At 59.1% G+C, this 57,465-nt stretch carries 49 protein-coding genes, 2 pseudogenes and 1 riboswitch (1 of these 52 only partly in view); of the genes and pseudogenes, 27 read left to right on the top strand and 24 right to left on the bottom strand.

Going from position 1 to position 57,465, the window contains the following annotated elements:
* The 4 genes from dgcB to B3I26_RS03145 all read right to left on the bottom strand — a co-directional run.
* On the bottom strand, positions 1–1,882 hold the 5' portion of the coding sequence (gene dgcB / locus B3I26_RS03160; RefSeq protein ID WP_296255004.1) for a dimethylglycine demethylation protein DgcB. Its footprint begins 68 nt before the window's first position; only the first 1,882 of its 1,950 coding nucleotides appear in the window; it begins with the start codon at positions 1,880–1,882; the stop codon falls past the left edge of the window.
* 162 nt (positions 1,883–2,044) lie between these two features.
* Entirely contained in the window at positions 2,045–4,105 is a 2,061-nt protein-coding gene (gene dgcA, locus B3I26_RS03155) for a dimethylglycine demethylation protein DgcA (protein ID WP_296255002.1), read from the bottom strand.
* A gap of 15 nt (positions 4,106–4,120) precedes the next feature.
* Positions 4,121–4,651: a DUF5943 domain-containing protein gene (locus tag B3I26_RS03150; protein ID WP_296255000.1), complete on the bottom strand. Its 531-nt coding sequence runs from the start codon at positions 4,649–4,651 to the stop codon at positions 4,121–4,123.
* A gap of 80 nt (positions 4,652–4,731) precedes the next feature.
* A complete protein-coding gene (locus tag B3I26_RS03145; protein WP_296254999.1) occupies positions 4,732–5,709 on the bottom strand; it encodes a dipeptidase in 978 nt (325 codons plus the stop codon).
* Between the two features lie 226 nt (positions 5,710–5,935).
* Here B3I26_RS03145 and B3I26_RS03140 point away from each other — a divergent pair, with 226 nt between their 5' ends.
* Together B3I26_RS03140 and B3I26_RS03135 are read left to right on the top strand one after the other, a co-directional pair.
* Positions 5,936–6,340, top strand: a complete 405-nt coding sequence (locus tag B3I26_RS03140) for a lysozyme inhibitor LprI family protein (protein WP_296254997.1) — start codon at positions 5,936–5,938, stop codon at positions 6,338–6,340.
* 46 nt (positions 6,341–6,386) lie between these two features.
* Entirely contained in the window at positions 6,387–6,809 is a 423-nt protein-coding gene (locus B3I26_RS03135) for a DUF3010 family protein (protein WP_296255083.1), read from the top strand.
* Between the two features lie 191 nt (positions 6,810–7,000).
* Here the strand turns inward: B3I26_RS03135 and B3I26_RS03130 are convergent.
* Positions 7,001–7,252: pseudogene (locus tag B3I26_RS03130) on the bottom strand (hypothetical protein); the annotation flags it as partial.
* 109 nt (positions 7,253–7,361) lie between these two features.
* Positions 7,362–8,318, bottom strand: coding sequence for a GlxA family transcriptional regulator (locus tag B3I26_RS03125; protein ID WP_296254995.1), 957 nt, complete (start codon positions 8,316–8,318; stop codon positions 7,362–7,364).
* Positions 8,319–8,538: 220 nt separating this feature from the next.
* Here B3I26_RS03125 and B3I26_RS03120 point away from each other — a divergent pair, with 220 nt between their 5' ends.
* The 3 genes from B3I26_RS03120 to B3I26_RS03110 all read left to right on the top strand — a co-directional run bounded on the left by B3I26_RS03120 (position 8,539) and on the right by B3I26_RS03110 (position 11,797).
* Positions 8,539–9,426 (top strand): 3-keto-5-aminohexanoate cleavage protein, encoded by an 888-nt coding sequence (locus B3I26_RS03120; protein ID WP_296254994.1) that lies wholly within the window; start codon positions 8,539–8,541, stop codon positions 9,424–9,426.
* A 115-nt stretch (positions 9,427–9,541) separates the two neighbouring features.
* The gene (locus tag B3I26_RS03115; protein WP_296254992.1) at positions 9,542–10,507 is read left to right on the top strand and encodes an L-carnitine dehydrogenase; all 966 of its coding nucleotides are present in this window, start codon (positions 9,542–9,544) and stop codon (positions 10,505–10,507) included.
* An 813-nt stretch (positions 10,508–11,320) separates the two neighbouring features.
* Positions 11,321–11,797: a thioesterase family protein gene (locus B3I26_RS03110; protein WP_296254990.1), complete on the top strand. Its 477-nt coding sequence runs from the start codon at positions 11,321–11,323 to the stop codon at positions 11,795–11,797.
* Positions 11,798–11,949: 152 nt separating this feature from the next.
* Here B3I26_RS03110 and fba read toward each other — a convergent pair whose 3' ends face one another.
* From fba to tkt, 6 genes are all read right to left on the bottom strand, one after another.
* On the bottom strand, positions 11,950–13,014 hold the full coding sequence (fba, locus tag B3I26_RS03105; protein ID WP_093468420.1) for a class II fructose-bisphosphate aldolase: 1,065 nt from the start codon (positions 13,012–13,014) through the stop codon (positions 11,950–11,952).
* A 124-nt stretch (positions 13,015–13,138) separates the two neighbouring features.
* Positions 13,139–13,462, bottom strand: a complete 324-nt coding sequence (locus B3I26_RS03100) for an MliC family protein (protein ID WP_296254988.1) — start codon at positions 13,460–13,462, stop codon at positions 13,139–13,141.
* Positions 13,463–13,561: 99 nt separating this feature from the next.
* On the bottom strand, positions 13,562–13,789 hold the full coding sequence (locus tag B3I26_RS03095) for a hypothetical protein (protein ID WP_296254986.1): 228 nt from the start codon (positions 13,787–13,789) through the stop codon (positions 13,562–13,564).
* A gap of 26 nt (positions 13,790–13,815) precedes the next feature.
* Positions 13,816–14,979 (bottom strand): phosphoglycerate kinase, encoded by a 1,164-nt coding sequence (locus B3I26_RS03090; RefSeq protein ID WP_296254984.1) that lies wholly within the window; start codon positions 14,977–14,979, stop codon positions 13,816–13,818.
* Positions 14,980–14,996: 17 nt separating this feature from the next.
* Complete coding sequence (epd, locus tag B3I26_RS03085) at positions 14,997–16,046, bottom strand: erythrose-4-phosphate dehydrogenase (protein ID WP_296254983.1); 1,050 nt, start codon at positions 16,044–16,046, stop codon at positions 14,997–14,999.
* Positions 16,047–16,212: 166 nt separating this feature from the next.
* Positions 16,213–18,210: a transketolase gene (tkt, locus tag B3I26_RS03080; protein ID WP_296254982.1), complete on the bottom strand. Its 1,998-nt coding sequence runs from the start codon at positions 18,208–18,210 to the stop codon at positions 16,213–16,215.
* On the opposite strand from tkt, the gene B3I26_RS03075 reads away from it, so the two are divergent.
* From B3I26_RS03075 to B3I26_RS03045, 7 genes are all read left to right on the top strand, one after another.
* Positions 18,179–18,442 (top strand): hypothetical protein, encoded by a 264-nt coding sequence (locus B3I26_RS03075; protein ID WP_296254981.1) that lies wholly within the window; start codon positions 18,179–18,181, stop codon positions 18,440–18,442. The genes tkt and B3I26_RS03075 overlap by 32 nt on opposite strands.
* A 23-nt stretch (positions 18,443–18,465) precedes the next feature.
* Complete coding sequence (locus tag B3I26_RS03070) at positions 18,466–19,461, top strand: ArsR/SmtB family transcription factor (protein WP_296254979.1); 996 nt, start codon at positions 18,466–18,468, stop codon at positions 19,459–19,461.
* Positions 19,462–19,481: 20 nt separating this feature from the next.
* Positions 19,482–20,672, top strand: coding sequence for a methionine adenosyltransferase (gene metK, locus B3I26_RS03065; RefSeq protein WP_296254977.1), 1,191 nt, complete (start codon positions 19,482–19,484; stop codon positions 20,670–20,672).
* Between the two features lie 581 nt (positions 20,673–21,253).
* Entirely contained in the window at positions 21,254–21,589 is a 336-nt protein-coding gene (locus B3I26_RS03060) for a DUF6124 family protein (RefSeq protein ID WP_296254976.1), read from the top strand.
* Between the two features lie 286 nt (positions 21,590–21,875).
* A complete protein-coding gene (locus tag B3I26_RS03055) occupies positions 21,876–29,270 on the top strand; it encodes a neuraminidase-like domain-containing protein (RefSeq protein ID WP_296254973.1) in 7,395 nt (2,464 codons plus the stop codon).
* A gap of 107 nt (positions 29,271–29,377) precedes the next feature.
* Positions 29,378–29,827 (top strand): Tc toxin subunit A, encoded by a 450-nt coding sequence (locus B3I26_RS03050; protein ID WP_296254971.1) that lies wholly within the window; start codon positions 29,378–29,380, stop codon positions 29,825–29,827.
* Complete coding sequence (locus B3I26_RS03045) at positions 29,712–30,062, top strand: hypothetical protein (protein ID WP_296255082.1); 351 nt, start codon at positions 29,712–29,714, stop codon at positions 30,060–30,062. Before B3I26_RS03050 ends, B3I26_RS03045 begins: the two co-directional genes overlap by 116 nt.
* Before the next feature lie 70 nt (positions 30,063–30,132).
* Here the strand turns inward: B3I26_RS03045 and B3I26_RS03040 are convergent, their stop codons facing one another.
* The 4 genes from B3I26_RS03040 to B3I26_RS03025 all read right to left on the bottom strand — a co-directional run bounded on the left by B3I26_RS03040 (position 30,133) and on the right by B3I26_RS03025 (position 32,991).
* Entirely contained in the window at positions 30,133–30,753 is a 621-nt protein-coding gene (locus B3I26_RS03040; RefSeq protein WP_296254970.1) for a LysE family translocator, read from the bottom strand.
* A 161-nt stretch (positions 30,754–30,914) separates the two neighbouring features.
* A complete protein-coding gene (locus B3I26_RS03035; protein ID WP_296254968.1) occupies positions 30,915–31,805 on the bottom strand; it encodes a DUF3618 domain-containing protein in 891 nt (296 codons plus the stop codon).
* Positions 31,805–32,221 carry a phage holin family protein gene (locus B3I26_RS03030; protein WP_296254966.1) on the bottom strand — a complete coding sequence of 139 codons (417 nt, stop codon included), beginning with the start codon at positions 32,219–32,221 and terminating at the stop codon, positions 31,805–31,807. The genes B3I26_RS03035 and B3I26_RS03030 overlap by 1 nt, the downstream gene beginning before the upstream one ends.
* Positions 32,221–32,991, bottom strand: coding sequence for a hypothetical protein (locus tag B3I26_RS03025; RefSeq protein WP_296254965.1), 771 nt, complete (start codon positions 32,989–32,991; stop codon positions 32,221–32,223). The genes B3I26_RS03030 and B3I26_RS03025 overlap by 1 nt, the downstream gene beginning before the upstream one ends.
* A gap of 319 nt (positions 32,992–33,310) precedes the next feature.
* Between B3I26_RS03025 and ligB the strand changes: the two genes are divergently transcribed.
* Both ligB and B3I26_RS03015 read left to right on the top strand, forming a co-directional pair.
* Positions 33,311–34,993 (top strand): NAD-dependent DNA ligase LigB, encoded by a 1,683-nt coding sequence (gene ligB, locus B3I26_RS03020; RefSeq protein WP_296254963.1) that lies wholly within the window; start codon positions 33,311–33,313, stop codon positions 34,991–34,993.
* Positions 34,994–35,052: 59 nt separating this feature from the next.
* Positions 35,053–35,472 (top strand): DUF1090 domain-containing protein, encoded by a 420-nt coding sequence (locus B3I26_RS03015; protein WP_296254962.1) that lies wholly within the window; start codon positions 35,053–35,055, stop codon positions 35,470–35,472.
* Between the two features lie 22 nt (positions 35,473–35,494).
* On the opposite strand, the gene B3I26_RS03010 is transcribed toward B3I26_RS03015, so the two are convergent.
* Positions 35,495–35,923 carry a c-type cytochrome gene (locus tag B3I26_RS03010; protein ID WP_296255080.1) on the bottom strand — a complete coding sequence of 143 codons (429 nt, stop codon included), beginning with the start codon at positions 35,921–35,923 and terminating at the stop codon, positions 35,495–35,497.
* Between the two features lie 127 nt (positions 35,924–36,050).
* A complete protein-coding gene (locus B3I26_RS03005) occupies positions 36,051–36,437 on the bottom strand; it encodes an MAPEG family protein (RefSeq protein ID WP_296254960.1) in 387 nt (128 codons plus the stop codon).
* 291 nt (positions 36,438–36,728) lie between these two features.
* Here B3I26_RS03005 and B3I26_RS03000 point away from each other — a divergent pair, with 291 nt between their 5' ends.
* Positions 36,729–37,544: a DeoR/GlpR family DNA-binding transcription regulator gene (locus tag B3I26_RS03000; protein ID WP_296254958.1), complete on the top strand. Its 816-nt coding sequence runs from the start codon at positions 36,729–36,731 to the stop codon at positions 37,542–37,544.
* 236 nt (positions 37,545–37,780) lie between these two features.
* Here the strand turns inward: B3I26_RS03000 and B3I26_RS02995 are convergent, their stop codons facing one another.
* On the bottom strand, positions 37,781–38,215 hold the full coding sequence (locus B3I26_RS02995) for a hypothetical protein (RefSeq protein ID WP_296254956.1): 435 nt from the start codon (positions 38,213–38,215) through the stop codon (positions 37,781–37,783).
* A gap of 624 nt (positions 38,216–38,839) precedes the next feature.
* Here B3I26_RS02995 and B3I26_RS02990 point away from each other — a divergent pair.
* The 4 genes and pseudogenes from B3I26_RS02990 to otnI all read left to right on the top strand — a co-directional run bounded on the left by B3I26_RS02990 (position 38,840) and on the right by otnI (position 41,958).
* The gene (locus tag B3I26_RS02990; protein WP_296255086.1) at positions 38,840–39,022 is read left to right on the top strand and encodes a hypothetical protein; all 183 of its coding nucleotides are present in this window, start codon (positions 38,840–38,842) and stop codon (positions 39,020–39,022) included.
* Positions 39,023–39,032: 10 nt separating this feature from the next.
* A pseudogene (gene otnK / locus B3I26_RS02985) lies at positions 39,033–40,325 on the top strand (3-oxo-tetronate kinase).
* A complete protein-coding gene (locus tag B3I26_RS02980) occupies positions 40,322–40,972 on the top strand; it encodes an aldolase (RefSeq protein ID WP_296254953.1) in 651 nt (216 codons plus the stop codon). Before otnK ends, B3I26_RS02980 begins: the two are co-directional and overlap by 4 nt.
* 194 nt (positions 40,973–41,166) lie before the next feature.
* Positions 41,167–41,958 carry a 2-oxo-tetronate isomerase gene (otnI, locus tag B3I26_RS02975; protein WP_296254951.1) on the top strand — a complete coding sequence of 264 codons (792 nt, stop codon included), beginning with the start codon at positions 41,167–41,169 and terminating at the stop codon, positions 41,956–41,958.
* Between the two features lie 141 nt (positions 41,959–42,099).
* Here otnI and B3I26_RS02970 read toward each other — a convergent pair whose 3' ends face one another.
* Positions 42,100–42,504, bottom strand: a complete 405-nt coding sequence (locus tag B3I26_RS02970; RefSeq protein ID WP_296254950.1) for an acyl-CoA thioesterase — start codon at positions 42,502–42,504, stop codon at positions 42,100–42,102.
* A gap of 199 nt (positions 42,505–42,703) precedes the next feature.
* A riboswitch (S-adenosyl-L-homocysteine riboswitch) is annotated at positions 42,704–42,812 on the top strand.
* Between the two features lie 20 nt (positions 42,813–42,832).
* Between B3I26_RS02970 and ahcY the strand changes: the two genes are divergently transcribed.
* The 5 genes from ahcY (at position 42,833) to B3I26_RS02945 (ending at position 49,476) form a co-directional block, all read left to right on the top strand.
* Positions 42,833–44,242, top strand: coding sequence for an adenosylhomocysteinase (ahcY, locus tag B3I26_RS02965; protein WP_296254948.1), 1,410 nt, complete (start codon positions 42,833–42,835; stop codon positions 44,240–44,242).
* 193 nt (positions 44,243–44,435) lie between these two features.
* A complete protein-coding gene (gene metF, locus B3I26_RS02960; RefSeq protein ID WP_296254946.1) occupies positions 44,436–45,281 on the top strand; it encodes a methylenetetrahydrofolate reductase [NAD(P)H] in 846 nt (281 codons plus the stop codon).
* A gap of 65 nt (positions 45,282–45,346) precedes the next feature.
* A complete protein-coding gene (locus B3I26_RS02955) occupies positions 45,347–46,477 on the top strand; it encodes a hypothetical protein (RefSeq protein ID WP_409522003.1) in 1,131 nt (376 codons plus the stop codon).
* Positions 46,478–46,560: 83 nt separating this feature from the next.
* Positions 46,561–47,388 (top strand): substrate-binding periplasmic protein, encoded by an 828-nt coding sequence (locus B3I26_RS02950; protein WP_296254944.1) that lies wholly within the window; start codon positions 46,561–46,563, stop codon positions 47,386–47,388.
* 219 nt (positions 47,389–47,607) lie between these two features.
* Positions 47,608–49,476, top strand: coding sequence for a DEAD/DEAH box helicase (locus tag B3I26_RS02945; protein ID WP_296254942.1), 1,869 nt, complete (start codon positions 47,608–47,610; stop codon positions 49,474–49,476).
* Between the two features lie 255 nt (positions 49,477–49,731).
* Here B3I26_RS02945 and B3I26_RS02940 read toward each other — a convergent pair whose 3' ends face one another.
* From B3I26_RS02940 to B3I26_RS02930, 3 genes are all read right to left on the bottom strand, one after another.
* Positions 49,732–50,328 (bottom strand): YceI family protein, encoded by a 597-nt coding sequence (locus B3I26_RS02940; RefSeq protein WP_296254940.1) that lies wholly within the window; start codon positions 50,326–50,328, stop codon positions 49,732–49,734.
* Between the two features lie 32 nt (positions 50,329–50,360).
* Positions 50,361–50,912 (bottom strand): cytochrome b, encoded by a 552-nt coding sequence (locus B3I26_RS02935; RefSeq protein ID WP_296254938.1) that lies wholly within the window; start codon positions 50,910–50,912, stop codon positions 50,361–50,363.
* A 302-nt stretch (positions 50,913–51,214) separates the two neighbouring features.
* Positions 51,215–52,987, bottom strand: coding sequence for a flavin monoamine oxidase family protein (locus B3I26_RS02930; RefSeq protein WP_296254936.1), 1,773 nt, complete (start codon positions 52,985–52,987; stop codon positions 51,215–51,217).
* 222 nt (positions 52,988–53,209) lie between these two features.
* Here B3I26_RS02930 and B3I26_RS02925 point away from each other — a divergent pair, with 222 nt between their 5' ends.
* Both B3I26_RS02925 and B3I26_RS02920 read left to right on the top strand, forming a co-directional pair.
* The gene (locus B3I26_RS02925; RefSeq protein WP_296254934.1) at positions 53,210–54,616 is read left to right on the top strand and encodes an adenosylmethionine--8-amino-7-oxononanoate transaminase; all 1,407 of its coding nucleotides are present in this window, start codon (positions 53,210–53,212) and stop codon (positions 54,614–54,616) included.
* Positions 54,617–54,716: 100 nt separating this feature from the next.
* Complete coding sequence (locus B3I26_RS02920; RefSeq protein ID WP_296254932.1) at positions 54,717–55,436, top strand: 16S rRNA (uracil(1498)-N(3))-methyltransferase; 720 nt, start codon at positions 54,717–54,719, stop codon at positions 55,434–55,436.
* Between the two features lie 101 nt (positions 55,437–55,537).
* Here the strand turns inward: B3I26_RS02920 and trhA are convergent, their stop codons facing one another.
* A complete protein-coding gene (trhA, locus tag B3I26_RS02915; RefSeq protein ID WP_296254930.1) occupies positions 55,538–56,155 on the bottom strand; it encodes a PAQR family membrane homeostasis protein TrhA in 618 nt (205 codons plus the stop codon).
* 168 nt (positions 56,156–56,323) lie between these two features.
* Here trhA and B3I26_RS02910 point away from each other — a divergent pair, with 168 nt between their 5' ends.
* Complete coding sequence (locus B3I26_RS02910) at positions 56,324–57,244, top strand: LysR family transcriptional regulator (protein ID WP_296254928.1); 921 nt, start codon at positions 56,324–56,326, stop codon at positions 57,242–57,244.
* The last annotated feature ends 221 nt before the right edge of the window (positions 57,245–57,465 follow it).

Here is a 57,465-nt window from a genome sequence, read left to right as displayed (position 1 = left end):
GGGCGTCGGCTACCAGTTCGGCAATGTCCTTGATCATCGGGCGCGGCTCGACCACGCCTTCAAGCATCGCCGTGCACTGCGGGCAACCCACGGCCACCAGTTCGGCGCCAGTCTCGCGAATGTCGTCCATACGCATGTCGGGAATACGCTGCTTGCCGGGAATGTCAGTGATCGGCGCACCGCCGCCGCCGCCACAGCAGCGGGAGCGGAAACCGGAACGTTGCATCTCCATCACCTCGATCCCCAATGCCTTGAGCACGTCACGTGGTGCTTGGTATTCGCCGTTGTAGCGGCCCAGATAGCAGGGGTCGTGATAGGTCACGCTGGCGCCTTTGTGCTGTCCCAGATTCAGCGCACCGTTGCCAATCAGCTCGGCCATGTAGGTACTGTGGTGCAGCACCACATAGTTGCCATCGAAGGCGCCGTATTCATTTTTTAGTACGTGGAAGCTGTGCGGGTCGCAGGTAACGATGCGCTTGAAGCTGTATTTGGACAGTGTCTGGATATTGCGCCTGGCGAGCATCTGGAACGTCGCCTCATCACCGAGACGACGGGCTACGTCGCCGCTGTCCCGTTCTTCAAGCCCCAGCACTGCGAAATCGATCTTGGCCGCTTTTAGCACTTTGACGAACGCGCGAAGGGTGCGCTGGTTGCGCATGTCGAACGCGCCATCGCCGACCCAGAACAGCACGTCGACCGTCCGCTTCGCGCTCATCAGATCAAGATTCAGATCCGCCGCCCAGTTCATTCGCCCACCCGGTGCGAAACCGCCGGGGTTATCGGTAGCGATGAGGTTTTCCAGGACTTCAGCGCCTTTATTCGGGGTCGCGCCCTTTTCCAGCGTCAGGTGGCGGCGCATGTCGACGATGGCGTCCACGTGCTCGATCATCATCGGGCACTCTTCCACGCATGCGCGGCAGGTGGTGCAGGACCACAGGGTTTCGGCGTCCACCAGCCCGTTGACGATCGGTTGATGCGGACTACCCCCATGCTCGCCCACGGCTTTACCCGGATAGGGGCTGCCCGCGAAGCTGGCGTCTGTGCCTCCCGCCAGACCCACCACCATGTCCTGAATCAACTTTTTAGGGTTCAGCGGCTGACCTGCCGCGAACGCCGGGCATGCCGCTTCGCACTTGCCGCATTGCACACAGGCGTCGAAACCCAGCAACTGGTTCCAGGTGAAATCCTTGGGTTTTTCCACACCCAGCGGCGCGCTTGGATCAGTCAGATCCAGCGGTTTGAGGCCCGTGGAACGACCGCCACCAAAGCGCTCGGCCCGGCGATGCCATGCCAGATGCAGCGCACCGGCGAAGGCGTGCTTCATCGGACCGCCCCAGGTCATGCCGAGGAACAACTCGCAAACACCCCACAGCACACCGATCCCAAGGATGATCGCTAGCAGCCAGCCACCGAAGTATTCCGGAAGGATGCCCGCGACCGGCAGGGTCACCAGAAAGAACGAGGCGGAGAACGCCAGCAGGCTTTTCGGCAGGCGCATCCACGGACCTTTCGACAGGCGCGACGGCGGGTGACGACGGCGCAGGTACATGAAGATCGCACCGACGAACATCACCGCCGACATCAGCAGCAGTGCGTAGCCCAGGATGCGGTTATGCAGGCCAAAACCATGGACCAGAATCGCCAGCACGATGGACGCCACTGCGCCGCCGGCCGTCGCGACGTGAGTGTTAGCGATGTATTTATCCCGCGCGACCACATGGTGCAAATCGACCATATAGCGCTTGGGCATCGCCAGCAGACCGCCCAGCAGATCGACCCTGGACGCACGTCCGTTGCGCCACATGGCTGCCCGCCGCAGAGCGCCGAGAATCGCCAGCCCCAGGGCCGCGAACAGCAGGATGGGAAGAAGGGTGTTCAACATGTGGAGCTCCCAAAGACCTCGGGGTCTATGATCGTTCCCACGCTCGGCGTGGGGATGCATCCCGTGACGCTGTGCGTCACATCAAAGGCGAACGCAGAGCGTTCATCGAGGCATTCCCACGCAGAGCGTGGGAACGATCAAGCCTGTAGCTTGCAGCTGCCATCAAAAATCTTTGCAGAGCCGCAATGCGTCATAGATGGCGGCGTGGGTATTGCGCTGCGCCACGCAGTCGCCGATGCGAAACAGCAGGTACCCCTCACCCGACTGGCTCAACGATGGCTGGGGCTCAATCGCGAACAAGGCGTCAATGTCGATCTGGCCTTTATTGCGCGAATCCTGCTTCAGCCCGTAATACAACGCTTCGTCAGGCCGCACGCCGTTTTCGATCACCACTTGATCGACCACCCGCTCCTCTTTGGCGCCGGTGTATTCGTTCTCCAGCACCGCCACCAGCTTGTCGCCTTCGCGGTAGACCTTCTCCAGCATCATGTCGCCGGTCATGATCACTTCTTTGGGGTACATGCTGCGGTAGTAGGTCGGGAACGATGTCCCGCCGATGGCCACGCCCGGCTTGATGTCGTCGGTGACGATCTCGACCTGGCTGCCCTTGTCGGCGATGAAGTCGGCGACCGACATACCGGTGAATTCACAGATGGTGTCGTAGACCAGCACGTTCTTGCCCGGCGCCACCTTGCCGTCGAGCACATCCCAACTGCTGACCACCAAGCCCTCGGCCGCGCCCCAATGCTCGTTCTGCTCAAGGAATGGATGACCGCCGACGGCCAGTACCACCACATCGGGACGCAAATCCAGAATGGTCGCGATATCCGCCGCCGTGCCCACGCGCAGATCGACTTTCAGGCGCGCCAGCTCCAGCTGATACCAACGGGTGATACCGGCGATCTGGTCCCGCTGTGGCGCTTTTGACGCCGTGGTGATCTGGCCGCCAATCGCGTCCTTCTTCTCGAACAGCGTCACGTCGTGACCCCGTTCGGCAGATACCCGCGCCGCTTCCATCCCCGCAGGGCCGGCGCCAACAATCACCACCTTGCGCTTCACACCGGTGGTTTTTTCGATAATGTGCGGCACACCCATGTATTCACGGGAGGTCGCAGCGTTCTGGATGCACAGCACGTCCAGGCCCTGGTACTGACGATCAATGCAGTAGTTGGCACCCACGCACTGACGAATCTGATCGACCTGCCCCATCTTGATCTTGGTGATCAGGTGCGGATCGGCAATGTGCGCGCGGGTCATGCCGACCATGTCGACGTAACCGCCTTCGAGAATGCGCGTCGCCTGATTCGGGTCCTTGATGTTCTGCGCGTGCAAGACCGGCGCCTTCACCACCTCCTTGATCCCGGCGGCCAGGTGCAGGAACGGCTCCGGTGGATAACTCATGTTGGGGATAACGTTGGCCAGGGTGTTGTGGGTATCACAACCCGAGCCGACGACGCCGATGAAGTCGATCATGCCGGTCTGGTCGTAATACTTGGCGATCTCCTTCATGTCTTCGTGGCTCAGACCGTCCGGGTGGAACTCGTCACCGCAGATACGCAGGCCCACGCAAAAATCAGGGCCGACTTCCTTACGCACCGCCTTGATCACTTCCAGACCGAAACGCATGCGGTTCTCGAAACTGCCGCCCCACTCATCGGTGCGCTTGTTGACGCGCGGGCTCCAGAACTGATCGATCATGTGCTGGTGCACCGCCGACAGCTCGACGCCGTCAAGGCCGCCGGCTTTGGCACGGGCTGCAGCGCTGGCGTAATTGCCGATCACGCGCCAGATCTCTTCCGGCTCGATGGTCTTGCAGGTTGCGCGGTGGACCGGCTCGCGAATGCCCGATGGCGATAGCAGGGTCGGCCAATGGTCGCCGTCCCAGCGGGAGCGACGGCCCATGTGGGTAATCTGGATCATGATCTTGGCGCCGTGCTTGTGCATGGCGTCAGCCAGATTCTGAAAATGCGGAATGATCTTGTCGGTCGCAAGGTTCACCGATTTCCACCAGCTTTGCGGGCTGTCGATCGCCACGCTCGAAGATCCACCACAAATGGCCAGACCGATGCCGCCCTTGGCTTTCTCCTCGTAGTACTTCACGTAGCGGTCGGTGGTCATGCCGCCGTCGGTGGCATAGACCTCGGCGTGCGCGGTGCTGAGGACGCGGTTGCGGATGGTAAGTTTGCCGATCTGAATAGGCTGAAACATTGCTTCGAAAGCCATGACACGGTCCTCGGCTTACAACGGTTTTACGACAAACAGGCCATCTTCGTGGCCTTCTTCCGATCCGCCGTAAACCTGCTCGGCGACAGTACGAATGGAACTGCCTTTGGCCGCCAGAATCTGGTCCATGGCGCCTGCGAACCAGCCGGTGAACATGTAATCGACCTTACGGCCAACCTTGCCGTAGACGTAAACGAAGGCCGAATGCTCCAGCTTGACGCTGGCGGTGCCTTTATCCAGGTCGATTTCCTGGATCTTGAACAGGCCCCAGCCACGCTGCGACAGGCGCTTCATGTAGTGCTCAAACACCGCAACACCCTCGATGCCGTGGCACTCGGCTTCTTTCTCGCACCAGTGCCAGGCGGATTTGTAGCCTGCTTTGTAAAGGATTTCGGCATAGGCTTCGGCGCCCAATACTTCTTCGATGCCCATGTGGTTGTTGACGAAGAAATGCCGAGGCACGTACAGCATCGGCAGGGCGTCGGAGGTCCAGACACCGGTCTCGCTGTCGACTTCGATAGGCAATTGCGGGGCGATCTTGGCCATGGAAACTTAACTCCAGAAAAATTCGTTTGGATGTCCTCTCCGCGAACGGGAGAGGCAGACATTCAGTGATCGGGCAAGGTTTACTCGCCCCAGACATCGCCTAAAACGCGAACCCAGTTCTCGCCCATGATCTTGCGCACCACGCGCTCAGGGTGGCCGCGCTTGAGCAGGGTTTCGGTGAGGTTCGGGAACTCACCGACGGTGCGGATGCCCAGCGGGTTGATGATCTTGCCGAAGTTGGTCAGGCGACGGGCGTAGCCCTTGTCGTGGGTCAGGTATTCGAAAAACGCCTGGCCGTGGCCCTGGGTGAAGTCGGTGCCGATACCGATCGCGTCTTCACCGACGATGTTCATCACGTACTCGATGGCTTCGGCGTAGTCGTCGATGGTCGAGTCGATGCCCTTGGCCAGAAACGGAGCAAACATGGTCACGCCGACGAAACCGCCATGGTCGGCAATGAATTTCAGCTCGGCGTCGGACTTGTTGCGGGGGTGTTCTTTCAGACCTGAAGGCAGGCAGTGGGAATAGGTCACTGGCTTCTTCGATTCGAGGATGACCTCCTCCGAGGTCTTGGACCCCACGTGGGACAGGTCGCACATGACGCCGACCCGGTTCATTTCGGCAACGATTTCACGGCCAAAGCCGGAGAGCCCGCCATCGCGCTCGTAACAACCGGTGCCCACCAGGTTCTGGGTGTTGTAGCACATCTGCACGATGCCCACGCCCAGCTGCTTGAAGATCTCGACGTAACCAATCTGGTCTTCGAAAGCATGCGCGTTCTGGAAGCCTAACAGGATGCCGGTCTTGCCCAGTTCCTTGGCCCTGCGGATGTCGGCGGTATTGCGCACCTGGATCACCAGATCGCTGTTGTCGCGGATCAGCTTTTGGCTGGAGGCGATGCTGTTAACGGTCTGCTGAAAACCTTCCCACACTGAAACCGTACAGTTGGCCATGGTCAGGCCACCCTTGCGCATGTCTTCGAACAGCTCACGGTTCCATTTGGCGATGATCAGCCCGTCAATGACGATGCTGTCGGCGTGCAACTCGGCTGGGCTCATCAGGCTGTCCCCTTTGGTTAATCACGCGCCGAACGTCTGCCGGCGCTTTGGGGCCAGCATATGCCGGAGGGTCAAGCGAGCCGGGTGCAAAAACGACAGGGGAATTGCCGAAAGCGTCAAGAAGCGACAAAGGCCGACCGCGGATGTCTACGGTGTACGTTTGATAACTGTTCTTTGCCGCGTGCTTGGGCGAGAATCTTGCGCATCACTGAATCGGGAAACCTCAATGAAGACGATTTTTCTGGCTCTGGCTCTATTGGCGACAGGCGCACACGCGGCGGCGAATCCGGATGCCACCCCGTGCGACGGTGTAGACGAGGACAAACAGACGCTTGACTGTTCGGTGTACAACCGTGACACGGCGGTCAGACTGCTGGGTGAGAACTTTAAGAATCTGGAAGATCGGGTGAACACCCAGTACGGCGCCAACAAGGCAGAGGCCAACGAGTTTGTCACCAAGCTGAAAGCGGCGGAAGACGCCTGGAAGAAACTGCGGGACGCCGACTGCGAGGTTGAAGTGTTTCCGGCCAAAAAAGGCACTCGGGAATTCGACATCGGCCAGAACGACTGCATAGCACGCACGAGCGACGAGCGGTCGGAGTACCTGGAAAGTATCCTGCAGGCAGAATGAGTCACGAATGCGCTACCCTGACGTCCTCACAGCTCAAGGTAAGCACATGAACATCTGCGGCGTAGACATCAAAGGCAGCGAAGCCATCTTCGCTGTCGCCACTCGCGCATCCGGCGTATTGGAACACCGGCCGCTGGCAATCAAGAAGATGGCGCTGGAAGACGATGACGAGTCCGGCAACGTCAAAGCGTTCGCGCAACAGATCGCGACATTCGTCCGCGAAAACGGCATTGCCCACATCGCGATCAAGAAGCGCAGCAAAAAAGGCGAGTTCGCTGGCGGCCCAACCACCTTCAAGATCGAAACGGTTTTCCAGCTGCTGGATGACTGCGACGTGGTGCTGCTCTCACCGCAAACCATCAACGCCCAGATGAAAAAGCACAGCTTCGAACTGCCTGCCGCGCTCAACAAATATCAGCACGAGGCGTACAAAGTGGCGTGCTCAGCGTTGATGAAGGGCGTCAAATAAAGCTGTCCCGGTTAGCGCTGTGGCCAGGTTACGGACCGTTGGGAACACACGCATTCGCACGGGGCCGGTTCAGTCGACACCCAGATGTCGTCTGGAACGTCTTGGCGAAGACATCCCTCAGGAGCCGTGGTTGCCTGGCGCAAGCGCGGCGCGTTGATGACCGGAAGCCTTCTGAAATCGCGTAAGTGTTCTTAACGCCTGCGCTGCCGCAACCACTCGCCGAACGCCTTGTCCTCCAACGCATAGGCCCCGCGACTGGACTTCCAGAACAGTTCTTTCTCCCGCAACGAATCAATGGCCGCCTGAATGGTCTGCATACCGGGCACAACGTCGCTGTTCAAAGCCTCCAGCGCCTTGCTGACCGCCAGCACCGTGGCATCCGCAAAGGGCGCGAAGGGTTGGTTGTCATGCGCACTAACCAGGCCCTGCGCGATGGTAAGCGCAAGGGTGTCGCGCCTGAGTACAAAGCCAGTGCGCTTCGTTATGACTTATACCCAATTATTGCGACGACCATAATTTATGGTCGTGAGCACGATTCACAATTATCGGCAGTCAAACGAGCCTTTCCCGTACCAACCGTCCCCGATCTTCCCGCGGACACACCGAATGGCGTGCCTTGTAGCTGCGAGTGAAATACGAGGGCGACTCAAATCCACAGGCGATGCTGACCTCTAGCACGCTCATGTCGCTCTGGCGCAGCAGCTGCCTGGCTTTCTCCAACCGCAGCCCCAGATAAAAGTTGCTCGGCGTGTCGTTCAAATGCAAGCGAAACAGGCGCTCCAGCTGACGCCGGGTGACTTGAATGCCATCGGCCAGCGCCAGGGTACTCAGCGGTGGCTCGGTGTGTTGCTCCATCACCCCGATCACCTGCACCAGCTTTTTGTTATTGATGCCGTAACGCGTGGCGATCTGCATGCGTTGGTGGTCTTTGCGCTGGCGAATGCGACCCAGCACGAACTGCTCGGAGACTTTGATCGCCAGGTCCGGGCCATGCGCCTGGCCGATCAGGTCGAGCATCAGATCGATCGACGCCGTGCCGCCTGCCGAGCTGATGCGGCGCCGGTCTGTTTCGAACAATTCTTGAGTCGCCTGCAGCGTGGGATAGGTTTCCTTAAACGCCTCCAGCGCCTCCCAATGCAGCGTGAGGCGATAGCCCTCCAGCAACCCGGCTTGGGCGAGGACGAAGCTGCCGGTGTCAATCGCACCCAAGGTCACGCCGTCCAGGTCCAGCCGCCGCAGCCAGTGTTCCAAGGCCGAGGTGTAAAACTTCAACGGCTCGACGCTGGCCATGACACACAGCGTCGCCCCCTTTTTCAGCGGCTCCAGCGCGGCATCGGCATTGACCGACATACCGTTGCTGGCAATCACCGGACCGCCGTCGGTGCTTAGCACATGCCAGCGATACAGCTCGCCGCCGAAGCGATTGGCCACCCGCAGGGGTTCGATAGCCGAGACGAATCCCATCATTGAAAAGCCAGGGATAAGCAGAAAGTAGAAATCCTGGGACATCGTTGGCGCGTTCCTTAAGGATTTGAGGGGCATTGCACTCACAGACGCACAACCCAATACACCGGTTCCCGAACCTGGGCAACAGCGCAGGTCGCTGCTGTGCAAGAGCTTGTCGCCGCTGTGCGCTTTGAAGCGTGTTGGCCTGCGTAGCGTTGCACCTCAAAAGCGGGCACCAAAAACCTGCAACGCAAACGAACCTGGCCTGTAAGGAATCTCGCCCATGAATCACGACGTCATCATCACCTGCGCACTCACCGGTGCTGGCGACACGACCGGGAAAAGCCATCTGGTCCCGATCACCCCAAAGCAGATCGCCGCCGCTGCCGTCGAGGCTGCCAAGGCGGGCGCGACCGTCGTGCATTGCCATGTGCGGGATCCACACACCGGCAAGTTCAGCCGTGACGTCGAGCTGTACCGCGAAGTCATGGAGCGCATCCGCGAGGCCGATATCGACATTATCGTCAACCTCACGGCGGGCATGGGTGGCGATCTGGAAATCGGCCCGGGCGAGCGTCCGACCGACTTCGGCCCGGCAACCGATCTGGTCGGCCCACTGACCCGACTGGCGCACGTCGAAGCCCTGCTGCCGGAAATCTGCACGCTGGATTGCGGCACGCTGAACTTCGGCGACGGCGACACCATTTATGTGTCCACCCCGGCGCAACTGCGCGCCGGCGCCAGGCGCATTCAGGAACTGGGCGTGAAGGCCGAACTGGAAATCTTCGACACCGGCCACCTCTGGTTCGCCAAGCAAATGATGAAAGAGGGTCTGCTGGACAACCCGCTGTTCCAGCTGTGCCTGGGCATCCCGTGGGGCGCCCCGGCAGACACCACGACCATGAAAGCCATGGTCGATAATTTGCCAACCGATGCGGTCTGGGCCGGTTTCGGCATCGGGCGCATGCAGATGCCGATGGCGGCACAGGCGGTGCTGCTGGGCGGCAACGTACGCGTTGGCCTGGAGGACAACATCTGGCTCGACAAGGGCGTACTGGCCAGTAACGGGGCGCTGGTCGAACGCGCCAGCGAAATCCTCAGCCGCCTGGGCGCACGCGTCATGACCCCGGCCGAAGGTCGCGTGAAGATGGGGCTGACCAAGCGCTTCTGACAACCGCGCAGCGGTCCGGCTTGCCGGCGGTGATGCCTTTGAGGATCGCCATCGGCGGCAAATCGGACTGCTACAGCGAATTCTTTTGCCATCCCGTTTTGCTCAGGACATCGACATGACTTTCATCACCGAAATCAAAACCTTCGCCGCGCTGGGCAGCGGTGTCATCGGCAGCGGCTGGGTTGCTCGCGCTCTTGCCCATGGGCTGGACGTCGTGGCTTGGGACCCGGCACCCGGTGCCGAAGCGGCGCTGCGCAAGCGTGTCGCCAATGCCTGGCCTGCCCTCGAACAGCAAGGTCTCGCCGTTGGCGCCTCTCAGGATCGCCTGCGTTTCGTCGCTACCATCGAAGAGTGCGTGCGACAGGCCGACTTTATTCAGGAAAGCGCCCCGGAGCGACTGGACCTGAAACTGGACCTGCACAGCAAGATCAGCGCTGCTGCCAAACCTGACGCGATCATCGGCTCCAGCACCTCGGGCCTGTTGCCTTCCGAGTTTTATGAGCGCGCGATTCACCCGGAGCGGTGCGTGGTAGGTCACCCGTTCAACCCGGTGTATCTATTGCCGTTGGTCGAGGTGGTCGGCGGCAAGAACACAGCCCCCGAAGCGGTTCAGGCGGCGATCAAGGTGTATGAGTCACTGGGCATGCGGCCGTTGCATGTGCGCAAGGAAGTGCCTGGTTTCATTGCCGACCGGCTGCTTGAAGCGCTGTGGCGTGAGGCGCTGCATCTGGTCAACGACGGGGTGGCGACCACCGGCGAAATTGACGACGCCATTCGTTTCGGCGCGGGTCTGCGCTGGTCGTTCATGGGTACATTTCTGACGTATACCCTGGCAGGCGGCGATGCCGGCATGCGCCACTTCATGGCGCAATTCGGCCCGGCGCTGCAATTGCCATGGACCTACCTGCCTGCCCCTGAGTTGACTGACAAGCTGATCGACGATGTGGTCGACGGCACCAGTGATCAGCTGGGCAGTCACAGCATCTCGGCACTGGAACGTTATCGCGACGACTGCCTGCTGGCGGTGCTGGAAGCAGTGAAGACCACCAAAGCCAGGCATGGGATGGCGTTTGAGGATTGATCGCCAACCATACACCGAGGATCGTTCCACACGCTGCGCGTGGGAATGCAGCTCTGGACGCTCCGCGTCCCTACGACGCAGAGCGTCACCCCAGGCGTGCCCACGCAGAGCGTGGGTACGATCAATCCACATGGGATGGCGTTTGAGGATGATCGCCAACCCGCCACCGCCTGATCGTTCCTCACGCTGCGCGTGGGAATGCAGCTCTGGGACGCTCCGCGTCCCTACGACGCAGAGCGTCACCCCAGGCGCGCCCACGCAGAGCGTGGGTACGATCAAGACCACTAGAGCCAGGCATGGGATGGCGTTTGAGGATTGATCGCCAACCATACACCGAAGATCGTTCCACACGCTCCGCGTGGGAATGCAGCTCTGGACGCTCCGCGTCCCTATGACGCAGAGCGTCACCCCAGGCGTGCCCACGCAGAGCGTGGGTACGATCAATCCACATAATCTGGAATGCCCCATGCCTGCACTGATCACTTCCAAGCATTGGCAAGGCGTTTGAGGATGATCGCCAACCATACACCGAAGATCGTTCCACACGCTGCGCGTGGGAATGCAGCTCTGGACGCTCCGCGTCCTACGACGCAGAGCGTCGCCCGAGGCGCGCCCACGCAGAGCGTGGGTACGATCAATCCACATGGGATGGCGTTTGAGGATGATCGCCAACCCGCCACCGCCTGATCGTTCCACACGCTGCGCGTGGGAATGCAGCTCTGGACGCTCCGCGTCCCTACGACGCAGAGCGTCACCCCAGGCGTGCCCACGCAGAGCGTGGGTACGATCAAACCACATAATCTGGAATGCCCCATGCCTGCCCTGATCACTTACCAAACCCCGATCCTCGCCGATTGGGTCGATTACAACGGCCATCTTCGCGATGCCTTCTACCTGCTGATCTTCAGCTACGCCACTGACGCCTTCATGGACCGCATCGGTCTGGCCAGCGACGACCGCGATGCCAGTGGGCATTCGCTGTTCACCCTGGAGGCACACATTGTCTACTTGCATGAGGTCAAACTCGACGAGCAGGTAGAAGTACGCACCCAGGTCGTCGCCCATGACGGCAAGCGGGTGCGGCTCTATCACAGCCTGTACAAAGCGGGCGGTGAGGAAGCGCTGGCAGCCAGTGAGCAAATGCTATTACACGTGGCTCTAACCGCCGGGCCAAAGTCCGCGCCGTTCAGTGAGCAATCGTTAGAAGCATTGCGCTTGCTCACCGAAGCGCAAAGCGATCAGCCAGCACCGGCGTACACAGGTCGAACCATTGGCCTGCCCGGAAAATAGAGCCCTTAGCCGCGCGCTTTGCGGGCGCTAGCGCTTGTGAAGCTAGCACTGCCGGCATGCCGGGCAAGGACAGAACGAATGCCGAAAGACACCCACAAAAAAGCCCGCATCACTGCGGGCTTCTTCTTAACGGCCATTTGATCAAAAAACGATCAGTTAACCTTGGCGTTCAGCTCGCCTTTGGCATAACGCTCGAACATCTTCTCCAGGGAGATCGGTTTGATCTTCGAAGCGTTGCCGGCGGTGCCGAAAGCTTCGTAACGGGCGATGCACACGTCGCGCATGGCCGAAACGGTTTTCGCCAAGTACTTGCGTGGGTCGAACTCGCTCGGGTTTTTGGCCATGAACTCGCGGATGGCACCGGTGGACGCCAGACGCAGGTCGGTGTCGATGTTGACCTTACGCACGCCGTGCTTGATGCCTTCAACGATTTCTTCGACCGGCACACCGTAGGTTTCTTTGATGTCGCCGCCGAACTCGTTGATGATCTTCAGCCATTCCTGAGGCACCGACGAAGAACCGTGCATCACCAGGTGAGTGTTCGGGATGCGTTTGTGGATCTCTTTGATACGCTCGATCGCCAGGATGTCGCCGGTAGGCGGCTTGGTGAACTTGTACGCGCCGTGGCTGGTGCCGATGGCGATAGCCAGGGCATCGACCTGGGTCTTCTTGACGAAGTCGGCTGCTTCTTCCGGATCAGTCAGCATCTGGCTGTGGTCCAGCTGGCCTTCGGCGCCCACGCCGTCTTCTTCACCGGCCATGCCGGTTTCCAGCGAACCCAGAACGCCCAGCTCACCTTCAACGGAAACACCGCAAGCATGCGCCATGGCGACGGTTTCCTGGGTCACGCGTACGTTGTACTCGTAGTCCGCCGGGCTTTTGCCGTCTTCGCGCAGCGAGCCGTCCATCATCACCGAGCTGAAGCCCAACTGGATCGAACGCTGGCAGATCGCAGGGCTGGTGCCGTGATCCTGGTGCATGACCACCGGAATGTGCGGAAACTCTTCAATCGCCGCCAGAATCAGATGACGCAGAAACGGAGCGCCTGCGTATTTGCGCGCACCGGCCGATGCCTGAACGATCACCGGGGAATCGGTCTTGTCGGCCGCTTCCATAATGGCGCGCATCTGTTCCAGGTTGTTCACGTTGAATGCAGGAACGCCGTAGCCGAATTCGGCGGCGTGGTCCAACATCTGGCGCATGCTGATAAGTGCCATTGTCTTTTTCTCTCCCGGTAGGGTCGTTGATCGCGTGTGCCTGCCGTAACGGCGGCTATTCAAATTATAAGGGCGTACGACTCAGTCACCGCCCGGTGCCGCATCGGTCTGAATGCCCGGCCCGTCAGGGCGCCTTGCATCCGCGACCGATCAAATCGTTGGTAGCGTCCCAGTAGACCAGGCCTTCGCTGCCCTTGTTGTCAAACGCCAGGACGCCGTTGCTGTAGAGCGAGCCCGAGGCACCGGGTTCGGCCTGCAGACGGAATTCCTGCTCGCTTTGGTTCAGGCGTACGTCAACCTGCTTTTTCGCAGCATCGACATAGCGCCAGTAAACCTGTGCCTTGCTGTCGCAGACCCAATGGGTCCAGGGCGCAACCGGCTCAGACGACTTCATGCTGGCACAACCGCCCAGCAGCATCAGTGTCGCAAGGGCAATCAAGCGTTTCATTACCACTCCCCGATCCCCTGCGAAGCGCGTAGTCGGACAACGCTTCGATATCCAGGGGAAGTTCTGTTTCAGATGTTCGCGTGCGCTGTCCGTTCAGGCTCAGCGACAGGCTACCGGCCCCACAGCGGGCATGAACTCGTATTTTTCCCAAACCTCAGGACCGCCGCGCTTGTAAACGATCGGTACCGTTTCCGCCTGCCAGCCAGCTTGATAGCAGCTCACCTGAAGCGGTTCGGGCGCATTGCTCTGCGCCGTCTGAGCTTCGGGCTTGCTTGCGCAGCCAACCAACAAACCCGCCATAATCAACAGCGGTAATGGCTTGACCATTTCATTCCCCTTCACGCCGGCCTGGATCAGGCCTTGGCGCGTTTTTCCAGAATTTCCACGGCAGGCAGCACCTTGCCCTCGACGAATTCGAGGAAGGCGCCGCCGCCGGTGGAAATGTACGAAATCTGCTCTTTCACACCATATTTATCGATAGCAGCCAGCGTATCGCCACCGCCCGCGATGGAGAACGCCGGGCTTTGGGCAATCGCCTTGGCCAGCGTCTTGGTGCCTTCACCGAACTGGTCGAACTCGAACACGCCAACCGGACCGTTCCACAGAATCGTTTTGGAAGACTTCAGCAAATCCGCGAACTGGGCCGCCGTTTGCGGGCCAATGTCGAGAATCATGTCGTCATCGGCCACGTCGGCAATCAGTTTGACGGTCGCCTCGGCATCTTCGGCAAACTTGCTGGCGACTACCACATCCACCGGCAGAGGCACGCTGACTTTTTTGGCAATGGCGCGCGCAGTGTCCAGCAGGTCCGGTTCGTACAACGACTTGCCGACCGGGTGGCCAGCCGCCGCCAGGAAGGTATTGGCGATGCCGCCGCCCACAATCAGTTGATCGCAGATCTGGCTCAGGCTGTTGAGCACGTCCAGCTTGGTCGACACCTTGGAACCGGCAACGATGGCGGCCATCGGCTTGGCAGGGTTGCCCAGCGCCTTGCCCAGCGCATCAAGCTCGGCGGCCAGCAACGGGCCGGCCGCAGCGACCTTGGCGAATTTGGCAACCCCATGGGTTGAGCCCTCGGCGCGGTGAGCGGTGCCAAAGGCGTCCATCACGAACACATCGCACAGCGCTGCGTACTTCTGCGCCAGATCGTCGGCGTTTTTCTTCTCACCCTTGTTGAAGCGCACGTTTTCGAACAGCACGATGTCGCCGGCTTTGACGTCCACGCCGTCCAGGTACTCAGCGACCAGCGGCACGTCACGGCCCAGCGCCTTGCTCAGATACTCGGCAACCGGCTTGAGGCTGTTCTCGGCGGAAAATTCGCCCTCGGTCGGACGACCCAAGTGCGAGCAGACCATGACGGCTGCGCCCTTTTCCAGCGCCAGCTTGATGGTCGGCAGCGAAGCAAGAATGCGTGCGTCGCTGGTGACGACACCGTCCTTGACCGGGACGTTGAGGTCTTCGCGGATCAGTACACGCTTACCTTGCAGGTCGAGGTCGGACATCTTCAACACGGTCATGAGGCGTTCCCTGTTTATTACTGTTGTTTATGGATGCTGTGCAGGTAGTGTTCGGCGACATCCAGCATGCGATTGGCAAAACCCCATTCGTTGTCGAACCAGGCCAGGACATTGACCAGGCGAGGCCCGGAAACCCGTGTCTGGCTGGCATCGACGATCGCCGAATGCGGGTCGTGGTTGAAATCACAGCTGGCGTGGGGCAATTCGGTATAGGCCAGCAGCCCCTTGAGCGGGCCGCCGGTGGCAGCCGCGCGCAGGATGCGGTTGATTTCCAGTGCATCGGTATCACGGGCGACCTGCAGCGTGATATCCAGGCACGAGACGTTCACCGTCGGCACTCGAACAGCTTTGGCCTGAATTCGGCCTGCAAGTTCCGGAAGCAACCGCTCGATGCCCCGCGCCAGACCAGTGGACACCGGAATGATCGACTGAAAAGCCGAGCGTGTGCGCCGCAGATCTTCATGATGATAGGCGTCAATCACCGGCTGGTCGTTCATCGCCGAGTGAATCGTGGTGATGGTGACGTACTCCAGCCCCAGCTCGCGATCGAGCAAGTCCAGCAACGGTACGCTGCAGTTGGTGGTGCAGGATGCAGCCGAGACCAGACGCTCGGCACCGGTCAAGGTTTGCTGGTTAATGCCGTAGACGATGGTGGCATCGACATCGCTTTCGCTGGCCATCGGCTGGGAAAACAGCACCCGCGGCGCGCGTGCTGCCAGGAAACGCTCGCCATCGGCACGGCTGTTATAAACACCCGAGCATTCGAGCACCAGATCGACGTCCAGTGCGTCCCAGTCGATGCCTTCCGGCGTCGCGCTGCGAAACACTTTGATGACGTGATCGTTGATGTGCAAATAATCGCCTTCGACCCGAACTTCGCCGGGAAACCGGCCATGTGTGGAGTCAAAGCGCGTGAGGTATTCGAGGCTGGCCATGTCGGCCAGATCGTTGATCGCCACCACATCAAACCCCGCCTTCGCGCCCCGCTCGCACAACGCGCGCAGCACGCAGCGGCCGATACGACCGTAACCATTAAGGGCGACTTTATAAGGGCGGGGCTGAGGCATGGGATTCTCGGGATTTTGAACTGCATGAAGAACCTGTGGGAGCGCAGTCATCCGCGAATGGGTCGATGCGGTGAACTTGATTCACACCGCACTGGCCCTGGCGTCCGTTGCGACGCCCTCGCGGATGACTCCGCTCCCACAGTATTGCAACCGCTTGCGACCGTAATCAGTCTTCCAGCAGCTCTTCAGCCGTGGAAAGGATGTTCTCCAGCGTGAAGCCGAACGCTTCGAACAGCAGGTTCGCAGGGGCCGACTCGCCGAAGGTGGTCATGCCGATCACGCGGCCTTCCAGACCCACGTATTTGTACCAGTAGTCGGCATGTGCGGCTTCGATGGCAATGCGCGCGCTGACTTCCACTGGCAGGACCGACTGCTTGTACAGCGCATCCTGAGCCTCGAAGACGCTGGTGCACGGCATGGAAACCACGCGCACGTTCTTGCCTTCAGCGGTCAGCTTGTCGAACGCCTGAACGGCCAGACCGACTTCCGACCCGGTTGCGATCAGGATCAGGTCCGGCTCGCCATTGCAGTCGCGCAGCACATAGCCACCGCGGTTGATGTTCTCCAGTTGCAGCGCATCGCGTGCCTGATGCTGCAGGTTCTGCCGGGAGAAGATCAGCGCCGACGGACCGTCGTTGCGCTCGATCGCGTGCTTCCAGGCCACTGCCGACTCCACGGCATCGGCCGGGCGCCAGGTGTCCAGGTTCGGCGTGGTGCGCAGGCTGGTCAGCTGTTCGATCGGCTGGTGAGTCGGGCCGTCTTCGCCCAGACCGATGGAGTCGTGGGTGAACACATAAATGATGCGCTTTTTCATCAGCGACGACATGCGCACGGCATTGCGGGCGTATTCCATGAAGATCAGGAAGGTCGCGCCGTACGGCACAAAACCGCCGTGCAGGGCGATACCGTTCATGATCGCGCCCATGCCGAACTCACGCACACCGTAGTGCAGGTAGTTGCCGCTGGCGTCATCAGCGAAGATGCTCTTGCAGCCTTTCCAGATGGTCAGGTTGGAGCCGGCCAGGTCAGCCGAGCCACCGAGGAATTCGGGCAGCAACGGGCCAAAGGCGCTAAGTGCGTTCTGGCTCGCCTTGCGGCTGGCAACGGTCTCGCCCTTGGCATTGACTTCAGCGACGTACGCTGCGGATTTCTCGGCGAAGTCGGCTGGCAGCTCGCCGCTCATGCGACGGATCAGCTCGTTGGCCAGCTCAGGGAATGCAGCGGAATAGGCAGCGAAGCGCTGATCCCACTCGGCTTCGGTCGCCAGACCTTTTTCCTTGGCGTTCCACTCTTTATAGATGTCGGCCGGGATTTCGAACGGACCGTGGGTCCATTTCAGCGCAGCGCGGGTCAGGGCGATTTCATCGTTGCCCAGTGGTGCGCCGTGGCACTCTTCCTTGCCCTGCTTGTTCGGCGAGCCGAAACCGATGGTGGTCTTGCAGCAGATCAGCGTCGGCTTGTCGCTCTTGTGAGCGGTGTCGATGGCAGTCTTGATTTCTTCGGCGTCATGGCCGTCGACGTTGCGGATCACCAGCCAGCCGTAAGCCTCGAATCGCTTGGGCGTGTCATCGGTGAACCAGCCTTCGACTTCACCGTCGATGGAGATGCCGTTGTCGTCATAGAAGGCAACCAGTTTGTTAAGCCGCAAAGTGCCCGCCAGCGAGGCGACTTCGTGGGAAATGCCTTCCATCATGCAGCCATCACCCATGAACACATAGGTGTGGTGGTCAACGATGTCATGGCCTGGGCGGTTGAACTGGGCAGCCAGGGTCTTTTCAGCGACAGCGAAACCGACGGCGTTGGCGAAACCCTGACCCAGCGGGCCGGTGGTGGTTTCAACGCCCGGGGTATAACCGTATTCAGGGTGGCCCGGCGTGCGGCTGTGCAATTGACGGAAGTTCTTCAGGTCGTCGATGGACAGGTCGTAGCCGGTCAGGTGCAGCAGCGAGTAGATCAGCATCGAGCCGTGGCCGTTGGACAGGATGAACCGGTCACGGTCAGCGAACATCGGGTTGCTCGGGTTGTGCTTCAGGTAGTCGCGCCAAAGGACTTCAGCGATATCCGCCATGCCCATCGGGGCACCGGGGTGGCCGCTGTTGGCCTTTTGCACGGCATCCATGCTGAGTGCACGAATGGCATTGGCACGCTCACGACGGCTTGGCATCGCTGATCTCCTGAGGCTGAAAGAAGTGGATCTGAAAAAGGCGGCCATTTTCCCTCAGGCACTGCTTCGGGGCAATGACAGATCACGCCTCAGCGTATTTTTCACCCGCTATCGGCGCTTTTTCGTGCAGCACGCCGAGCCCAAGCCTGAAAACGGCAAAATAGCGGCGCCTGCCGGTTGTCACCTGAGCCAATATCAAAACTTTTTGATATTGATCTTGCGACAACCCTAGTCGCTAACTAGACTGCCAACCCTATGAATCTACGCGCGCCGGCCCTTGAGCATGATCAAAGCGACGAACTGGCTGCCTTATGCAAGGCGGGTGGCGACCCGCTGCGGCTCAACGTGCTGCGCGCCCTGTTCAACGATTCGTTCGGCGTGCTGGAACTGGCGCAGATTTTCGCCATTGGTCAATCAGGCATGAGTCACCACCTCAAAGTGCTGGCCCAGGCGGATCTGGTGGCCACACGCCGCGAAGGCAACGCGATCTTTTATCGTCGCGCCCTGCCCCACACCGAACGGACCGGCGGCAAGCTTCATGCGGCGCTGCTCGAAGAGGTCGATGGCCTCTGCCTGCCAGACGATGTTCAGGCCCGCATTGGCCTGGTACACCGTCAGCGCGCCAACGCCAGTCAGGACTTTTTCGCACGCACTGCGCAAAAGTTTCGTGCCCAGCAGGACCTGATCGCAGGACTGCCCCAGTACCGCGACAGCCTGTTGTCGCTGCTGGACAAACTAAGCTTCGACGCCGACGCCACCGCAGTGGAAGTCGGCCCCGGTGACGGTGGTTTTCTGCCTGATCTGGCGCAGCGCTTTCAACATGTCACGGGGCTGGACAACAGCCCGGCCATGCTCGATCTGGCGCGCAGCCTCTGTAAGCAGAAGGCATTGCACAACGTGGAGCTGAAACTGGCCGATGCGCTGTCCGACGCTAATGTTCAGGGTGACTGCATCGTCTTGAACATGGTGCTTCACCACCTTGCGGCGCCAGCCGAAGCACTCAAACAGCTGGCCAACCTGCTGAAACCGGGCGCGAGCCTGTTGGTCACAGAGTTATGCAGCCATGACCAGAGCTGGGCCAGGGAGGCCTGTGGCGATCTCTGGTTGGGCTTCGAACAGGAAGATCTGGCCCGTTGGGCCATCGCTGCGGGGCTGGTCCCCGGGGAAAGTCTGTACATAGGTTTACGTAATGGTTTCCAGATCCAGGTCCGCCATTTTCAGCGACCGGCTGGCGACACTCACCATCGGTAACACTCAGGAAACCCGTCGAGATGAGCGAATACTCCCTTTTCACCTCCGAGTCCGTGTCCGAAGGGCATCCGGACAAAATCGCCGACCAGATCTCCGATGCAGTGCTGGATGCCATCATTGCTCAGGACAAACACGCACGTGTTGCGGTGGAAACCCTGGTCAAGACCGGCGTTGCGATCGTTGCCGGTGAAGTCACCACCAGTGCCTGGGTCGACCTGGAGCAGATCGTTCGTGACGTGATCAGCGGCATTGGCTACACCAGCTCCAACGTCGGCTTCGACGGCGCAACCTGCAGCGTGATGAACATCATTGGCAAGCAATCGCCCGACATCAACCAGGGTGTTGACCGCGCCAAGCCTGAAGATCAGGGCGCCGGCGACCAGGGCCTGATGTTCGGCTACGCCAGCAACGAAACCGCAGCGCTGATGCCCGCGCCGATCGCGTTCTCGCATCAGCTGGTGCACCGTCAGGCCGAAGCCCGCAAATCGGGCCTGCTGCCATGGCTGCGCCCGGACGCCAAATCCCAGGTCACCTGCCGCTATGAAAACGGCATCGTGGTCGGTATCGACGCGGTCGTGCTGTCGACCCAACACAACCCGGAAGTGGCCTACGCCGACCTGCGTGAAGGCGTGATGGAGCTGATCGTCAAGCACGTGCTGCCTGCCGAGCTGCTGCACAAGGACACCCAATTCCACATCAACCCGACCGGCCAGTTCATCATCGGTGGCCCGGTAGGCGACTGCGGTCTGACCGGTCGCAAGATCATCGTCGACAGCTACGGCGGCATGGCCCGTCACGGCGGCGGCGCGTTCTCCGGCAAGGACCCGTCCAAGGTTGACCGTTCGGCGGCCTACGCCGGGCGTTACGTTGCCAAGAACATCGTTGCGGCCGGTCTGGCCGAGCGCTGCGAGATTCAGGTCTCCTATGCCATCGGCGTTGCGCAACCGACGTCGATCTCGCTGAACACCTTCGGCACCGGCAAGATCAGCGACGACAAGATCGTTCAACTGGTGCGCGAGCACTTCGACCTGCGTCCGTACGCGATTACCAAGATGCTCGACCTGCTGCACCCGATGTACCAGGAAACCGCAGCCTACGGCCACTTCGGGCGCACGCCGCAAACCAAGACCGTGGGCGACGACACCTTCACCACGTTCACCTGGGAAAAAACCGACCGCGCCGACGCCCTGCGTGCTGCTGCCGGTTTGTAACGCCCGATAGGGAAACGACGTAAGAAAAAGCCCCTGCCGATGAAAATCGTCAGGGGCTTTTTTGTGAACGTGCACTCGGCAGCCCTCGCCGCGAGAAGCAGCAGCCTGCAACTATCGGAAGACCGATGAAAAGCCCCGTGAGAGCGAATTCATTCGCGATGCGACGTAACAGTCGAAAGCGTTTCGTGGCCTGAAACATCTGCCGCATTGATGCAGTCGGCGGCGTTGTAATGAGTCGCAAAATGTTTATTCCAGACACATTCACGAATAAAAACGACACACCGATGTAGGACGCGTCTGAAATTTACCGCTATTCTCCTGCGCGCGTTGCGGCTCTATCGTTCTCGGCTTACCCTCTTTCGCGTCGCTGATTCCAGCGACCGGTTTTGACAGACCGATTCCTTTAGCGCAACGCCAGCAAACATCTGCAGCGCTCATGCCTGTAGGTGCGCTATGGCGGCTGTTAGTGGGGCACACTTGTGTGCGCCAGCTTGCTCTTGGACTGGTCTGTCAACCCGCGTACAGCCGCCACCTTTTGATTGACAGCGAGGGGTATCGGCTCAATTCCAAGAGGATTCACAATGATTCGATCCACGCCGCATCCCCCCGAAATACCCGTCACAAGATCCACCCCTTTCGGGCTCAATATCGGCAGCCAGAACCTGTTCACCGTGCAACCGGGCATCCATGTTGAAGACGCCCTCACACTTGTAAGCGAATACCTCAACTGCGCCGCCGCCACTGCCTATGAATCAGCGGATAACACCCCGCCGGAATTCCGCCCCCTGGCCAGAGCCGTGGTGCACCAGATCGAAGCCGCCAAGGCGCTGCTGGATGCATCGATTGCCGGCCTGGGCGATGTTTTACGCGAGTCCCAACCCCCCCGAACGCGCCCGTCCAGCGATCCGGCCTGCTAAAAAGCCATAGCCGCCCAGCGCAAAAAATGCCCCTGACACAGCACGTTGTCAGGGGCATTTTTTTGCGCGCCCCTTTTGAGGCTCACGCAGCCAACATATAGCGATTCGCGATTCACCCTATCTCGAACCCTTCTAGCACGGGGCCTTCACGCCCGCCATAGAGCGGCTAGCCTTTTCAGAAGACCCGAACAGGTCGCAATTTTCAACCAGCGTCAGCAATGCGGTTCAGCCGCGACGCGTCTTGGCCCCACCTGCGCCAACTCTCTGAATCAAGGAAGAATCCGCCATGCCAAGCACTACCAACACGCCCGCCGCCGCCACCTACGCCACGCTCTTTCCCGAACAATTGGCCGACAGGTGTGCACCCGATGCACTGGAGGCCAACAGTGGCCCGGTCGCCTACCTGCATGCCCTGTATCAACAAGCACTGGCGCTGGAAGCGACCAGGCCAGGTCGGAGGGCACCAAAAGAATCGAGCGAACGCTTTACGCTGGCGCAACGCCGACCCGACATTGGTGAGCTGCTGCTGAATCAGGAGGGCCTGGAAAAACAGATCCCTGCCTTGACGTTGGCAATCAGCGCCCTCACCCGCCAGGCGCAGGCCCATGCAGGACAGAATACGCCCTTGGCCGAAGCAGTCAGCAAGGCGCAGCAGCGTGTCGGGTTGCCGTTTCACTATCCCCTGGCGCAGATCCAGGCCGTGTTGCGACACAAGGAGCTGTCGCTGTTCGACCTGCTGCAACAATCCGAATACAGCTTCCCCGATTTTTGCCATGGCAACCTGCGTACCGATGAGCTGCGGCAGATCATGCGCACCGCAACCGGTTTCAGCCCGGCATTGCAAAAACTGCTGCAGGACGATGACCTGAACGATAGAGAGGACTTTTTAGCTACCCGCTTCAGCACGACCGGAAGTAATGCATCGGCAGCCAGTAAGTTGAATAGCGTCGAATTTTTCTGCCAGAAAACAGGGGTCAAACCCGAGGACGTATTGGACTTGCTGGCCATTGCGGGCGTCGACGACGGCGCCAGCAAAGGGGTAACCAGCGTCAAAACGTCCACCGCTTACCAGGTGGCCGGCAGCAAAACGGCGGACGGTAAACATTACGGCGCGGTGTTCATCAACAATGGCGAATCCAAGAGCCTTTCGCTCAGAGACACCCTGTCAGGCCCCGGCATCCAATTGGAGATCACGGACGCCACCGCCGCCCACTACGCCCGGATTCATAAACTCATCCATCTGGCGCATGCGCTTGAGTTGTCCTTTGCCGAAACCGATTTGTTGCTGATGTCAGCCCTGCGCGCTGAAGGTCAGACCAAAGACTTCCACATCACCGCCAATACCCTGCGGGCAATCGGGGTCTTCCGCTTCTTCAATGAAGCCTACGACGTTAAGGTCGAGCAATTCGCCGCGCTGATCCACGAAGTGTCGCCCTATGCCGTCGGGGACAAGGTGCCGTTGCTCGACCGCGTGCTGGACGGCCCTGGCAGCGGCCAGTTGGCGGAAATCGACGACAGGCTGAGCATCGATGATGGCACCTTCGACCCGGCTGAAAAGGTTGACGGCGATGGCAAAAGCGCCGCCAGCTCGACGATGGGGCGCTTGTGCAGGGCGCTTGGCTTGAGCGAACAGGTGGCCAATGATTATCTGAAACAGGTCACCAAGGCACTTGGCCAAACAAAGCCCAAACGATCGCTGGCGTTACTGTCTTCACTCTATCGTCTGAGCCGCCTGCCACGCCTGCTGCGCTTGAGTGCGAACGAAGGCGCCAACCTGATTGCCCTGCTGACCCTCGGTAACGACCAGGTGCAGGGCATCGTGGCTGGCAAGGGGCAGATCAGCGACGACCCGGACAAGGCAGACATCCTTGACGTACTCATGGCGCTGGCCAACGCCGAACGCTGGTTGCGCCGCAATGAATTGACGCCTTCGGTAGTTTTGGCACTGTTGAGCGCACCCAAAGCCTCGGATCAGGTGTTGAATCAGATCGAAGCGGCACGCGAAAAAGTGCTGGGTGAAGCCCCACCTGACGTTGCGGGCACCTGCCTTTCAGAGCTAAACATCCGCAGCGTTCCGAAAGCCAATGAAGCGTTTGAAGCAAAAAACAGCACCTGGCTGACGGTACTCGAGGACTACCTCGATAAAAACGGCCTGATCAAACCCCGCCTTCCGGCGGAGCCCACATTACGGAATGAGCTGGTCGACCTGCTCAGGGGAAAACTTAAGAAAAACGCGGGAGACGCCGCCGACTTGGCCCAGGCACTGGCTACGGAGCTGACCAACGCCCGCATCAAGCAGGAAGACCTGGCCAAGGACGTCTTTAAGCGCATGTTCGCCAACAGTTTGGAGCCAAGCCTTGCGTCCAGCTATGCGCTGGCCTTGCTGAGATGGATTAAAAGAAGCCCCCTTGACCTGCTTTCAGACCTGCTGGTGCCTGTACCTGCGAACCAGGCACAACGCACTCGCTCCTTCGCATTGTGGAGCGACATGGCGCGCTACACGCTCGCGATCAGCCTCACCGGTTTAAGCCCGGCGGGGCTTGAGGCACTGATAGAGCATCCGCAATGGTTCGCCTTTAAAAACGACAACACTCAATCTCCCATCTCGAACGAGTTGAACCTGGCTTTGCTGTACCAAATCACACGCTACCGTGCCTGGATCGGCATCTGTCGTGAAAACGGGTTTGATGAAGGCAATGCACTTGGCTATTTGTCGAGCCTGCGTGCAAGTAATGAACCCGCAGCGGTCGAGGCCGCAGCCAGTCAGCTTGGGAAGTTTATTGGTTGGGATATGCAAGAGACGTTATTAGCACTGCCGCATGACATGGTATCTACCTCCACAACACGGAAACCAGAAAAGAATACCGTTAAAACCAAGGAACCTGCGAAGAAAAGTGGGACGCTGGACGAGTTCATTACTTGGCTAACAGCAGACGAGATCAAGGCATACAGCGATCAGAAATCAAAGATCTTTATGCCAAGCGCATTACTGTCATCTTTTTTTGATCACGGTCATCACAGTTACTCTCCAATAGTTGACGGGACTAATAGAAAATTCAAAAAATTCTTGTCCGAGAACCCAGGCCCACTGCTTTTAACGCCAGAGCAATACAACGAAGCTGATTATGATCCGAAATATTGGGCAAAACTGTTTGAGGAAATAAAAGCAAGCGGCAAAACTCCAGTACTTCCAAAACCTCTGGAAATGAGAATGATTGGCGCACCGGTTGAAGAGCCACCTGACACTTCAACGCCAACAACAGATGCCCCCACTGTGTTCGCTAAAGAAGGTGATGCTCGTGTACCTACAACAATGCGTGATATCGACGTCGTACTACGCCTGCGGTCGCTAAGTGCCACTACAGGCCTTTCTTGCCAATCGCTATTGGGCGTCTCATGGCTTGATGAAGCGTCCAGCTATGCAGCGTTTCATACCGCCGGCTTGTTACTGCTCGGCGCCTGCACTGATGAGGCACGAGAAGCCATCGAGCCTGGCCTGCAAGTAAAGTGGCGTGATGCGCTGGTGGATTATCTGCTGAGCGAGTGGGTGCCGAAAGATGCCGGTCGTCAAGCCGCTTTGATCAGTGTCGATGACCTGTCCAGCTATTTCCTCACCGATGTCAGCGTGACTTCGCAGGCCAGAGACACGACTGCCATCACCCAGGCCGTCGCAAGCCTGCAGCATTACCTGCATCGGTTGTTTTCCCATTTGGAGCCCGGCTATAGCGCCAGTCTTTTCCCGGGCGGGGCCGACAGTGCATGGCAGCGCTACCTGAGCCACTACGGCACATGGAAAGAATGGCAGGCCCAGTTCAATCACCCGGAAAACCTGATTTATTACGCTAATCGTCCAAACAAGACCGCTGCCTTTCAGGAACTGGAAGTTGAGGTCAATCAGGGCAAGCTAGACACAGAACTGCTGCACACGGCTGTGTGCAACTACCTGACCAAGTTCGAGAAGCTCAGCAACTTGCAGATTGTCAGTGGCTACCTGGACGGCCACGACCCGAAAAACGATACCTATCACCTGATCGGTAAGACCAACACCTCGCCAGCGGAATATTACTGGCGCTCGGTGGACATGGGCCTGCGCGATGATCGGCAACGCCTGAGCCCGCTCGCCTGGAGTGAGTGGGAAAAGATCACGCTGCCGGTAAGCGGGCAGATCGCGCAGAGCAGTTATGACGAGCCGGTGGTAACAACAGTGACAAATGCCGATGGGAAGCAGGAGTCCAAAACCATCACAATCCCTCACACCAGCGACGCTATCCGCCCGGTGATCATTGCCGGCCGGCCCTATGTGTTCTGGGTGGAACGAGGCGTCACAGGCCTGCCCAGTGCCGATGAGAAAAACCAGACGCCTACCAAGTTCAGGAAACTCTCTGTGCAATATGCTTATCGGCAAAGCGACGGATTCTGGAGCACGGCCAACGAATTACTGTGTCTGGACGGTACAGAAAACGGTGAGCGTTTGGCTGACAAGGACGCAAACAACAAACCCAACGCTTATTTAAAAGACGACACGTATATTCCAGGCCTTATTGTTTTCGTAGACATGGAGGGCGCACGCGCCACTGATCCTTGGCTTACCGTAATCCTTTATAACTGCAAGAGAGAAGGTAAGGGATTAGGAACGCTGAACGATGATTACTTTTTCGAGGCAAGGGATTTATTGCTGATTGAGAAAAAACCAATACCAAAGGATATCAAAAACAAAAAAAACAGCAAAGACAGCTTCGTAATGACTGTATTTAAGTCGTATAAAGACATACGAAAAGTTCAGCACACATTTGACGGCCAGGTAGTATTTATAAAACAGATTAGCAATACGGTCTATACAGCAAGATCCAAAAGTCCGATTGATGAAAATTTTTCCTTGGAACTCTTTACACTTACCATAGAAATTACCGACTCACAGCTTAAAAAAGCAATTATTAAGGCCAATCTCCCGCCGCTGCATAATAATGCTGCACTTATGGTAAAAAGGCCCGACAACGACCGCTTAGAGGCATTGAAAGTTAGCCTAATAATAAGGGAAGACCATGTGATAGCAGTACACACTTATGATTTTACCTTTGACAAACAAGGAGATTATACTTTCTTCCTAAAAGACCGCTCTAATGATAGGGACTTTGAAAAGAAAATTATCTTTAACTTTTTAACCAGCGACACGGACGAATTCTGGGATGTGATGATCGTTAAAAACACTGAACAGGCCCAGTTTCTCGATCTGAGATCGGCAAACAAAACTCTCCCCAAACTTCCATCCAATAGCGTTCGCCTTAATACTCTGTTTGGCAAACAACTGGTAGCCCGTGCCAGTGAAGGCGTTGAACGTGCCTTGGGTTGGGACACTCAAACGTTGAAGGAACCGACCATCGACGAGGCTGAGCCCAACCCGCGCGTTGATTTCCACGGAGCCAATGGTCTGTACTTCCGTGAATTGTTCCTGCACCTGCCGGCGCTGATTGCCAGCCGCCTTACCGAGCAGCAGCAGTTCGAAGAAGCAGAAAGCTGGTACCTGCATTACCTGTTCGACCCTTACCGCGCCTTGCCCGGGGAGGATGGCCGCCCTGCTTACTGGAACACCCGGCCACTGGCGGAGGTGGGCAGCCTGACTTCCGAACTGCGCAAGTCCGTGGACCCTATTGCACGGGCCTTCATCCTGTCGCGCTATTACCGGCAGGCTGTGTTCCTGGACCTGGTGGAAAACTGGCAGCGCCAAGGCGACCACTATTATCGGCAGCTGACCCTCAGCAGCCTCAATCACGCCTGGTTGTGCTATCAGCAGGCACTGAAATTGATCGGCCCGCTGCCGGAGCGCGCTGCCGTGTCGCGCTGGAGCCCGGTGCCTTTGGCTAAGGCGAGCGAAAACAGCTTCCGCATGCCAGTCAACCAGCGGGTGATCGAGGCCAGGAAACTCCTCGAACGGCGTTTGTACAACCTGCGCCATGGCCTGACCCTAGACGGCAAGGCCTTGCCAAACCTGGGCTGGGGCGACGAAGGAGGTGACCCGTTTGCTTCCGCAAAAGGTGGGCTGAGCATCATCACCGGCACTTACAACAGCAACCGCGCACCGGTTCCGGCCTACCGTTTCCGCCAGTTGCTGCCCGCAGCCCGTGCCGCTGCCCAGCAGTTGCTGGATATGGGCCGGCATTATATGAAGTTGATGGAAGATGAGTTCAATACATCGCTGTCGGTATTATTCAAGGCTCAGGAAATCAGGATGTCCGACTTCACCCTGCAATTAGGTAAAGAAAACATAAATTCCATAAAGGCAAAAAAACGTGAACTTGAATTGAGTCTTGAGGCTGCTGAATTCAGAAAGAATCATTGGGCCGGTTTGCTGGAAATTGGACGGTCGCCCCGAGAGGAAGCCGCGACAGCAATGACCTGGACAGCAGGCGTGCTCAAGTACGCGGCCATCCCCGCCGAGATCGTTGCCGGAGGCATCGATGGCGTGGTGCCCACCATCCTGGGCATGGCTGTGGGGGGTACTCGGCCTGCCGAGCTTACTCGAATGGGATCGAAAGCCATGTCGATGTCCAGCACGGCATTGAGCTTCCTGGCCAATCAGCTTCAAACCGAGTCTGGGTACGAACGTCGTGCCACCGGATGGACGTTCGATATGCGTCAGGCCGAATGGGACATGAGACTGATCGATCAGCAAATCACGGAAACCAATATTGAACTCAATGCTTCCACTATCAGCCTGCAACAAGCCCGACAAGAACGGAAAAACCTGGAGGAAGCCTACGTTGCTATGACCACCGGCTTCACCATCATCCCGATCTACAACTGGCTCGTCGCGCGTCAGGAGCTGCTCTACGGCGCAGCCTACGACGCCGTGCTGTCGCTGTGCCTGAGCGTGGAAGCGGCCTGGCGTTATGAAATCGGCGACTACAAACGCGAGGCGTTCATTAAAACCAGTGCCTGGAGCGATTCCTACAAAGGCATGCTGGCGGGCGAATCGCTGTTGGTCGACCTGCAGGAGATGGAAAATGCCTGCTTGCTGGCCAACGAACGGCGACTGACGATCAAGAAAACCTTCAGCCTCAGGAAGCTGCTGGGGGAAAAAAATTGGACGGACAACGTCAAAACGCTTGCCCAGGGCGACTCACTGGCGTTTGGGTTTGCAGCCAGCGAGTTCGATAAAAACTACCCCGGTCATTATCTGCGTCAGCTCAAGCACGTGTCGGTGTCACTGGTCATGGAGTCGGGGCAACAATTGGAGGAGTTGTCCGCCATCCTTACACAAGCAGCCAACATGACGCTGGTCGAGCCAGATCTGCAAGGCGCCGACTACTTATACAGCGAAGGCAAAACGCCACCACCTGAGAGCATCAAGCGTAATCTGCGGGCGCAGCAGCAGATCGCACTGTCTTCGCAAGTACAGGAGGACGGGCTGGGCTATGGGCCGGGCGATTGGGTCTATGAATTGATGTTCCACGACGGCCGTTATCTGCCCTTTGAAGGGACCGGGGCGATTTCGCAGTGGCAGTTGGAAATTCCTGATAGCGATATGGCCAAGTTACTGATCACTGGCGCCAATCCGGTTGTGAAGGATATCCAGATCAACCTGGTTTACAGCTCACTGGCCGGTACAAGTGATTTCGTAAAACACATCAAGGACCTGCACAAGCGGCCTGCTAAACCCGATGCGCCGGCAAAAACCTCCTGACACTGACAGGGCTGCGTCCACGGCGATATGAATCGCCGTGGGCGTTTGCGTTGTGCTGCTCACCCGCCACGCCCTAGGTGCACTACTGAATCAAGGAAGAATCCGTCATGCCAAGCACTACCAACACGCCCGCCGCCGCCACCTACGCCACGCTCTTTCCCGAACAATTGGCCGACAGGTGTGCACCCGATGCACTGGAAGCCAACAGTGGCCCGGTCGCCTACCTGCATGCCCTGTATCAACAAGTACTGGCGCTGGAAGCGACCAGCGAATCGGACGAACGCTTCACGCTGGCGCATCGCCGACCCGACATTGGTGAGCTGCTGCTGAATCAGGAGGGCCTGGAAAAACAGATCCCGCCGCTGACCCTTTCGATCAATGCCCTCACCCCAGACCAGCAACACCACGCTCGTCAAACCAGAGAGCGCGGGCGCCGAGTACCTGTACACACCAACCGCCACATCGCCGGCCAGCATCAAGCGCAACCTGCGCGCCCAGCAACAGATCGCCCTGTCGTCCTCGACGTTGGAAGACGGCTTGGGCTTTGGGCCGAATGAATGGGTGTACGAACTGATGTTTCATGACGGTCGCTACTTGCCGTTCGAGGGCACAGGCGCCATTTCGGACTGGCAGTTGCACGTGCCCGGCAGTGAGTTCGCCAAGTCGCTGATAAACGCGAACGGGGAATTGGTCGTCACAGACATCCAACTCAATCTGGTGTACACCGCGCAGCCCGGTGGCAGCGCCCTGGTCGATAAAATCGCAACGTTGCGTAAAGACATCCGAACCTGATGCGGCTTGATTTCGGTCCAAAGCACGCTTGCCAGACCCCTGCCGATGACGATCGGCAGGGTTTTTTTCGTTATGCGCGCCGTGCTACCAGCAAAAACGACGCAGCGCTGGCCAACAAGCCCGCGCACAGCCGATTGAACAAGCGCTTGCCACTCGGTCTGGCGAACAGGCGGCGAGCGTGGATACCCATGTAGCCATACAGGGCGATGGCCATGCATTCGAGCGCCAGAAACATCGCGCCCAGTTGTACGAACTGGGTAGTGACAGCACCTGAGTGATCGACAAACTGCGGCAAGAATGCGGTGAACAGCAGAATCGCCTTGGGGTTGCCGATGGCGACCAGAAACTCTTGCTGCGCCAGCCGCCGCAGTCCGCCTTGCGCGGTCGTTTCTTCAATGTGGGATTGCGCCGAAGCGCGCCACAGTTGGATGGCCAGGTAGAACAGATACGCCGCGCCAATGATCTTGATCACGTGGAACAGCCATTCTGAAGTATGCAAAACGGCAGTCAGACCTACCGCCGCCAGGGCAATCATGATCGCGAATGCCAGCAGCCGTCCTAGCCCGCCTGTACACGCGCGGATAAATCCGTAACGCGAGGCGTTGCTGATCGACAACAGGTTGTTAGGGCCAGGGGCCATGTTCAGGGCGAAGCAGGCGGGAATGAAAACGGCGAGGGTCGAGAGGTCCATTGCTGGGCGTCCTTTCAGGCACAGAATTAAGGCACCATTTTGCATGCCGCTTGAATGGGCTCAAGAGACAGCTGCAAAACGAAATGCATCGGGACTGTACCGCTCGCTGACGCTGAGCAATAAAGGCCGCCTCACCGCAGGCGGCCTTGTTGAGGCGGGTATTACACGGCTGACGCGTTGGGCGGCGCGTCGCCGCCAGCCTCCGGTTTCGGCGGTTGAGCAGCGGCTTGGGACTTCACGTTATCGACGAAATCCTTGCCCATGTCGCTGGCCTTGCTATAGGTGTCGGTCGCCAAGTCTTTGACCCGGCCGGTCACCTTGTCGCTGGCGGCGCCCATGAGCTGGTTTTCCTTCTCCGTGGCAGGCAGTGCGGCGCCAAGTGCGGCACCCAACGCAACCCCGATGGCGGCAACTGCCAAGGGTTGCTCGCGCAGCATGTAAGTCAGGCTGGACTGCAGATTTTGCCCCTGGCGGCGCAGGGTTTCGCCTGCCTGTTGTGCACCCGAGTGCAGGCGGGCGTTGGCGTCGGACAAGCCATCCTGAGCACGGTGCCCGAGGTCACTGACACTGTCGCCCAAACCACTGGCCTGATCGGACACGTGACTGGCCTTGGCTTTCATTTTGGCAGCGGTTTCCTGGACCCGTGCCTTGGCATTACCAAAGGTATCACCCACCTGTTCGGCGATACCGCTGGCGCGATCAGCAAGCCCCCCAAACACTGAGCCTTCATCGCTAGCAGGCTTGCGATTTTGCCCCAGTGCCAGCCATAGCAGGCCCACCGAAGTGAGAACGGTCGGTAAAGGATTGGCTTTGACGGTATTGCCCAGATTGGTGAAAAACTCGCCGCCGTTGCCTTTGGCGTAAGCCAGCGCTTGGTCGACCATCTGACCCGGCGAGAGCTTGCTTTCCAGCGCGTCCACCAAACTGCCGATACTGGCCCTGCGTTGATCGATCTCCAGCTCCAGTTCTTCAGGAGTCTTTTGCGAGTCGGCTTCGAACCGGGTCGTGCTGTCGAGACTGTCTTGATTAGCGAAACTGTTATCGTTGTTCATCAGACTTTCCTCTGAATGGCTTGCTTGTCTTTATGCAAGGAATTCATGGTGCGTTCGGGCGTGAAGTGGGACGGTTCGAACTGCTTCTTGCCGGCCTTAATCATCAAATAGCCGACCAGCATCGCCACGACGCCCACGATCAGTGCAGCCAGCCAAGGCGCCAGGACCATTGCCAAGGCATACACCGCTGCCATCAGCAAAATCACCAGCCCGGCGAGCATGACCACCGCCCCGCCCGCGACCGCACTTACACCCGCCTTGGTGGTTTCGATTGAGGCGCGTATCTCAGCCTTTGCCAGCGCCAGTTCCTTGCCGACCAATACCGGTACTTCATGGGCCAGTTGACGAATCAGGCCCAGCACCGAGGTGTCGCCTTCCACGCCCTCGCGAGGGGGCAGATCAGAATTGACGGCCATCACAGTTCTCCTTCACGTTTCGGCGTGGGCTGTACAGGAATGACGCTTCCTGGCTGGCTACCGGTGGTTGAGGAGCCTGCGTAGGGGTCATTGTTCTCGAAACTGCCCAGTTCTGCGCCGGACGGTTTAATCCCGGAGTCCGCGGCACCCGCGGCGGAGGAAGAGGAGGAGGAGAATTGGCCTTCCGTAGAGCGAGCATTCTCTGGCTGCCCGCTGTGGTGCACATCCGCTCCACTGGCTGTAAACCCTTCGTCAGCGCCCTGCGGGCCTGCGGCGTATCCGGGTTTATCACGCTTCCAGGTGCCGTTCTGCTCGCTCTCATCGCCAGAGGCTGGGCTTGCGCTCGCGTTGATATCGGGCTTGGAGGCTCGCAAGAAGCGCGACAGGCCAAAGCCCAGCGCGATGCTGCCTGCCAGAAACAAGGCCGGATTGTCGCGAGCCAGCTGCCCGGTCTGCTGTAACAGTTCTTCGGCGCTTTTGTTGCGCAGGTTGTCAGCCAGCGTGGTCAGGCTCTGCGCTGCATCGGTCACGTAGTTCGAAAGGCCCAATGTGTCTTTGTCCTGCATTTGCTCGGCGGCGGATTGCGCAGTCTGGGCCAGGCTTTCGAGCTGGTCGGCTGCGGTGCCGCGGTATTCGTCCAGCTTGGCCGAACCTTGCTCGCGAGCGGTATTCAACAGGGCCTGGGCATCATCCTGCAGATCCTGTAGGTGCTCGGCGGGGGGCGGTGTCCGGCGTTCTTCGCCTTGAGAGGTCTCGTACGTAGTAGGCATGTCATTCACCATCTTCCATCTAAAGAAAAGGCGCGCACGGCATTGGATACGGCCGGGTTACCGTCGCGGTTCGTACCGGACAACAGACTCGTTACAAAGGATTGAGCCAGCGGCAACACGCAGAGTTCGCCAAGAGTGACGGATGGTCATACGAGGGCTGAAAGTAAGACGTTTGGCGGCCTTCAGCGGCTTCGATGCAGGCACGTAGCCACGTGCAAATGCTGGATTGTGCTTCGACAAATGCGGTAACCACGCAGGCGCGAATGTTGTGCTGGCACCGCTTAGCCTTGCTCGCTTATCCCCAGGCAAGGAAGCTCAAATGCCCTTCTCCCTCCGCGTGACCGTTCTCACATTGTCCGCCACCCTGTTCACCTTCGCCGAGGCTCAAACCTGTCCTGACTGGTCACCGGTAAAAGCCAGAAGCGAGATAGCCCTGCAACAGGCGCAAATCGAGCGATGGGACGACAGCTACCATCGACAGGGTGTGTCACTGGTGGCCGACGAGCTTTATGACCAATCGCGCCAGCGCCTTGAGTACCTTCGAGCCTGCTTTGCCAGCCACTCGATCACCGATAACCCGCTGAAAACCGCCGGCGGGCCGGTCGCTCACCCGATTCCCCATACCGGGCTGAACAAGCTGCGCGATGAAGTCGCCGTGCGTGCGTGGCTCAACGGACGAAATGACCTTTGGATACAACCGAAGGTCGATGGCGTCGCTGTCACGCTGGTTTATGAGAAGGGCACGCTGGTGCAGGCGATCAGCCGCGGTGATGGAATCAAGGGGCAGAACTGGACCGGACATGCTCAGCGAATCGAGGCGATCCCCCGCCATATTGCTTGGCAGGACACGTTGGTATTACAAGGCGAGCTGTATTGGCGACTGAAAGACCATGTCCAGGCCAAAGCAGGAAGTCTCAATGCCCGCAGCAAAGTAGCGGGATTGCTGGCACGTAATGCCATCAGTGAAGATGAGGGCGCGCAGGTTGGCCTGTTTATCTGGGACTGGCCAGATGGGCCGGCAGGCATGCGCGAACGCCTTGCCAGCCTGCGAGCACTGGGTTTCGAAGACAGCCTGCGTTTCAGCGAACCGATGCAGGGCTTTGCTCAGGCGAAGAATTGGCGGGAGCACTGGTACAGACATCCTTTGCCATTCGCCAGCGATGGCGTGGTGATTCGTCAGGGCGAGCGCCCGCCGGCACAGCGCTGGCAGGCGAAAGCGCCTTACTGGATCGCCGCATGGAAATACCCGTTCGCACGGGTGCTGGCTGAAGTACGCAAAGTGAATTTCAACGTGGGCCGCAGCGGGAAAATCACGCCGGTGCTGGATGTCGAACCGGTGCATCTGGATGACCGCACGATCAGCCGGGTGAGCGCGGGGTCGCTAAAACGCTGGCAGAGGCTGGATATTCGCCCCGGTGACCAGGTGGCCATCAGCTTGGCCGGGCTGACCATTCCGCGACTGGACGAAGTTGTGACACGAAGTGTCGATCGTATCCCGTTACCTGTACCGAATGCGGCAGACTACCACCCGCTCAGTTGCTGGCAGCCGACCGAGGGTTGCGAGCGTCAGTTTCGGGAGCGCCTGAAATGGCTCAGCAGCAAGAAGGGCCTTGCGCTCAGTGGTGTAGGACCGGGTACCTGGGACAAGCTGATCAACGCTGGCGTGATGGACGATCTATTGGCCTGGATGCACCTGGACGCTGCCCAACTGCGCAATATTCCCGGCCTCGGTGAGCGCAGCAGCGCTAGACTGTTGGGGAGTTTTCAGGGGGCGCGCGAACAATCGTTCGAAACTTGGCTCAAAGCCATCGGTTTACCGCCCGCCGCCCATGCGCATCTGGGCGACTCCTGGTCCGGGCTAGCAGCCCGCAGCATCGATGAGTGGCAAGCAGAGTCCGGGATTGGCCCTGGCCGTGCGAGGCAGTTGCATGCATTTTTTCAGGACCCGCACGTGCAGGCATTGAGCAGGCAGCTGCGGGAGCAAGGCATCAAGGGTTTTTAGTCATTTTTATCCCGGGCGACGGTTCAATAGCCCGGGAATGTGTTTCTCAAGGAGTATTCATGAAGTTCTTGTCACCATTGTGGGTGTTCACCGTCCTGGGGTTATTGGCGGCGCCCACGTTCGCCGCCGAGCAAGCGCCCGAGCTGAGCGGCTGTGCGGCCAAGCGCCAGGCGATCAGCGCCCAACTCGAACAGGCCAAGGCGGCGGGCAACGACAATCAGCAAGCCGGCCTGGAAAAGGCACTGAGCGAAGTATCCGCCAACTGTACCGATGCCAGCCTGCTCAAGGAGCAGGAAAAGAAAGTGCTCGACGCCAAGCGCGAGGTCAGCACGCGGCAGGCGGATCTGGACAAAGCCATGAAAAAGGGCGACCCCGACAAAATCAATAAGCGCAAAGATAAACTCGCCGAATCGCGCAAGGAATTGCAGGACGAACAGCAGAAGCTGGAGCAATTACAGCCCGATGAAGATGACGAATGACGTCTACCTGAACGGCCAAGCGTCAGTGATTTCGAAACTCCTTGTGACACGCATCGCACGCAGCTTCGACGTTGTTCATCGGCGCGATCATGTTTGCCGGGCTCAGCTGCAATTGCTGCGTGGCTAGCACCAGTTCGCCGGTTCGGGCCTCCAGCGCCCGAGCCAATTCCTGAAACCGCGCCTGCCGTTGCCAGACGGCGTCCTTGGCGCTTGTGTGCTCGGCCTCTTTCACCGCAGGGAAATGCTTCCAAGGTTCGTGCGAAAGTGCGTCGAGCCTGACTGCACCTTCGGCGAACCTGGTGCCGTCGAACGGCAAGCGGCCGCGCAACATGCCGCCGATGTCTTCACTGGTCTTGAGCATCTGCTTGAAGATGGCCTTGCGCTGGCCCAACGGCGAATCAGGGTCGACTCCACCGCAGGCGACAAGCGTCAAACCGGCGACCAGCACCATCCCCGTGACCTTTAACAACGAACTGCTCAGCGATCTTTTCACGGCAACGCTCTTGGAGGGCGCGGCATCCCCACGCTGAAAAAATGGATCGCCTGAACCTGCACCATGAAAACCAATGACCGAACGATCAGACCGAAACGCCAAACAACGCAACCACCAGCGCCAGACCGATGAACCACACCAGCGAGCGCAGCGCCGCGAGATCCGCCAGATAGAAGATGATGTACAGCAGGCGGCTGGTGACGAACAGCACCGCCAGCACGTCGATGGTCACCAACTGCGCGACGCCTGCCACGTGGGCGATGATCACCCCGGCGGCAAATCCGGGAATCGCTTCGAAGCTGTTCTGTTGCGCAGCATGGGCACGACGCGGCAGACCTTCGAGTTTATCGAGGAAATCCCGCGGGTTGTGGTTTTGCCGGGCGCCAAACTTGCCGCTGCTGAACTTGGCAATCGAGGTGCACACCAGCGGCAACAGAATCACGATCAACACGCACCAGAAGGCAACGGTCATTTGCATCATCCTTTTGAATTTTTGAGCTTCATCAGAAGCGTTCCGGGCATTATCTGCCCACAGCTAAGAGCCACCGCGCAGCGAAAGGTTCTTCGACATGGGCGTGTAGGCGAGTCGCCCACGACCTCGGCGGATCGGCCAGTGGCCTGCGCGTCGCGAAGGATAGATGGATTTAACGCATCGCACACAGCCACCCATTTTGCGGCGCCCACCTTTGAGTGCTGCCACAACGCGAACGATTGGCTAAGATGCCAGCCACCGCGAAAGCGTGCCGATGCCCCAGGAGCCTGAATGTCCAGCGAAGAAGACACCACCGTCAGTGGTGCAGCGCCCATGATTCCCGATCAGCGCAGGGAGTTGATAATGCGCCAGCTGCGCAGGCATCAAGTGTTAAGCGTGCATCAGCTGATGGAGATGTTCGACTGCTCGCACATGACCATCCGCCGCGATATTGCCTTGCTCGAACAGAGTGGCCGCGCTTATTCGGTCACCGGCGGCGTGCGCATCGCCAGTCAGGTTCACAGCGAGCCAAGCCATCAGTCCAAGGCGGTGATCGAACTGCCGCACAAGCAGGCCATGGCGAAACTGGCCGCCGGGCTGCTGCATGCCGAGATGACCGTGTACCTGGACGCCGGGACCAGCACGTTGGAAATTGTGCCGTACATTGCCGCCCTATCAGGCATGACGGTGGTCACCAACGACTTCGGCGTGGTCAATGCACTGGCCGATGCCACGCACGTGGACGTGATTCACACCGGCGGCCTGCTGGATCATCCCAACCGCTCCTGCGTCGGCGGGCTGGCGGCGGCGACCTTGCGGCAACTGGCTACGGATGTGGCGTTCATGTCGACCAGCTCGTGGGATTTGCAGCGTGGCACGACCACCCCTTCAGCGCTGAAGGTCGAGGTCAAGCAAGCTGCCATGCACGCGGCCTCGCGCAGTGTGTTACTGACCACCAGCTCCAAGTACGGCACGTTCGGCATGTACAAAGTGGCCGGGCTTGAGCAGTTCGACACGATCATCAGCGATAACGGACTGGCGGAAGCGGCGGCTGAAAGCATCCGGGCCCTTGGAGTGGATGTGATGTTGGCTTCGGTTGAGCGATAACGCTGACGCTGGATTAGTATTTGTAGCCTGAACAGTTTGCCATGTGCTATTGCATGAAGATGTCTTTGGTTCTCAATACCTATCTGAGGCGATAAAGGCGAAGTAGCGGATCGCGAAGGCACAACCACTGCCGACGGAAAGGCATTTAACGAAACTGAAAATAATAACACCGATAAAGACGGTGGACGTGGGCACTCGCATCAACGCCCACTTCACCCTTTATTTTTTCTGCGGGGTCATTCTTTGCGTGATAAATCGATTTTTGAGTTCACAGCGGTAACGTAACTCTCTAATGGAGAGGATCTGGTAGAATCTTCCTCTATATCAACGGTTACTTTACTCCCGTCAATGTAGCTACCCTTGAAACCCTCATTAATACCCAGACGAAAATCCACCGAATCCTCAGCCGCCCTTGTTCCTTGGCCTCTCACTATAAAGGTGTTATTCGAGTCTCCAACGAGCTTGAACTCCAGATACGTATATTCGCCTGATGAGCTGCCATGTCCAAGTCGCACAATGTTATCAAAGCCCGTGGCTTTCCTGTCCAGCTTGCAGCTAGCGGTGAGATCGCCGGAAAATTTATACCCTGTATCTCCCTCCGGCTCGACCTTACCGCGAAACTCAGCTTCTGATCTTAAATCGGTTTTTAGTTTCAAACTAATCGCAGTCATAACGATAATCTCCATAAGCATGCTTTGCTTCAATCGACCAAACTCTCCAACCCGCTACCTATTTACTATTAATGCCAAACTTCAAAAGGTCAAGGCAACGCGCAGAGGCCTATAAAAACTCTGACCAGCGGCCCACTCCTAAAGCCCCATCTCAGGACACACCATAAAATAGCGTCGCTGGCGCTTTCAGCGTCTGAGCACTTAAATAACGAAAACGTCAACAGAAGGCTATTTTGCTGCCGACCTGCACTCGCCTTAATAGCTATTCAGCTGTTCGCAATAATTACAATAGCCCATGAGCGTGTTCATTCTAGAATTATTCGAAATCAGATAACCGGCGACCATGCCAAAAGAAACTATCCGAAAGTAAACTGATTAAGTTGCGTCGTGGCGATTCTTCAGGTTGCGAATGAATTCGCCTGGACGCAGACGTGTGCCAATCCCTCAGCCCCTATCACGTCGTGAAGATGTCGGGCATTGATCAAAAAACAAGCAATGTTAATATTTGTTAAATAAAAAAGAAGCTTAACATTATCCGATCACTGGTTCACTATCCTTACCCGATCAGAACAAACATTGTTCGAGTGCTGACGACACACCGGCACTCCAAGCGGGGAGAGCTTCATGGATAACAAGCATGTCGACGTCATTGGATTGGGCGAGATGGGCCTGGGCATCGCGCGCTCCCTGTCGCCTAGCGCTCACCCGATACTCATGCAGGGCTCGACCGCAGGCTTGGGTCGTGAAAACGGCTCTGCGGTGATCAACATCTTCCCGGGCATCCCCCTGCCCGCTGCCAACGACTGAGGCCCCCCCCATGAGCACTACCAATCCGCGCCCGCTGCTGGGCTGCATTGCCGACGACTTCACCGGCGCCACGGGACCTTGCCAATATGCTGGTGCGCGGAGGCATGCGTACCGTACAGAGCATCGGCATTCCAAGCGCCCAAAGCCTTGCCGAGCTGGATGCCGATGCTATCGTCATCGCCTTGAAATCCCGTACTACCCTCGCTGCGCAAGCAGTTGCAGAATCGCTTCAAGCACTGCAATGGCTGCGTGATCGCGGCTGCGAGCAGATTTTCTTCAAATACTGCTCGACCTTCGATTCGACCGCCAAAGGCAATATTGGCCAGGTCAGCGAAGCATTGCTCGCAGCCCTAGACAGCGACTTCACCCTCGCTTGTCCCGCGTTCCCGGAAAACGGCCGCACGATCTTCCGTGGTCATTTGTTCGTGCAGGACCAGCTGCTCAACGAATGCGGCATGCAAAACCATCCACTGACGCCGATGACCGACGCCAATCTGGTGCGCGTGCTGCAATCACAAACCCGCAAGAAAGTCGGCCTGCTGCGTTACGACAGTATTGCCAAAGGCGTGGAGGGGGTGCGTGCGCGCATCGCCGAGCTGCGTGCCGATGGCGTGACCATGGCGATTGCCGACGCATTGTCCGACGCCGACCTGTATACCCTCGGCGAAGCCTGCGCTGACCTGCCGCTGCTGACCGGCGGCTCGGGTCTGGCACTGGGCCTGCCGGGCAATTTCCGCAAGGCTGGCAAGCTGCGCGACATCGACGCTGCGCAGCTTGAACAGGTCGAAGGCGGCGAGGTGGTATTGGCCGGTAGCGCCTCGGTCGCCACCAATGACCAGGTGGCTGCGTGGCTCGACGCCAGGCGCCCTGCCCTGCGCATCGACCCGCTGGCGCTGGCCGACGGCAAGCCAGTGGTCGAGCAGGCTCTGGCCTTCGCTCGCGACGCAGGCCAGACCGTGTTGATCTACGCCACCAGTAGCCCCGAAGAAGTCAAGGCGGTGCAGCAAAAACTCGGTGTCGAGCGCACAGGCGCGATGGTTGAAGACGCCTTGGGCAAGATCGCCCGCGGCCTGTTGGATGCCGGCGCCAAACGCTTCGTCGTCGCGGCGGCGAGACGTCGGGGGCGGTGGTTCAGGCATTGGGCGTGAACCTGCTGAAGATCGGGGCACAGATCGATCCCGGCGTGCCGGCGACCATCAGCAGTGGCGATAAACCGTTGGCACTGGCACTGAAGTCCGGCAACTTCGGTGGCCGCGATTTCTTCGACAAAGCCCTGAAGCAGCTCGCAGGAGGTGTTAAATGAGCCGCCAGGCAAGCGCCGAAAACAAGCTGCGCGATGAAATCTGCGACATAGGCCGGCTGCTGTTCGGTCGCGGCTACACCGTGGGCAGCGCTGGCAACATCAGCGCGCGTCTGGAGGACGGCTGGTTGATCACGCCAACCGACGCGTGCCTGGGTCGCCTTGATCCGACGGCCATCGCCAAGGTCAATCTGGCCGGCGAATGGGTCTGCGGGGATAAACCCTCCAAGACCCTGATGCTGCATCGCGAGGTCTACGACCGCAATCCAGGCGTCGGCGGCGTGGTACACACCCACTCCACGCATTTGGTCGCATTGACGCTGGCGGGCGTGTGGCACCCGGACGCCATCCTGCCGCCGATCACGCCCTATCAGGTGATGAAGGTCGGGCATATTCCGCTGATCGCCTATGAGCGCCCCGGCTCACCGAACGTCGCCGAGCAGGTGGCTAAACTGGCGAACAGCGTGCGTGGGGTGATGCTGGAGCGGCTGGGACCGGTGATCTGGGAAAGCTCGGTCGCCAAAGCGGCCTACGCTCTGGAGGAACTGGAGGAGACCGCGCGCCTGTGGCTGATGAGCAACCCCAAACCCAAGCCGCTGGACGCAGCGGCCCTGGAAGACCTGCGCCAGACCTTCGGTGTGGCTTGGTAATCCACCAGGCACTCTGAGCGGGGGGCCGTTTTATCGGTCTCAGACGCCGCGGCGTTGCCGAAAACCCTAAAAACAGGACACCCACGACATGACGCCATGACTCATCTGGACCTGTCAGTAAGCGTTCGGGCACTTTGGTTTTTTTGAAGGCACTACTAATCTGGCCTTTCGTTTAACCCTTTCAGGACACAATCATGCTTCGTTTCGCTGCCAACCTCAGCATGCTGTATCCGCAACACGACTTTCTCGCTCGTTTTTCTGCGGCGGCGGCTGACGGCTTCAAAGGCGTGGAATACCTGTTTCCGTACGCGTTCAGCGCCGCCGAAATCAAACGGCGGCTGGACGACTTCGGCCTGGCTCAGGTGCTGTTCAACGCGCCGCCTGGTGACTGGAGCAAGGGCGAGCGCGGGATTGCCTCGTTGCCGGGCCGTGAAAGCGAATTTCGCAACGGCCTCGAGCAGGCATTGGAATACGCGCAGGTGCTGGGTAACGACCGGATTCACGTGATGGCAGGCTTGCTGCCGAGCGAAGACCTGCGTGAGCGGCATCACGCGGTCTATCTGGAAAACCTGTCCTACGCCGCGCAGGAAGCGGCGAAGGCTGGCGTCACCGTGCTAATCGAACCGATCAATACTCGCGACATGCCGGGTTTTTTCCTCAATCGTCAGGATCAGGGGCAAGCGGTGTGCAAGGAGGTCGGCGCAGGCAATCTGAAAGTGCAGTTCGACTTCTATCACTGCCAAATCGTCGAAGGCGATGTCATCACCAAGCTGCGTCGGGATTTCGCAGGTATCGGCCATATCCAGATCGCTGGCGTGCCGGACCGTCATGAACCGAGCCTGGGCGAAGTGAACTATCCGTGGTTGTTCGAAGAAATCGACCGGCTGGGCTACGCCGGCTGGATCGGCTGTGAATACCGCCCGCGTGGCGATACCAGCAAAGGGTTACAGTGGTTGCGGGATTGGAAGGCGGGTAATCCTTGCTGAGTGATACCGCAAATCCTGTGCAAATCCCTCTGTAGGAGCTACGCAAGGTTACGACAGTGGCGAATGCGGTGTGTCAGGCAACCCGCTTCGCCACTGTCGTAACCTGCAGCAGCTCCAACGGGTTTTGTGGCGCCTCGCAAATCACTCGTTGATCACATCTTCCTTGAACTGATCCTTCACGTAACTGATTTGGGTCTTGCCATGGGGCGCGGGCAAGCCGTCTTCGCCAAGGTTTACGAAAACCATTTTCTCGACCGTCAGAATGCTTTTACGGGTGATCTTGTTGCGCACCTGGCAGGTCAGGGTGATTGAGGTGCGACCGAACTCGGTGGCGGTGATGCCCAGTTCGATGATGTCGCCCTGGCGCGAGGCGCTGACGAAGTTGATCTCGGAAATGTACTTGGTCACCACTCGCTGATTGCCCAGCTGAACGATGGCATAGATCGCCGCCTCTTCGTCGATCCAGCGCAGCAGACTGCCTCCGAACAGCGTGCCGTTCGGGTTGAGGTCTTCGGGTTTTACCCACTTGCGAGTGTGGAAGTTCATGGTGTGCTCCAGTCATCTGCCTTTAGATGTCGAGCATAGTGCCAGCCCGTCGCGTTTACCTCCATTGAGCATCGACTATGGTCTTGATTAGTCATCCGTCATTTATCTGAAACGACCTATTGGGCTATTTCTCCGAGGCCGTTATAATCGCCACCGCTTCAAAAAACGGTTATCACCGCTTGATGCCGTTTCCCGCCACCTGTCCGAGGGGCGCTGCAGCAGGTCAGACCTGTCAGGCTCGGAGAGGGCGTTGTTTGGTCAGGCCTTGCGCCGATCAAGCTTTAAACGCACAACGGCGCCCATTCGCACCCTACGAATGGAGACTCCTATGAGCGCTGTACTGACGCCCAACGATTTCAACGACTACAAGGTCGCCGACATTTCCCTGGCCGCCTGGGGTCGTCGCGAGACCATCATCGCTGAATCCGAAATGCCTGCCCTGATGGGCCTGCGCCGCAAATATGCCGACGAGCAACCGCTCAAGGGCGCGAAGATCCTCGGCTGCATCCACATGACCATTCAGACTGCCGTGCTGATCGAAACCCTGGTTGCCCTGGGTGCCGAAGTACGCTGGTCGTCCTGCAACATTTTCTCGACTCAGGATCAGGCCGCTGCTGCCATCGCCGCTGCCGGCATCCCTGTCTTCGCCTGGAAAGGCGAGACCGAAGAAGAGTACGAGTGGTGCATCGAACAGACCATCCTCAAGGACGGCCAGCCTTGGGACGCCAACATGATCCTCGACGACGGCGGCGACCTGACCGAGATCCTGCACAAGAAATACCCGGCGATGCTGGACAAGATCCACGGCGTCACCGAAGAAACCACCACTGGCGTACACCGCTTGCTGGACATGCTGGCCAAGGGCGAATTGAAGATCCCTGCGATCAACGTCAACGACTCGGTCACCAAGAGCAAGAACGACAACAAATACGGTTGCCGTCATAGCCTGAACGATGCGATCAAGCGCGGTACCGACCACTTGCTGTCCGGCAAGCAAGCCCTGGTCATCGGTTACGGTGATGTGGGCAAGGGCTCGTCTCAGTCGCTGCGTCAGGAAGGCATGATCGTCAAGGTGTCCGAAGTCGACCCGATCTGCGCCATGCAAGCCTGCATGGACGGCTTCGAGCTGGTTTCGCCGTTTATCGACGGTGAAAACGACGGCACCGAAGCCAGCATCGACAAAGCGCTGCTCGGCAAGATCGACCTGATCGTGACCACCACCGGTAACGTCAACGTCTGCGACGCGAACATGCTCAAGGCGCTGAAGAAACGCGCGGTGGTCTGCAACATCGGTCACTTCGACAACGAAATCGATACAGCCTTCATGCGCAAGAACTGGGCATGGGAAGAAGTGAAGCCGCAGGTGCACAAGATCCATCGCACCGGCGCTGGCCAGTTCGACGCACAGAACGATGACTACCTGATCCTGCTGGCCGAAGGCCGCCTGGTAAACCTGGGCAACGCCACCGGGCACCCAAGCCGCATCATGGACGGATCGTTCGCTAACCAGGTGCTGGCCCAGATCTTCCTGTTCGGCCAGAAATACGCCGATCTGAGCCCGGCTCAGAAAGCCGAGCGTCTGACCGTCGAAGTCTTGCCCAAGAAGCTGGACGAAGAAGTGGCATTGGAAATGGTACGCGGCTTCGGCGGCGTCGTGACCAAGCTGACCAAGACCCAGGCCGACTACATCGGCGTGACCGTCGAAGGTCCGTTCAAGCCGCACGCTTACCGGTACTGACAGCAGTTTTGAGCGGCAAGCCATAAGCTGCAAGTGAAGGCCATCGGTCTCGCCTTCACTTGCAGCGCCAGAGCTTGCACATCGTCATCTTCACGCACTAGCAGCACCAAACCTCAAGTCTTAAGCGACAGGATCAGGCGCACCGCCCTCTTGTCGCTTGTGGCTTGTAGCTTGCAGCTGGAGGTCCCCTCCGATGTCCCAAGACCGTCGCTACAGCTTCGAATTCTTCCCCACGAAGACCGACGCTGGTCATGAAAAACTGCTTGCCACCGCACGCACGCTGGCTGGCTACAACCCTGACTTTTTCTCCTGCACCTACGGTGCCGGGGGCTCCACGCGTGACCGCACGATCAACACCGTGCTGCAGCTGGAAAAGGAAGTAAACGTTCCCGCCGCACCGCATCTGTCGTGTGTCGGCGACAGCAAGGCCGACCTGCGCGGCCTGCTGGGCCAGTACCAGGAAGCAGGCATCAGCCGCATCGTCGCGCTGCGCGGCGATTTGCCGTCCGGTATGGGTATGGCCAGCGGTGAGCTGCGCTACGCCAACGATCTGGTGAGCTTCATCCGCGAACAAACCGGCAGCCACTTCCATATCGAAGTCGCCGCCTACCCGGAAATGCACCCCCAGGCGCGCAACTTCGAAGACGACCTGAAAAACTTCGTGCGCAAGGCCAATGCCGGTGCCGACAGCGCGATCACCCAGTATTTCTTCAACGCCGACAGCTACTTCTATTTCGTGGAACGCGTCCAGAAGATGGGCGTCAGCATCCCGATCGTGCCCGGCATCATGCCGATCACCAACTACAGCAAACTGGCGCGTTTTTCCGACGCGTGCGGTGCGGAAATCCCACGCTGGATTCGCAAGCAACTGGAAGCCTACGGCGACGATACGGCGAGCATCCAGGCGTTCGGCGAGCAAGTGATTACACAGATGTGTGACCGCCTGTTACAGGGCGGAGCCCCCGGCCTGCACTTCTATACGCTCAATCAGGCCGAACCAAGCCTGGCTATCTGGAACAACCTGCACCTGCCCCGCTAAGCCGTCGGAATTCAATAGCAGTGCTCCTGTCACATTAAGGCAACGTTTCTCCAGCAGGCTTCGTCATGACGAAGCTTGCTGAAGCCTTAATCGCGACGGACATTGAGTTGACTTCATTCAGACCTATCACTTCACGCCCGCAACTGATTTATCTGGTTTTCGGTGCCAATACCTACCATCAGGAAGCGGTGTTCAGCATCGCCAGCGCCTTGGCGAAGGCGGGCAATGCCGATGACCGTCCGTTCGACATTCAAGTATTCAGCGACAAAAGCGACCCCTATCGTCAACTGCCGGTACGCGTTCGTGCATTAGGCGCCGACACGCGTCGCGAGTGGAGTGGTCCGCATCACTACCCTTTCCGCTGCAAGCATGTGCTCGCTCGCAAGGTGTTGCAGGAATCGGAAAAAGCGGTGCTGATCGACACCGATACGTTTTTCCATGACAGCCCCATGAAGCTGTTCGAGAAAGTGCGCCCCGACACCCTGCTGTGCAATGCCTTTCAACTGCGCTACTCCGACTGCAAGGAGACCGTGCTTTACACCGCGCTCGCTGAAACACTGGCCGAACGAAACCTGGCCGATGATCAAATGAGATTGCTGAATTCGGGCGTCATCGGGCTGACTCGCGAGAACGCACAAACGCTAGATACGTCCATTGAGCTGATGGACGAGTTTTTCCCGATCACGCCAGGCGCCATCACGCTGGAAGAGTTCTGCCTGGGGGTGGCCGCGTACCGCTCGCTGAAAGTCGAGCAATGCACCGACGTGATTCACCATTACTGGAGTCGCAAGCAGCTGTTTCGCGCCAAGGTTCGTGCCTGGCTCCATAAACATGGGCACAACCCCACCAGTGCCGAAGCGTTGGCAGACACGGGCAATGTGTCGATGCGCATTCCGCGTCCCGCTACCTGGCAGCGGCTGATGTACAAAAGCGCAACGCTGGCGGTGCCCCAGCCACAGCGCCAATTCGTCCGTGAGGTGCTTTACGGGTGCTGCGAGCATGCCAACGAGTTCGATCAGGCCTGCTCGGCGGTGTGGTGGGAAAAGGCGTTCACTAACGCCGAAAAACGAATGAAGGACCCGATCGAACCCGCGCATCTGCGCCAGTGGCTGGATCACTGGGCGGTGCGCAGACTGCTCGGGCGCAGGCGCACGGCGATCTATCAGCATCTGATCGGGAGTCGATCGGCGCGTTGACCAGCCAGATAGCGCTGCCGGCTTTCGCGACGCCTCGGCGCGCGCCTCTTCTATTTACCGGACGAGCGTCGTAATCTCGCCCAATGCCCCAGACCTCCCAGTTTCTGTCCGCCGCGCTTATCGCCTGCCTGAGTTTCAGTGCCATGGGCGAAAAGCTGCGTCTCGTCACAGAGCCCTGGCCGCCCTACGCAATGGAGGAAAACGGCAAGGCTTCAGGGCTGGACTACGACACCACGGCTATCGTGCTTCAACGCCTGGGCATCGATGTGCAATGGCAATTCCTGCCCTGGAAACGCTGCCTGATGATGCTTCAGCGGGGAGAAGCCGATGGCGCACTGGATATTTTCAAGGTCAGTGCGCGTGAGAAGGACTTGCTGGTGTATCCGAGTGAGCCTTTGTCCGACGTTAACTGGGTATTGTTCCACGCCAACGCGCGCCCGCACCCTTTCCGCACGCTTGAAGACCTCGAGGGCCTGACGATCGGCGTTTCCCCCGGTTATCTGTACACCCCGGAATTCGATAGTTCATCCTCGTTCGTTCGCGAACCGGCACCGAGCCATCAGGCTAATTTCGGCAAGCTGATCCGCGGACGCATCGACTTGCTGGTGACGGACAGACGCGTGGGGCAGCAGATGCTCGACCAGCTCAAACTGCGTGATCAGGTCAGCCAGCTGCCTACGGTCTTGAGCACCCGCGCGCAATACCTTGCGCTGCGTCGTAACGCAGGAATGGATTTGCTGGTACAACGCTTCGGAGCCGAGTTGAAGCGGTTCAAGCGCGAACCGGCCTATGCCCGGCTCGTGGCGCACTATACCGGTGCGACGCTGGCGAACCAGCCCGCAGAAGCCACCGTGCAATCGACGCCTGGCGTCGATAAAACCGTTGAGCAGCATGAAAGCAGCGCATTGTGATTGCTCTGTTATACTCGGGCGCTCCCGCCAGGCTCACGCCCGGACGCTCGGTCTCACAGAAGACTTCTCGATCACGTCTACAGCGCACTCTCTTTCACGCGCTCATGCCACGAGTTGAACTTACAGACCTCGGGATCGCGCCATTCGACCACCAATTCGCGCCGAGCAGATCATTCCTATTCGGGCCCCTAATTGCCCCAACTTAAGACAGGATTACTCATGTCCTTTGCTTCCCTCGGTCTCTCCGAGGCTTTAGTCAGCGCCATTGAGGCTGCTGGCTATACCCAGCCTACCCCGGTGCAACAGCGGGCCATTCCCGCCGTGTTGCAAGGCCGCGATCTGATGGTCGCCGCTCAGACAGGTACTGGTAAAACCGGCGGTTTCGCCCTCCCGATTCTGGAGCGCCTGTTCCCCGCCGGTCACCCGGACAAATCCCAACGTCACGGCCCGCGCCAACCGCGCGTACTGGTCCTGACCCCTACCCGTGAACTCGCAGCCCAGGTTCACGACAGCTTCAAGATCTACGCCAAGAACCTCAAGTTCGTCAGCGCCTGCATCTTCGGCGGCGTGGGCATGAACCCGCAGGTTCAAGCCATGGCTCGCGGGGTCGACGTACTGGTCGCCTGCCCGGGTCGTCTGCTGGACCTGGCCGGTCAAGGCAGCGTTGACCTGTCTCACGTCGAAATCCTCGTGCTTGATGAAGCCGACCGGATGCTCGATATGGGCTTCGTTCACGACGTGAAGAAGGTCCTCGCCCGCCTCCCCGCCAAGCGCCAGAACCTGCTGTTCTCGGCCACGTTCTCGACGGACATCACGGCCTTGGCCGGCAAGCTGCTGCACAACCCGGAACGCATCGAGGTCACGCCGCCGAACACCACGGTCGAGCGCATTGAACAGCGTGTGTTCCGCCTGCCTGCCAACCACAAGCGTTCGCTGCTGGCGCACCTGATCACTCAAGGCGCGTGGGAGCAGGTGCTGGTGTTCACCCGCACCAAGCATGGCGCTAACCGCCTGGCCGAGTACCTGGACAAGCATGGCCTGAGCGCTGTGGCCATTCACGGCAACAAAAGCCAGAACGCCCGTACCAAAGCACTGGCAGACTTCAAGGCTGGCAGCGTGCGCATCATGGTTGCCACCGACATCGCCGCGCGCGGCCTGGACATCGATCAGTTGCCTCACGTGGTCAACTTCGAGCTGCCCAACGTCGATGAAGACTACGTGCACCGCATCGGCCGTACCGGTCGCGCTGGCCGTACCGGCGAGGCCATCTCGCTGGTTGCGCCGGATGAAGAGAAGCTGCTCAAGAGCATCGAGCGCATGACCAAGCAGAAGATCGCCGACGGCGATCTGATGGGCTTCGACATCAACGCCGTCGAGGCCGAGAAGCCGGAAGTTCGCGAACGTCCGGACGTGCGCAACCCGCGCAATGCCCGCGGCCCTCGTGGCGACGGTCCGAATGGCGGCGGCGGTGGTGGCGGTCGCAAGGACAAGGGCAAAGACAAGGGCAAAGAAAAACCGGCAGCTGCTGCAGCGGGCGAACGCCCCGCACGGCCTGCTCGTCAGCAAAAGCCTCGTCAGGGCACTCCGTCGGCCGAAGCGCGTCCATCGCAAGCCCCGGCACCGCGTGCCGACCGCGCTCCTGACGAGTTCCTGGACGACGAAGTCGACAATTTCGGTAACCGCGCTGACTACGTAAGCCCCTATCAGGGCAAGGGCCAGCAAGGCCGCAACCGTCGCCCAGGCGCGCCAGCCACGGGCGCCGCTCCGGCACCACGTGGTCAGGCACCAGGGCGCAGCGGTCCGCGCAACGGCTCGACCGGCGCCGCCAGCAACGGCGGCGCAAGCGCTCCAGCCAAGCGCGGCGGTCCGCGTAATGGTTCGGGACGTGACGGCCAGGCTCGCCGTGATGAGCAGCCTGCTCGTCAGGAGCCAGCGGTGCGTGGGCCGCGTGATGGGCAGCCCGCACCAAAGATCATGCACAAGGAGTCCAAGAGCGATCGCTTCCCTTCCGCCGAGCAGCTCGATCAGTTGCCGAGCCGCCCACGGGGTGAAAAACCCGCGTTGCTGACTCGCAATCGCGAAGGTTAAGTCACGCTGAAATAAAAACGCCCCGACTGGTTCGGGGCGTTTTTGTTTATGAACTCGCACGGCTGTGGGCGCGTGCTCGCCCCGCGATCGGCGAGGAAGGCGTTGCAAACGCTGCACATGCGGTGCAAGGACCGCGTCCTCACACGTTACCGCCGCTACTCGTCAGATCGCGGAACAGGCCCGCGCCGGCAGCGATTGCTGCACGCCAAACAAAACGCCGACCCTGAGGTCGGCGTTTTCAATGTATCAGCCCGTTTACTTGGCCTTGACGCCTTCGAAGCTGATGTCCAGGGTCATGGTGTCGGATTGTGGACCCAAGTCCATCATCTTGCCGAAGTCAGAACGCTTGATGGTGGTGGTCCCTTCAAAGCCTGCGCGGTAGCCGCCCCACGGATCCTTGCCCTCACCCAGGAAGGTGGTCTTCACAGTCACCGGCTTGGTCACGCCATGCAGGGTCAGGTCGCCGATCACGTCAGCCGTGGTCTGGCCGTCGGCGTTCTTGCCAACGTTGGTGACCTTGGTAGACACGAACTTGGCGTCAGGATAGGTGGCGACGTCCAGGAAGTCCTTGCTGCTGATGTGCTTGTCGCGCTCGGCATGGTTGGTGAAAACACTGGCGGTCTTCACGTCGATCTTGATCTTGCTGTCTTCAGGCTTGGCAGCATCGAAGCTGAACGTACCGTCCCAGTCTTTGAAGGTGCCGTAGATGAAGCTGTAGCCCAGGTGGCTGATCTTGAAGTTGATGAAGGCGTGCTGGCCTTCCTTGTCGATAGTGTAATCAGCAGCCATCGTCTGGCCGGCCGACAGCAGCGCAGTCCCGAGAGCAAATGCAGCAAGCGTCTTTTTCAACATATGTGGTGTCCCTTTTGAGTTGAGAGTGAGCATCAGGCCTTGCGGCCAAGCATACGAATGAGCGTTGCATCACGATCAACGAAGTGATGCTTCAAAGCGGCCAGGCCGTGGAGTACCGCAAAAATCACCAGGGTCCAGGCCAGGTACAAATGCACTGTGCCGGCAACGTCTGCCTGGTCGGGCAGTCCGCTGATCAGCGCAGGCACTTCGAACAGTCCAAACACCGGTATCCCCACGCCGTCAGCGGTGGAAATCAGGTAACCGGCGAACATCACCAGAAACAAGTCCAGGTAGAGAAACGCATGCCCCAGTGTGGCAGCAACCCGCACAAACCGGGTGTAGCTGGCCAACGCTGGCGGTGGCGGGCTGATAAAGCGCCAGACCACGCGAATCAGCATGAAGAGAAATAGCACGATGCCAATGCTCTTGTGCAGATCGGGGCCGGCCTTGCGCCAGCTGTCGTAGTAACCCAGGCCCACCATCCACAAACCCAGCGCGAACATGGCGAACACAGTCAGCGCGACGCCCCAGTGCAAGACGATGCTGACCCAGCCATATCGAGAAGAAGAATTGCGTAGCTGCATGGTTCTATTCCTGTAAAAGCTGATAGAAAGACTATCGGTTTATCTATCGAAAGAAAGCGCAAATTTTCGCTTTGAAATATCAGGAAATACGATTGAAATTTCCTGTCATATTTTTCTTCTCAATGGATTAACGCAACGTTATGGCCGCCGGATGGCCTTCAGATGCTGGCGGCTGCGGTCTCAATCACGCCAACGCTGACAAGCCGCGTGGCCATGGACGACCAACAAATCGCCTGGTGCTTATCACCAGACAAAAAAAAGCGCGGTATTCACCGCGCCTTTCTTATTTCAGCCGTTCAGCGTCAATTCTTGCTGTCTGTCGCCGGGGCTGCTTTATCGCTTGCAGCCTTGGCAGGGGCTTTTTTTGTCGCGTCCGTTTTGGCAGGCGCTTTGTGCGTAGCTGCAGGTTTGGCCGGTGCCTTTTTAGCGGGCTCTTTCTTGGCCGGCTCCTTCTTGGCGGGCGTCTTCTTCACAGGCTCGGCAGGTTTGGCCGGCTCGACCGGCGCAGCTGGCGCAGGGACTGGCGCCGGTGCTGGAGCGGGTGTTGGCGCAGGAGCAGGCTCGGGTGCCTTCTCGGCCGGCTTGGGCTCTGCCTTGGAGCCGCCGAACATGTTGGAGAAGAAGCCGCCGATACCGCCGCCACTTTCCTTCGCAGGCTCAGGTGCTTTCGGTGGTGCCACTTTCACAGGCTCGAACGATTTACCTGCCGCCAGATCCTGCACTTGGCTGGCCGCGCGCTGACCGGTTCGCAATGCACCTTCCAGCGTGCCTGGGTAAAGGGTGTCAGTGTGCTCGCCGGCGAAGGCTACACGTTGCAGTGGCTTTTCCCAAAGGCGCCAGTATTTACTGATCTGACCCGGACCAAAGGCCAGGTAAGCCCCGCCGGTTGAAGGATCGACACTGGAGCGACGGATCTCATAGCCGGTAAATGCACCTCGTGCCTGCGGATAAAAGGCGTGCAGACGAATCAGCACCTGATCCACCATCTGCTTGTCGCCAAACGCCTGCATGATCCGCGCGTTGTCGCCGGACAGGTTGATCACTACGTTGGCGCCACCTTTCAAGGCGGGCTCGATCCACAGCATGCCGAGCCCTGTGTTGCTGTAGATCTCACCGGACATGCGCGCCTTACTGTCCCAGACCGGCGTCTTGAACTTGAGCATGATCTGGTCATGCCAACCGTAGTTAGTGCCTTTGATTGCGCCCTGATGCTGAGCATCCAGCGCGGGAGTCAGCTGAATTTTGCTCAGCGCGCGCAGCGGCACGGCCAGTACCACGTACTCAGCTTCGTAACCCAAAGACCCGACCTTGACGGTTACACCGTCCTTGTCCTGACTGATGGCCGATACTGGGGAGTTGGTCTTGATCACCTTCAACTGCTTGACGAATTCCTCGGCCAGCACCGCGCTGCCGCCGGGCAGGCGGGCGGCACGACGGTCGCGGTCGTCCACATCGCGATTGACCCGTGACTGCTGAGCCAGGTACAGCAGCGACAGGCGCGATGGCTCGTCATACCGGTTACGGATCTGTTGGGTGATCAGCTGACGCGCGGTCGGAGGCAAGGCCAGACGGTCCAGCCAGTTGGCGACATTGATCTGGTCCAGTGCGAACAACGTGCTGTTGGCCGCAGGGTTTTCCGGGTCGGTGATCGAACGGGCGATGTCATCGATGGCCGCTTCATAGCGCTTGATCGCTTCAGCGGTTGCGGGTTGCTTGGTTGCCAGGTCTGCGGCGGAGAAATATTCGCCTTCAATCAGATAGCCCGGCGTGCGCACGAACTCCGGCGCAGGGACGGCTCTGAGCTTGAAGCGATCCAGATACTGATTGAGTACCGGTTGCGCCTTGGCGTTGCCGATCCACTCGCTGCCCGCAAGCGCGGAACGCCCGCCCAGGGTCGGCTTGGCTTCCAGCAACGTCACCTGCCAGCCCTTGTTTTGCAATTCATAGGCTGCCGTCAGTCCCGCCAATCCGCCACCGATAACGATCGCAGTATGCGGTTTATCCACAGCGAGCGCCGAAGCGCTGACCAGCCCAACCATCACCAGCGCAGAGGCGCGCAGCCAACCAGAAAGCATTCAGCAAACTCCGGATTAAACGAGGGAATTGTCGGAATTTGTTTTCCGATTCTTCGAAGAGCGCGCAGGATACGCCAGCCGTGATACGCCCGCCAGCAATGTCAGCCAGCCTTGTTTCTGCCGCCACCGGTGCGCTAAAGGTTGTCCCGCTGCCATGCATTGCATAGGCTTGCGCGATTGTTTTGCCCTCGCCTTGGGCGAGCCGTTAGCTGGAGATCACCGATGGGCCTTAATAACGACTGGATGCAGCGCGACCTCAAGGTCCTGTGGCACCCCTGCACCCAGATGAAAGACCATGAAAACCTGCCGCTGATACCCATCAAGCGAGGAGAAGGAGTGTGGCTGGAGGACTTCGAAGGCAAGCGTTATCTGGACGCTGTCAGCTCCTGGTGGGTCAACGTCTTTGGCCATGCCAACCCGCGCATCAATCAGCGCATCAAGGATCAGGTCGATCAGTTGGAGCATGTGATTCTGGCCGGCTTCAGCCATCAGCCGGTGATCGAGCTGTCGGAACGTCTGGTGGCCATGACTCCCGAGGGCTTGACCCGCTGCTTCTACGCCGATAACGGGTCATCCTGCATCGAAGTCGCACTGAAGATGAGCTTTCATTACTGGCTCAATCGAGGCAAACCGGACAAGAAACGCTATGTCACGCTGACCAATAGCTACCACGGCGAAACGGTCGCGGCGATGTCGGTGGGCGACGTGCCACTGTTCACCGAGACCTACAAGGCGCTGCTGCTGGACACGATCAAAGTGCCCAGCCCGGACTGTTACCACCGCCCCGAGGGCGTGAGCTGGGAGGAGCATACCCGCACGATGTTCGCGGTGATGGAGCAGACCCTGGCCGACAATCACGACACGGTCGCGGCGGTGATCATCGAGCCGCTGATTCAAGGCGCGGGCGGCATGCGCATGTATGACCCAATCTACCTCAAGCTGCTGCGCGAGGCCTGTGATCGGTACGGCGTGCACCTGATTCACGACGAAATCGCCGTCGGCTTCGGTCGCACCGGAACGATGTTTGCCTGCGAACAAGCCGGCATTCGCCCGGACTTTCTGTGCCTGTCCAAAGCGTTGACCGGCGGTTACCTGCCGCTGGCCGCGTGCATCACCACCGATGACGTCTACGCTGCTTTCTATGACGATTACCCGACCCTGCGCGCCTTCCTGCACTCGCACAGCTACACCGGCAATCCGCTGGCCTGTGCGGCAGCCTTGGCAACGCTGGACATCTTCGAGCAGGACAACGTTATCGAGAACAACAAGGCGCTGGCCCAGCGCATGAAGACGGCGACCGCGCACCTGGCGGATCACCCGCACGTTGCCGAGGTCCGACAGACCGGCATGGCGCTGGCTATCGAGATGGTGCAGGACAAAGCCAGCAAAGCGGCGTATCCGTGGCAGGAGCGTCGTGGGCTTAAGGTCTTCGAACACGCACTGACCCGCGGCGCGTTGCTGCGTCCTCTGGGCAGCGTGGTGTATTTCCTGCCGCCGTACGTGATCACGCCCGAGCAGATCGACTTTCTGGCGGAAGTGGCCAGCGAAGGCATCGACATCGCAACGCGCAGCAGTATTAGCGTGGCGGTGAGAGAGAATTTCCATCCGGATTTCCGTGATCCGGGTTAAGCCTGGCACCGATGTGTGGCTCAGAGCGCCACGGAATGCATGACCTCGCAGAGCGTGAGAACGATCGTAGCGTTGCCACCATGAACACAGAGATACAACCATGAGACTCTCCCGCTTTTTCATCGACGCCACCTTAAGCATTGGCGAACACGAACTGCCCGAAGCCCAGGCGCATTACATCAGCCGCGTGTTACGCATGGCCGAGGGGGATGCGGTGCAGTTGTTCGATGGCTCAGGCCTGGAGTTTCGCGCAACGCTCGTGGAAGTCGGCAAGAAACAGGTTCGGGTTCAGGTGAGCGAAAGCTTCCCTGGCCTGACCGAATCGCCCCTGCAGATTCACCTCGGCCAGGGCTTGTCCCGCGGCGAGCGCATGGACTGGGCGATTCAGAAGGCCACCGAACTGGGGGTCACACAGATCACGCCCATCGTCAGCGAACGCTGTGAAGTGCGCCTTAAGGATGAGCGTGCAGAAAAACGCCAGGCCCATTGGCAGCAGATCGCGATCAGTGCGTGTGAGCAGTGCGGGCGATCCGTGGTGCCGGTCGTCAATCCGCCCGTGACACTGGGCGACTGGCTCAAGCACACCGAGGCGGATTTAAAGCTGGTGCTGCATCCGGTCGCCGAACCGCTGGTGAGTCATGAAAAACCTCAGACGCTGGCGTTCCTGATCGGGCCGGAAGGCGGTTTGAATGACGCCGAGGTCGATCAGGCTCAGGACGCAGGCTTCCACGCCGCCCGCCTCGGCCCGCGCGTGCTACGCACAGAAACAGCGCCGGTCGTGGCCCTGAGCGTGGCGCAGCAGTTGTGGGGGGATTTCTAAGCTAACTAAATAGCTGAATCAGGAGCGCTTGCCTGCGTTATCGACGACACGGTTTTAGATGTAACGCGTCATCGTTTATCGAAGACAAGCACGCTCCCGTGTTAAAGCACATACCGTGTGATCGCGACGAAATGCAGCACACTCCCGGCAATCACGAACAGATGCCAGATGCCGTGCCAGTGCCGGAAGCGCTTGTCGTAGGCGAAGAAAATAATCCCCACCGTGTAGAACACCCCGCCCAGCGCCAGCCAGGTAAATCCGGCGGTGCCCAGGGCAGCCATAAGCGGTTTGACCGCCACCAGCACGATCCAGCCCATGACCGCATAGATCACGATGGACATGACCCGCGCTTCGGACCGCGGTTTGATCTCTTGCAATATCCCGATCAATGCCAGTCCCCAGACGATGCCGAACAAGGCCCAGCCCCATGGCCCGCGCAGCGTGACCAGGCAGAACGGCGTATAGCTGCCCGCGATCAGCAGGTAGATCGAAAAGTGATCGACCTTCTGCATGATCGCTTTGGCCCGACCGCGTACGCTGTGGTACACCGTCGAGGCGCTGTACAACACCACCAGCGCCACGCCATACACCGCCACGCTGACGATCTTCCACACATCGCCAGCCAGGCTGGCGATCACCAGCAGCCACACGGCACCGATGCACGCCAGCAGCGCGCCGACGAGGTGGGTCCAGGCGTTGAATTTTTCTCCGTAGTACATCCGCAATACACCTCTCTCAGTTGCACGACAGTGGACAAGGCTCCAGCTTATGACTCAAAAGCGCAATGCATGTGTCAGGGTTTATGAGCATTTTATGCAGCCAGCCACACTTGAGTTCGGCACAATCGGCCGCTCGAAGAACAACAAATTCGCTGCGGAAAACACACGATGCAGATCGACGAAGAACTGACCCTCAAGAAGCTGGAGATCTTTCTGGCGTTCATGCGTACCGGCAATCTGGCGCGTGCGGCGGTGGAACTGCAGACCAGCACCGTCAGCGTTCATCGAGCGATTCATTCACTGGAAAACGCGCTGCGCTGCCCGCTGTTCAAGCATGAAGGGCGCAACCTGACGCCGCTGGAAAGCGCCTACGTGCTGGAAGAAAGAGCGCAGAAACTGGTGCAGGACGTGTTAAGTACCGTCGAGCAGACCCGTGCCGCCGCTGGTTTCTCGGCTGCGCGATTCAAGCTTGGTGCGTTGTACTCGCTAACGGTCAAGACCGTGCCGCAGCTGATCATGGGGCTGAAGATCCGTCGCAGCGAGCTGAATATCGATTTGATTCTGGGCTCGAACATCGATCTGTTTTACAAGCTCAAGAACATGGAAGTCGACGCGATCCTGGTCTCGCTCAACGAGAGCGTCAACGACCCGGATTGCGAGCAGTTGCCGTTGTTTTCCGACGATATCTTCCTCGCCTGTCCTGCCGACTCGCCCTTTGCGCAACAGGCCGAGGTGAACCTGAGCGATCTGCGCGAAGCGACGTTCATCACCCTGACCCAAGGCTTTGCCACTCACCGCGACGGTGCACGAGTATTTCAGCAAGCGGGGTTCGAGCCGAAGGTGGCGATGCAGGTCAACGACATCTTCACGCTGCTGAGCATGGTCAGCTCAGGAGTGGGATACGCGCTGCTGCCCGGCCGGATCGCCGCCGTCTACGAAAACCGCGTGCGCCTGATACCGCTACAGGCGCGTTACCGCATGCAGCAGCACATCGGGCTGGTTTTTCTCAAAGCCCGCGAGCGCGATCCGAATCTGCTGGCATTGCTGGCGGAGTGTCGGATGTATTCGAATCGGTTGGAGCAACACTAACAGTCACCACACAGCGGCTTATGCCGAAGGCGTAGCCGTTCAGCTGGCTGCGGACGCGGATTGGGCATCTGCTGGGAACCGCCACTAACCCCTGCTCAGGCGGTTCTCCTGACTCAACCGAGGGCGTCTGGTTTTATGAGCGCTTCGCACTCAATCGTCAGCAAGCTGGCCTCCTACGCCTTCGGCAGAAGCGGATCGATGTCCACCGCAGCCCGCTTTTG

This window comes from Pseudomonas sp. UBA5706 (assembly GCF_002419965.1).
GTDB lineage: Bacteria > Pseudomonadota > Gammaproteobacteria > Pseudomonadales > Pseudomonadaceae > Aquipseudomonas.
Note: the sequence above shows the minus strand (reverse complement) of the source record. Positions and strands in the feature narration are given on the sequence as shown.

What these genes read in the sequence shown, in the direction of transcription:
- dgcA (WP_296255002.1), bottom strand. Translation starts at nt 4,105, where the DNA reads ATGGCTTTCGAAGCAATGTTTCAGCCTATTCAGATCGGCAAACTTACC.
- B3I26_RS03150 (WP_296255000.1), bottom strand. Translation starts at nt 4,651, where the DNA reads ATGGCCAAGATCGCCCCGCAATTGCCTATCGAAGTCGACAGCGAGACC.
- B3I26_RS03145 (WP_296254999.1), bottom strand. Translation starts at nt 5,709, where the DNA reads ATGAGCCCAGCCGAGTTGCACGCCGACAGCATCGTCATTGACGGGCTG.
- B3I26_RS03140 (WP_296254997.1), top strand. Translation starts at nt 5,936, where the DNA reads ATGAAGACGATTTTTCTGGCTCTGGCTCTATTGGCGACAGGCGCACAC.
- B3I26_RS03135 (WP_296255083.1), top strand. Translation starts at nt 6,387, where the DNA reads ATGAACATCTGCGGCGTAGACATCAAAGGCAGCGAAGCCATCTTCGCT.
- B3I26_RS03125 (WP_296254995.1), bottom strand. Translation starts at nt 8,318, where the DNA reads ATGTCCCAGGATTTCTACTTTCTGCTTATCCCTGGCTTTTCAATGATG.
- B3I26_RS03120 (WP_296254994.1), top strand. Translation starts at nt 8,539, where the DNA reads ATGAATCACGACGTCATCATCACCTGCGCACTCACCGGTGCTGGCGAC.
- B3I26_RS03115 (WP_296254992.1), top strand. Translation starts at nt 9,542, where the DNA reads ATGACTTTCATCACCGAAATCAAAACCTTCGCCGCGCTGGGCAGCGGT.
- B3I26_RS03110 (WP_296254990.1), top strand. Translation starts at nt 11,321, where the DNA reads ATGCCTGCCCTGATCACTTACCAAACCCCGATCCTCGCCGATTGGGTC.
- fba (WP_093468420.1), bottom strand. Translation starts at nt 13,014, where the DNA reads ATGGCACTTATCAGCATGCGCCAGATGTTGGACCACGCCGCCGAATTC.
- B3I26_RS03100 (WP_296254988.1), bottom strand. Translation starts at nt 13,462, where the DNA reads ATGAAACGCTTGATTGCCCTTGCGACACTGATGCTGCTGGGCGGTTGT.
- B3I26_RS03095 (WP_296254986.1), bottom strand. Translation starts at nt 13,789, where the DNA reads ATGGTCAAGCCATTACCGCTGTTGATTATGGCGGGTTTGTTGGTTGGC.
- B3I26_RS03090 (WP_296254984.1), bottom strand. Translation starts at nt 14,979, where the DNA reads ATGACCGTGTTGAAGATGTCCGACCTCGACCTGCAAGGTAAGCGTGTA.
- epd (WP_296254983.1), bottom strand. Translation starts at nt 16,046, where the DNA reads ATGCCTCAGCCCCGCCCTTATAAAGTCGCCCTTAATGGTTACGGTCGT.
- B3I26_RS03075 (WP_296254981.1), top strand. Translation starts at nt 18,179, where the DNA reads ATGGCATTGGCACGCTCACGACGGCTTGGCATCGCTGATCTCCTGAGG.
- tkt (WP_296254982.1), bottom strand. Translation starts at nt 18,210, where the DNA reads ATGCCAAGCCGTCGTGAGCGTGCCAATGCCATTCGTGCACTCAGCATG.
- B3I26_RS03070 (WP_296254979.1), top strand. Translation starts at nt 18,466, where the DNA reads ATGAATCTACGCGCGCCGGCCCTTGAGCATGATCAAAGCGACGAACTG.
- metK (WP_296254977.1), top strand. Translation starts at nt 19,482, where the DNA reads ATGAGCGAATACTCCCTTTTCACCTCCGAGTCCGTGTCCGAAGGGCAT.
- B3I26_RS03060 (WP_296254976.1), top strand. Translation starts at nt 21,254, where the DNA reads ATGATTCGATCCACGCCGCATCCCCCCGAAATACCCGTCACAAGATCC.
- B3I26_RS03055 (WP_296254973.1), top strand. Translation starts at nt 21,876, where the DNA reads ATGCCAAGCACTACCAACACGCCCGCCGCCGCCACCTACGCCACGCTC.
- B3I26_RS03050 (WP_296254971.1), top strand. Translation starts at nt 29,378, where the DNA reads ATGCCAAGCACTACCAACACGCCCGCCGCCGCCACCTACGCCACGCTC.
- B3I26_RS03040 (WP_296254970.1), bottom strand. Translation starts at nt 30,753, where the DNA reads ATGGACCTCTCGACCCTCGCCGTTTTCATTCCCGCCTGCTTCGCCCTG.
- B3I26_RS03035 (WP_296254968.1), bottom strand. Translation starts at nt 31,805, where the DNA reads ATGAACAACGATAACAGTTTCGCTAATCAAGACAGTCTCGACAGCACG.
- B3I26_RS03030 (WP_296254966.1), bottom strand. Translation starts at nt 32,221, where the DNA reads ATGGCCGTCAATTCTGATCTGCCCCCTCGCGAGGGCGTGGAAGGCGAC.
- B3I26_RS03025 (WP_296254965.1), bottom strand. Translation starts at nt 32,991, where the DNA reads ATGCCTACTACGTACGAGACCTCTCAAGGCGAAGAACGCCGGACACCG.
- ligB (WP_296254963.1), top strand. Translation starts at nt 33,311, where the DNA reads ATGCCCTTCTCCCTCCGCGTGACCGTTCTCACATTGTCCGCCACCCTG.
- B3I26_RS03015 (WP_296254962.1), top strand. Translation starts at nt 35,053, where the DNA reads ATGAAGTTCTTGTCACCATTGTGGGTGTTCACCGTCCTGGGGTTATTG.
- B3I26_RS03010 (WP_296255080.1), bottom strand. Translation starts at nt 35,923, where the DNA reads ATGGTGCTGGTCGCCGGTTTGACGCTTGTCGCCTGCGGTGGAGTCGAC.
- B3I26_RS03005 (WP_296254960.1), bottom strand. Translation starts at nt 36,437, where the DNA reads ATGACCGTTGCCTTCTGGTGCGTGTTGATCGTGATTCTGTTGCCGCTG.
- B3I26_RS03000 (WP_296254958.1), top strand. Translation starts at nt 36,729, where the DNA reads ATGTCCAGCGAAGAAGACACCACCGTCAGTGGTGCAGCGCCCATGATT.
- B3I26_RS02995 (WP_296254956.1), bottom strand. Translation starts at nt 38,215, where the DNA reads ATGACTGCGATTAGTTTGAAACTAAAAACCGATTTAAGATCAGAAGCT.
- B3I26_RS02990 (WP_296255086.1), top strand. Translation starts at nt 38,840, where the DNA reads ATGGATAACAAGCATGTCGACGTCATTGGATTGGGCGAGATGGGCCTG.
- B3I26_RS02980 (WP_296254953.1), top strand. Translation starts at nt 40,322, where the DNA reads ATGAGCCGCCAGGCAAGCGCCGAAAACAAGCTGCGCGATGAAATCTGC.
- otnI (WP_296254951.1), top strand. Translation starts at nt 41,167, where the DNA reads ATGCTTCGTTTCGCTGCCAACCTCAGCATGCTGTATCCGCAACACGAC.
- B3I26_RS02970 (WP_296254950.1), bottom strand. Translation starts at nt 42,504, where the DNA reads ATGAACTTCCACACTCGCAAGTGGGTAAAACCCGAAGACCTCAACCCG.
- ahcY (WP_296254948.1), top strand. Translation starts at nt 42,833, where the DNA reads ATGAGCGCTGTACTGACGCCCAACGATTTCAACGACTACAAGGTCGCC.
- metF (WP_296254946.1), top strand. Translation starts at nt 44,436, where the DNA reads ATGTCCCAAGACCGTCGCTACAGCTTCGAATTCTTCCCCACGAAGACC.
- B3I26_RS02955 (WP_409522003.1), top strand. Translation starts at nt 45,347, where the DNA reads ATGACGAAGCTTGCTGAAGCCTTAATCGCGACGGACATTGAGTTGACT.
- B3I26_RS02950 (WP_296254944.1), top strand. Translation starts at nt 46,561, where the DNA reads ATGCCCCAGACCTCCCAGTTTCTGTCCGCCGCGCTTATCGCCTGCCTG.
- B3I26_RS02945 (WP_296254942.1), top strand. Translation starts at nt 47,608, where the DNA reads ATGTCCTTTGCTTCCCTCGGTCTCTCCGAGGCTTTAGTCAGCGCCATT.
- B3I26_RS02940 (WP_296254940.1), bottom strand. Translation starts at nt 50,328, where the DNA reads ATGTTGAAAAAGACGCTTGCTGCATTTGCTCTCGGGACTGCGCTGCTG.
- B3I26_RS02935 (WP_296254938.1), bottom strand. Translation starts at nt 50,912, where the DNA reads ATGCAGCTACGCAATTCTTCTTCTCGATATGGCTGGGTCAGCATCGTC.
- B3I26_RS02930 (WP_296254936.1), bottom strand. Translation starts at nt 52,987, where the DNA reads ATGCTTTCTGGTTGGCTGCGCGCCTCTGCGCTGGTGATGGTTGGGCTG.
- B3I26_RS02925 (WP_296254934.1), top strand. Translation starts at nt 53,210, where the DNA reads ATGGGCCTTAATAACGACTGGATGCAGCGCGACCTCAAGGTCCTGTGG.
- B3I26_RS02920 (WP_296254932.1), top strand. Translation starts at nt 54,717, where the DNA reads ATGAGACTCTCCCGCTTTTTCATCGACGCCACCTTAAGCATTGGCGAA.
- trhA (WP_296254930.1), bottom strand. Translation starts at nt 56,155, where the DNA reads ATGTACTACGGAGAAAAATTCAACGCCTGGACCCACCTCGTCGGCGCG.
- B3I26_RS02910 (WP_296254928.1), top strand. Translation starts at nt 56,324, where the DNA reads ATGCAGATCGACGAAGAACTGACCCTCAAGAAGCTGGAGATCTTTCTG.